The sequence below is a fragment of the Rhodococcus sp. PD04 genome, assembly GCF_035918275.1.
Classification (GTDB): domain Bacteria; phylum Actinomycetota; class Actinomycetes; order Mycobacteriales; family Mycobacteriaceae; genus Rhodococcus; species Rhodococcus rhodochrous.
Genome location: NZ_CP142143.1, coordinates 859,912 through 916,856 on the forward strand (window position 1 = coordinate 859,912; position 56,945 = coordinate 916,856).

55 protein-coding genes (2 of these 55 only partly in view) are annotated in these 56,945 nt (G+C 67.8%); 21 read left to right on the plus strand and 34 right to left on the minus strand.

The annotated features are described in order from the left end of the window. The 5 genes in view from U9J23_RS03990 to U9J23_RS04010 are tightly spaced (at most 22 nt apart) and all read left to right on the plus strand, a layout consistent with a single transcriptional unit that may run on beyond the window. Positions 1-614 carry the 3' end of a cytochrome P450 gene (locus U9J23_RS03990; RefSeq protein ID WP_272266872.1) on the plus strand. It extends 775 nt beyond the left edge of the window, so 614 of the gene's 1,389 nt are visible here — the last part of the coding sequence; its start codon lies off the left edge, out of view; it ends in the stop codon at positions 612-614. 7 nt (positions 615-621) lie between these two features. After that, positions 622-816 (plus strand): ferredoxin, encoded by a 195-nt coding sequence (locus U9J23_RS03995; protein ID WP_088897856.1) that lies wholly within the window; start codon positions 622-624, stop codon positions 814-816. Positions 817-831: 15 nt separating this feature from the next. After that, positions 832-1,383, plus strand: coding sequence for a nuclear transport factor 2 family protein (locus U9J23_RS04000; RefSeq protein WP_016693017.1), 552 nt, complete (start codon positions 832-834; stop codon positions 1,381-1,383). Next, positions 1,377-2,636 (plus strand): hypothetical protein, encoded by a 1,260-nt coding sequence (locus U9J23_RS04005; protein WP_059384224.1) that lies wholly within the window; start codon positions 1,377-1,379, stop codon positions 2,634-2,636. The genes U9J23_RS04000 and U9J23_RS04005 overlap by 7 nt, the downstream gene beginning before the upstream one ends. Before the next feature lie 22 nt (positions 2,637-2,658). Next, a complete protein-coding gene (locus U9J23_RS04010) occupies positions 2,659-4,236 on the plus strand; it encodes a GMC oxidoreductase (RefSeq protein ID WP_326601494.1) in 1,578 nt (525 codons plus the stop codon). A 46-nt stretch (positions 4,237-4,282) separates the two neighbouring features. Here the strand turns inward: U9J23_RS04010 and U9J23_RS04015 are convergent, their stop codons facing one another. Together U9J23_RS04015 and U9J23_RS04020 are read right to left on the minus strand one after the other, a co-directional pair. After that, positions 4,283-5,746, minus strand: coding sequence for an FAD-dependent oxidoreductase (locus tag U9J23_RS04015; RefSeq protein ID WP_059384222.1), 1,464 nt, complete (start codon positions 5,744-5,746; stop codon positions 4,283-4,285). Positions 5,747-5,768: 22 nt separating this feature from the next. Beyond that, positions 5,769-6,614 carry an LLM class F420-dependent oxidoreductase gene (locus tag U9J23_RS04020; protein ID WP_059384221.1) on the minus strand — a complete coding sequence of 282 codons (846 nt, stop codon included), beginning with the start codon at positions 6,612-6,614 and terminating at the stop codon, positions 5,769-5,771. Positions 6,615-6,777: 163 nt separating this feature from the next. Between U9J23_RS04020 and U9J23_RS04025 the strand changes: the two genes are divergently transcribed. After that, positions 6,778-7,461 carry a TetR family transcriptional regulator gene (locus U9J23_RS04025; RefSeq protein ID WP_272266861.1) on the plus strand — a complete coding sequence of 228 codons (684 nt, stop codon included), beginning with the start codon at positions 6,778-6,780 and terminating at the stop codon, positions 7,459-7,461. A gap of 45 nt (positions 7,462-7,506) precedes the next feature. On the opposite strand, the gene U9J23_RS04030 is transcribed toward U9J23_RS04025, so the two are convergent. The 6 genes from U9J23_RS04030 to U9J23_RS04055 form a co-directional block, all read right to left on the minus strand. Then, entirely contained in the window at positions 7,507-8,334 is an 828-nt protein-coding gene (locus U9J23_RS04030; RefSeq protein ID WP_326601495.1) for a hypothetical protein, read from the minus strand. A 165-nt stretch (positions 8,335-8,499) separates the two neighbouring features. Further along, complete coding sequence (locus U9J23_RS04035) at positions 8,500-8,610, minus strand: methionine/alanine import family NSS transporter small subunit (protein WP_080968402.1); 111 nt, start codon at positions 8,608-8,610, stop codon at positions 8,500-8,502. Beyond that, positions 8,607-10,181 carry a sodium-dependent transporter gene (locus U9J23_RS04040; protein WP_059384218.1) on the minus strand — a complete coding sequence of 525 codons (1,575 nt, stop codon included), beginning with the start codon at positions 10,179-10,181 and terminating at the stop codon, positions 8,607-8,609. Before U9J23_RS04040 ends, U9J23_RS04035 begins: the two co-directional genes overlap by 4 nt. 83 nt (positions 10,182-10,264) lie before the next feature. Further along, positions 10,265-11,386, minus strand: coding sequence for a TIGR00374 family protein (locus U9J23_RS04045; RefSeq protein ID WP_059384217.1), 1,122 nt, complete (start codon positions 11,384-11,386; stop codon positions 10,265-10,267). Further along, entirely contained in the window at positions 11,387-12,817 is a 1,431-nt protein-coding gene (locus U9J23_RS04050; RefSeq protein ID WP_326601496.1) for an HAD-IB family hydrolase, read from the minus strand. Then, entirely contained in the window at positions 12,814-15,216 is a 2,403-nt protein-coding gene (locus tag U9J23_RS04055; RefSeq protein ID WP_272266857.1) for a glycerol-3-phosphate 1-O-acyltransferase, read from the minus strand. Before U9J23_RS04055 ends, U9J23_RS04050 begins: the two co-directional genes overlap by 4 nt. 155 nt (positions 15,217-15,371) lie before the next feature. Between U9J23_RS04055 and U9J23_RS04060 the strand changes: the two genes are divergently transcribed. Beyond that, positions 15,372-16,883, plus strand: a complete 1,512-nt coding sequence (locus U9J23_RS04060) for a bifunctional aminoglycoside phosphotransferase/ATP-binding protein (RefSeq protein WP_059384214.1) — start codon at positions 15,372-15,374, stop codon at positions 16,881-16,883. A gap of 85 nt (positions 16,884-16,968) precedes the next feature. Here U9J23_RS04060 and U9J23_RS04065 read toward each other — a convergent pair whose 3' ends face one another. Together U9J23_RS04065 and U9J23_RS04070 are read right to left on the minus strand one after the other, a co-directional pair. After that, a complete protein-coding gene (locus tag U9J23_RS04065) occupies positions 16,969-17,862 on the minus strand; it encodes a universal stress protein (RefSeq protein WP_085469233.1) in 894 nt (297 codons plus the stop codon). Positions 17,863-18,010: 148 nt separating this feature from the next. Then, positions 18,011-19,543 carry a CYTH and CHAD domain-containing protein gene (locus tag U9J23_RS04070; RefSeq protein ID WP_326601499.1) on the minus strand — a complete coding sequence of 511 codons (1,533 nt, stop codon included), beginning with the start codon at positions 19,541-19,543 and terminating at the stop codon, positions 18,011-18,013. Between the two features lie 165 nt (positions 19,544-19,708). Here U9J23_RS04070 and U9J23_RS04075 point away from each other — a divergent pair, with 165 nt between their 5' ends. Continuing rightward, on the plus strand, positions 19,709-20,254 hold the full coding sequence (locus U9J23_RS04075; protein WP_059384211.1) for a flavodoxin domain-containing protein: 546 nt from the start codon (positions 19,709-19,711) through the stop codon (positions 20,252-20,254). A 57-nt stretch (positions 20,255-20,311) separates the two neighbouring features. Here U9J23_RS04075 and U9J23_RS04080 read toward each other — a convergent pair whose 3' ends face one another. Next, positions 20,312-20,818, minus strand: a complete 507-nt coding sequence (locus U9J23_RS04080) for an SRPBCC family protein (RefSeq protein WP_059384210.1) — start codon at positions 20,816-20,818, stop codon at positions 20,312-20,314. A 28-nt stretch (positions 20,819-20,846) separates the two neighbouring features. Then, positions 20,847-21,767 carry a pseudouridine synthase gene (locus tag U9J23_RS04085; RefSeq protein WP_059384209.1) on the minus strand — a complete coding sequence of 307 codons (921 nt, stop codon included), beginning with the start codon at positions 21,765-21,767 and terminating at the stop codon, positions 20,847-20,849. Between the two features lie 220 nt (positions 21,768-21,987). Here U9J23_RS04085 and U9J23_RS04090 point away from each other — a divergent pair, with 220 nt between their 5' ends. Continuing rightward, on the plus strand, positions 21,988-22,932 hold the full coding sequence (locus U9J23_RS04090; RefSeq protein ID WP_248931529.1) for an alpha/beta hydrolase: 945 nt from the start codon (positions 21,988-21,990) through the stop codon (positions 22,930-22,932). Continuing rightward, entirely contained in the window at positions 22,922-23,788 is an 867-nt protein-coding gene (locus U9J23_RS04095; RefSeq protein ID WP_059384208.1) for an oxidoreductase, read from the plus strand. The genes U9J23_RS04090 and U9J23_RS04095 overlap by 11 nt, the downstream gene beginning before the upstream one ends. Positions 23,789-23,839: 51 nt before the next feature. On the opposite strand, the gene U9J23_RS04100 is transcribed toward U9J23_RS04095, so the two are convergent. The 5 genes from U9J23_RS04100 to U9J23_RS04120 all read right to left on the minus strand — a co-directional run bounded on the left by U9J23_RS04100 (position 23,840) and on the right by U9J23_RS04120 (position 28,724). Then, positions 23,840-24,274: a GNAT family N-acetyltransferase gene (locus tag U9J23_RS04100; protein ID WP_059384207.1), complete on the minus strand. Its 435-nt coding sequence runs from the start codon at positions 24,272-24,274 to the stop codon at positions 23,840-23,842. 48 nt (positions 24,275-24,322) lie between these two features. Next, complete coding sequence (locus U9J23_RS04105; protein WP_059384206.1) at positions 24,323-25,057, minus strand: aspartate/glutamate racemase family protein; 735 nt, start codon at positions 25,055-25,057, stop codon at positions 24,323-24,325. Between the two features lie 6 nt (positions 25,058-25,063). After that, complete coding sequence (locus U9J23_RS04110) at positions 25,064-26,581, minus strand: NCS1 family nucleobase:cation symporter-1 (protein ID WP_085469236.1); 1,518 nt, start codon at positions 26,579-26,581, stop codon at positions 25,064-25,066. A 136-nt stretch (positions 26,582-26,717) separates the two neighbouring features. Further along, complete coding sequence (locus U9J23_RS04115; RefSeq protein WP_059384284.1) at positions 26,718-27,440, minus strand: GntR family transcriptional regulator; 723 nt, start codon at positions 27,438-27,440, stop codon at positions 26,718-26,720. Positions 27,441-27,542: 102 nt separating this feature from the next. Next, positions 27,543-28,724, minus strand: coding sequence for an RNA polymerase sigma factor (locus tag U9J23_RS04120; protein ID WP_059384204.1), 1,182 nt, complete (start codon positions 28,722-28,724; stop codon positions 27,543-27,545). A gap of 167 nt (positions 28,725-28,891) precedes the next feature. On the opposite strand from U9J23_RS04120, the gene U9J23_RS04125 reads away from it, so the two are divergent. Continuing rightward, positions 28,892-29,779 carry an oxidoreductase gene (locus U9J23_RS04125; protein ID WP_326601508.1) on the plus strand — a complete coding sequence of 296 codons (888 nt, stop codon included), beginning with the start codon at positions 28,892-28,894 and terminating at the stop codon, positions 29,777-29,779. A gap of 37 nt (positions 29,780-29,816) precedes the next feature. On the opposite strand, the gene U9J23_RS04130 is transcribed toward U9J23_RS04125, so the two are convergent. The 3 genes from U9J23_RS04130 to U9J23_RS04140 all read right to left on the minus strand — a co-directional run bounded on the left by U9J23_RS04130 (position 29,817) and on the right by U9J23_RS04140 (position 33,071). Next, entirely contained in the window at positions 29,817-32,108 is a 2,292-nt protein-coding gene (locus U9J23_RS04130; RefSeq protein WP_059381847.1) for a DEAD/DEAH box helicase, read from the minus strand. Positions 32,109-32,187: 79 nt separating this feature from the next. Further along, positions 32,188-32,610: an organic hydroperoxide resistance protein gene (locus U9J23_RS04135; RefSeq protein WP_272266844.1), complete on the minus strand. Its 423-nt coding sequence runs from the start codon at positions 32,608-32,610 to the stop codon at positions 32,188-32,190. Next, on the minus strand, positions 32,607-33,071 hold the full coding sequence (locus U9J23_RS04140) for a MarR family winged helix-turn-helix transcriptional regulator (protein ID WP_059381845.1): 465 nt from the start codon (positions 33,069-33,071) through the stop codon (positions 32,607-32,609). Before U9J23_RS04140 ends, U9J23_RS04135 begins: the two co-directional genes overlap by 4 nt. 150 nt (positions 33,072-33,221) lie before the next feature. On the opposite strand from U9J23_RS04140, the gene U9J23_RS04145 reads away from it, so the two are divergent. After that, complete coding sequence (locus tag U9J23_RS04145; protein WP_059381844.1) at positions 33,222-35,651, plus strand: ATP-dependent Clp protease ATP-binding subunit; 2,430 nt, start codon at positions 33,222-33,224, stop codon at positions 35,649-35,651. 64 nt (positions 35,652-35,715) lie between these two features. Here the strand turns inward: U9J23_RS04145 and U9J23_RS04150 are convergent, their stop codons facing one another. Together U9J23_RS04150 and treS are read right to left on the minus strand one after the other, a co-directional pair. Next, positions 35,716-37,110 carry a maltokinase N-terminal cap-like domain-containing protein gene (locus tag U9J23_RS04150; protein ID WP_326601512.1) on the minus strand — a complete coding sequence of 465 codons (1,395 nt, stop codon included), beginning with the start codon at positions 37,108-37,110 and terminating at the stop codon, positions 35,716-35,718. Beyond that, on the minus strand, positions 37,107-38,930 hold the full coding sequence (gene treS, locus U9J23_RS04155) for a maltose alpha-D-glucosyltransferase (RefSeq protein WP_059381842.1): 1,824 nt from the start codon (positions 38,928-38,930) through the stop codon (positions 37,107-37,109). The genes U9J23_RS04150 and treS overlap by 4 nt, the downstream gene beginning before the upstream one ends. A gap of 125 nt (positions 38,931-39,055) precedes the next feature. Between treS and U9J23_RS04160 the strand changes: the two genes are divergently transcribed. After that, positions 39,056-40,240 carry an acyl-CoA dehydrogenase family protein gene (locus tag U9J23_RS04160; RefSeq protein ID WP_174479598.1) on the plus strand — a complete coding sequence of 395 codons (1,185 nt, stop codon included), beginning with the start codon at positions 39,056-39,058 and terminating at the stop codon, positions 40,238-40,240. Between the two features lie 55 nt (positions 40,241-40,295). On the opposite strand, the gene U9J23_RS04165 is transcribed toward U9J23_RS04160, so the two are convergent. Together U9J23_RS04165 and U9J23_RS04170 are read right to left on the minus strand one after the other, a co-directional pair. Further along, positions 40,296-40,757 (minus strand): PPOX class F420-dependent oxidoreductase, encoded by a 462-nt coding sequence (locus U9J23_RS04165; RefSeq protein WP_059381840.1) that lies wholly within the window; start codon positions 40,755-40,757, stop codon positions 40,296-40,298. Positions 40,758-40,780: 23 nt separating this feature from the next. Further along, complete coding sequence (locus tag U9J23_RS04170; RefSeq protein ID WP_059381839.1) at positions 40,781-41,185, minus strand: SRPBCC family protein; 405 nt, start codon at positions 41,183-41,185, stop codon at positions 40,781-40,783. A 162-nt stretch (positions 41,186-41,347) separates the two neighbouring features. On the opposite strand from U9J23_RS04170, the gene U9J23_RS04175 reads away from it, so the two are divergent. The 3 genes from U9J23_RS04175 (at position 41,348) to U9J23_RS04185 (ending at position 44,259) form a co-directional block, all read left to right on the plus strand. Next, positions 41,348-41,959 carry an acetate uptake transporter gene (locus U9J23_RS04175; RefSeq protein ID WP_085469239.1) on the plus strand — a complete coding sequence of 204 codons (612 nt, stop codon included), beginning with the start codon at positions 41,348-41,350 and terminating at the stop codon, positions 41,957-41,959. A 235-nt stretch (positions 41,960-42,194) separates the two neighbouring features. Then, the gene (locus U9J23_RS04180; RefSeq protein WP_059381837.1) at positions 42,195-43,292 is read left to right on the plus strand and encodes a 3-deoxy-7-phosphoheptulonate synthase; all 1,098 of its coding nucleotides are present in this window, start codon (positions 42,195-42,197) and stop codon (positions 43,290-43,292) included. 82 nt (positions 43,293-43,374) lie between these two features. Beyond that, entirely contained in the window at positions 43,375-44,259 is an 885-nt protein-coding gene (locus U9J23_RS04185) for a glycosyltransferase (protein ID WP_059381836.1), read from the plus strand. An 89-nt stretch (positions 44,260-44,348) separates the two neighbouring features. Here the strand turns inward: U9J23_RS04185 and thpD are convergent, their stop codons facing one another. The 3 genes from thpD to U9J23_RS04200 all read right to left on the minus strand — a co-directional run bounded on the left by thpD (position 44,349) and on the right by U9J23_RS04200 (position 47,632). Next, positions 44,349-45,239, minus strand: coding sequence for an ectoine hydroxylase (gene thpD / locus U9J23_RS04190; protein ID WP_059381835.1), 891 nt, complete (start codon positions 45,237-45,239; stop codon positions 44,349-44,351). Between the two features lie 194 nt (positions 45,240-45,433). Continuing rightward, positions 45,434-46,438 (minus strand): AraC family transcriptional regulator, encoded by a 1,005-nt coding sequence (locus U9J23_RS04195; RefSeq protein WP_326601520.1) that lies wholly within the window; start codon positions 46,436-46,438, stop codon positions 45,434-45,436. Next, a complete protein-coding gene (locus U9J23_RS04200; RefSeq protein ID WP_059381833.1) occupies positions 46,439-47,632 on the minus strand; it encodes a pyridoxal phosphate-dependent aminotransferase in 1,194 nt (397 codons plus the stop codon). A gap of 113 nt (positions 47,633-47,745) precedes the next feature. On the opposite strand from U9J23_RS04200, the gene U9J23_RS04205 reads away from it, so the two are divergent. Next, positions 47,746-48,330, plus strand: coding sequence for a carboxymuconolactone decarboxylase family protein (locus U9J23_RS04205; RefSeq protein ID WP_059381832.1), 585 nt, complete (start codon positions 47,746-47,748; stop codon positions 48,328-48,330). A 3-nt stretch (positions 48,331-48,333) separates the two neighbouring features. Here U9J23_RS04205 and U9J23_RS04210 read toward each other — a convergent pair whose 3' ends face one another. Continuing rightward, positions 48,334-49,260, minus strand: a complete 927-nt coding sequence (locus U9J23_RS04210; RefSeq protein ID WP_145707865.1) for a sigma-70 family RNA polymerase sigma factor — start codon at positions 49,258-49,260, stop codon at positions 48,334-48,336. A gap of 103 nt (positions 49,261-49,363) precedes the next feature. Here U9J23_RS04210 and U9J23_RS04215 point away from each other — a divergent pair, with 103 nt between their 5' ends. Together U9J23_RS04215 and U9J23_RS04220 are read left to right on the plus strand one after the other, a co-directional pair. Further along, positions 49,364-50,005 (plus strand): GyrI-like domain-containing protein, encoded by a 642-nt coding sequence (locus U9J23_RS04215; protein ID WP_272266830.1) that lies wholly within the window; start codon positions 49,364-49,366, stop codon positions 50,003-50,005. Next, positions 50,005-50,499, plus strand: a complete 495-nt coding sequence (locus tag U9J23_RS04220; protein ID WP_039587624.1) for an NUDIX domain-containing protein — start codon at positions 50,005-50,007, stop codon at positions 50,497-50,499. Before U9J23_RS04215 ends, U9J23_RS04220 begins: the two co-directional genes overlap by 1 nt. Here U9J23_RS04220 and U9J23_RS04225 read toward each other — a convergent pair. Further along, positions 50,481-51,206, minus strand: a complete 726-nt coding sequence (locus tag U9J23_RS04225) for a TetR/AcrR family transcriptional regulator (protein WP_039587622.1) — start codon at positions 51,204-51,206, stop codon at positions 50,481-50,483. The genes U9J23_RS04220 and U9J23_RS04225 overlap by 19 nt on opposite strands. A gap of 166 nt (positions 51,207-51,372) precedes the next feature. Here U9J23_RS04225 and U9J23_RS04230 point away from each other — a divergent pair, with 166 nt between their 5' ends. Then, the gene (locus U9J23_RS04230; RefSeq protein ID WP_039587620.1) at positions 51,373-52,599 is read left to right on the plus strand and encodes an oxygenase MpaB family protein; all 1,227 of its coding nucleotides are present in this window, start codon (positions 51,373-51,375) and stop codon (positions 52,597-52,599) included. A gap of 56 nt (positions 52,600-52,655) precedes the next feature. Here U9J23_RS04230 and U9J23_RS04235 read toward each other — a convergent pair whose 3' ends face one another. Further along, positions 52,656-53,069 (minus strand): DUF302 domain-containing protein, encoded by a 414-nt coding sequence (locus tag U9J23_RS04235; protein ID WP_039587618.1) that lies wholly within the window; start codon positions 53,067-53,069, stop codon positions 52,656-52,658. A 32-nt stretch (positions 53,070-53,101) separates the two neighbouring features. Further along, complete coding sequence (locus U9J23_RS04240; RefSeq protein ID WP_016695659.1) at positions 53,102-53,371, minus strand: metal-sensitive transcriptional regulator; 270 nt, start codon at positions 53,369-53,371, stop codon at positions 53,102-53,104. A gap of 241 nt (positions 53,372-53,612) precedes the next feature. Here U9J23_RS04240 and U9J23_RS04245 point away from each other — a divergent pair, with 241 nt between their 5' ends. After that, positions 53,613-54,641: a HoxN/HupN/NixA family nickel/cobalt transporter gene (locus U9J23_RS04245; RefSeq protein WP_226950072.1), complete on the plus strand. Its 1,029-nt coding sequence runs from the start codon at positions 53,613-53,615 to the stop codon at positions 54,639-54,641. A gap of 21 nt (positions 54,642-54,662) precedes the next feature. Here U9J23_RS04245 and U9J23_RS04250 read toward each other — a convergent pair whose 3' ends face one another. The 3 genes from U9J23_RS04250 to U9J23_RS04260 all read right to left on the minus strand — a co-directional run. After that, positions 54,663-56,009, minus strand: coding sequence for an MBL fold metallo-hydrolase (locus U9J23_RS04250; RefSeq protein ID WP_272266822.1), 1,347 nt, complete (start codon positions 56,007-56,009; stop codon positions 54,663-54,665). A 77-nt stretch (positions 56,010-56,086) separates the two neighbouring features. Further along, positions 56,087-56,860, minus strand: a complete 774-nt coding sequence (locus U9J23_RS04255; RefSeq protein ID WP_071934401.1) for a sulfite exporter TauE/SafE family protein — start codon at positions 56,858-56,860, stop codon at positions 56,087-56,089. A gap of 26 nt (positions 56,861-56,886) precedes the next feature. Then, positions 56,887-56,945 carry the 3' portion of a hypothetical protein gene (locus U9J23_RS04260; RefSeq protein ID WP_039587612.1) on the minus strand. 424 nt of this gene lie beyond the right edge of the window, so the window shows 59 of its 483 coding nt (coding positions 425-483); its start codon lies beyond the right edge, outside the window; its stop codon occupies positions 56,887-56,889.

Here is a 56,945-nt window from a genome sequence, read left to right on the forward strand (position 1 = left end):
ACCACACCACCTCGGGCACGGCGGCCTGGGCGCTCATCGAACTGTTGCGCAACCCCGAGTACATGCAGCAGGTCACGGCAGAACTCGACGTCCTGTACTCCGACGGCGAGAGCGTCAGCTTCCATGCACTGCGGCAGATCCCGGTGCTCGAAGCAGTACTCAAGGAGACCTTGCGGCTGCATCCGCCGCTGATCCTGCTCCTTCGGGTCGCGCGCGACGACTTCGAGGTCGCCGGCTATCGGATCTCGGAGGGCGATCTCGTCGGTGCGACACCGGCGATCTCCAACCGCATCCCGGAGGACTTCCCGGATCCCGATGCCTTCGATCCCGGCCGCTACATCGACCCGAACCAGGAGGACATCGTCAACCGGTGGACCTGGATCCCGTTCGGGGCCGGCCGGCACCGCTGTGTGGGAGCGGCGTTCGCGCTCATGCAGCTGAAGGCGATATTCTCGGTTCTGCTGCGCGACTTCGAGTTCGAACTGTCCCAGCCGCCCGGGACCTATCGCAACGACCACTCGAAGATGGTGGTCCAACTCGAACAGCCGTGTGCTGTGCGGTACCGACGACGCACCCGGGCGGCGTCGGACACCGGCACGGCGACGCAGGAGTGAGGTTCGGATGAGGATCGAAGCAGATCTCGATCTGTGTCAGGGACACGCGATGTGCTCGATGGAAGCCCCGGACGTCTTCTCCGTCGCCAAACGGGGTGAGGTGGAGATCCTCCTCGATCCCGTGCCGGAGGAGATGCATGCCGACGTACGAGCAGCTGTGAAGTACTGCCCCACCCAAGCCCTTCGCATCGTCGAAGACTGAGGACCAGGAGACAGGATGGCCACGTTCGATCGTGCCGAGCTCGACGAGATGATCACCCGCTGGGTCGACGCCAACAAGCGCGCCGAGGCCGAAGGCGACTGGAAGCCTTTGGCCGACATGTACACCGAGGACGCCACCTACGGCTGGAACTACGGTCCGAAGGACGAGTTCATGGCCGTGGGCCGCGAGGAGATCCGCGATCTCGCACTGGGCCAGGAGATGGACGGGCTCGAAGGCTGGCAGTACCCCTACCAGCAGTTCGTCGTCGACGAACGCTCCGGCGACGTGATCGGCTTCTGGAAGCAGGTCGCCGACAGGACCCGTGAGAACGGTGAGCACTACTCCGTGCACGGTATCGGCGGGAGCTGGTTCCGGTACGGCGGCAACTTCCAGTGGTCGTGGCAGCGCGACTTCTTCGACTTCGGCAACGTCTCGCACCTGTTCCTCGAGATGATCACGGCGAATGCGCTGTCCGACGGTATGCAGAAGCGGATCGAGCGATCGACGGGGAAGAAGCGGCTTCCCGGCTGGTACCGGGTCGGCGAGTCGCCGGTCCCGTTGTGGTGACCGCTGTGGACACCGGCGGATCGTTCGCCGCGCTCTCCCGCACCGACCTCGCCGTGCTCGTCCCCGAACTGTTGCTGTGCGGTCAGCTCATCGACCGTTCGGGGATGGCACATCTGATCTCGGCGTTCGGTCGGGAGGGCATGGCGGAGGTGGCCATCGAGGAATGGCAGGCGTCCTCGCCGTGGTACACGCGCCGCATGCAGCGTGCCCTGAAGTTCGAGGGCGACGACGTCGTCACCATCTTCAAGGGCATGCAACTCGACATCGGGGCGCCCCCGCAGTTCATGGACTTCCGCTATCGCGTCCACGACCGCGACCACGGCGAGTTCTGGCTCGACCACTGTGGGGCACTGATGGACGTCGAGCCGCTCGGCGACGCCTACGTGACCGCGATGTGCCACGACATCGAGGACCCGACCTTCGACGCCACCGCCCTCGCCACCAATCCGCACGCGAGGGTGCGGCCGATCCATCGGCCGCCCCGCGCGCCGGCCGATCGGCGCCCGCACTGCGCGTGGACGGTCACGATCGACGCGTCGTACGAACCACCGGCTGTCGAACCACACACCGAAGCGCTCGGCCGGACCGCGGCCGTGGCACTCGAGCTGCGTCCGATCGACCGGGACGGTGAAGGGAGACACGACTATTCGGGCCCTCTCCTCGCAGACCTCCGGTTCGACGAGTTCTCGAAGTCGGCCCTGGTACGCATCGCCGAAGAGGTGTGCCTGCAGCATCACCTGCTCGCGCTCGGGTTCCTCATGAGTGTGCGCAAGCGGACCGACGAGCAGTCCGCGATCGAGCTGACCCGTAAGCAGCTCACCGGCATCGCCGGCATCACGTCCGAGCGAATCCGTACCGCGCTGGGACTGCCGCGCTCGTTCGCCGGCCTGGCCGCGGTACTCGACGTGCATCCGCTGCTGGCACCGCACCGGTACGTCGATCGGGTGATCTGTTTCGACGACGACGCGCTGGGTCTCCGGATCAACCGGCGAGGTGGCGCCTTCGACGACGGGTCCTGGCCCACCCTGATCGACCCCGAACACCTCGGTCCGCTCGACGCCCTGGTGCGTGGTGTGGATCCGCACTTCACCACCCGTCTGGTCTCCGAGACCGAAGAGGCTCTGGTCGTCGAGGTGTTCCGTGCCGAATCCCCGGCGAACGAGTGCGACGAGGTTGCCATCACCCGCTTCAGCACGGGTTCGTCCTTCGTCTTCGAGGATCGGGGTATCCCCCTCCCGCTCACGGTTGTCTGACCACGCTCCAGGAGAGCCATTCGTGAATACTGCGCTGTCCCGCCGTACCTTCCTGCGGGGAACCGTCGTCGGCGGTGCGGCTGTTGCCGCGTTGTCGTTGTCCCCGATCCCACGCGCACGCGCCGAGGTCACCGAGGAGCGCCATCGGGCGGTCGTCGTGGGCAGCGGATTCGGCGGTGCGATCACCGCGCTGCATCTCGGCCGGGCCGGTGTGCAGACGCTGGTCCTCGAACGGGGCATCCGCTGGCCCACGGGACCGAACGCCGAGACGTTCCCTCACATGCTGCAACCGGACCGGCGGATGTCGTGGTTGTCGTCCGCCCCGGTGATGACCGGTACTCCGCCGATCCCGACCGAACCGTTCACCGGGCTCATCGAACGGGTTCCGGGGAACGGTATGGACGTCATGTGCGGCGCGGGGGTCGGCGGGAGTTCGCTGGCCTATCACGGCATGACCGTGCAGCCCGACGGGCAGCGATTCTCCGATTCGGTGTCCTCGCGTATCGATTACGAGCTGCTGGCCTCCGACCACTATCGGCGGGTGGCGCGGATGCTGCAGGTCGCGACCATCCCGGACGATCTGCTCGACCACGATCGGTACCGTTCCTCACGCCAATTCCTGGACCGTGCAGGTTCGGAGGGCTACGACACGTTCAGGGTGCCGATGTGCATCGACTGGGACTTCGCGCGACGGGAGCTGACCGGGGAACTGAAACCGTCCTACACGACCGGCGACGTCATCTACGGAGTCAACAACGGCGGTAAGTTCTCGGTCGACGTCACCTATCTCGCCGAAGCCGAACGCACGGGGCACGTCACGGTCGCGCCGCTGCACCGGGTCGACGACATCGAGCGGGCACCGGACGGCACCTGGATCGTGCACGTGGACCGGATCCACACGGACGGAACGGTTCTCGAACGCAAGCGGATCATCACACCGGCGTTGTTTCTCGGCGGCGGATCGGCCGGCACGACCCGTCTTCTCGTGAAGGCGAAGGCGAAGGGACTCGTCCCCGATCTTCCCGACGGCGTCGGAACGGGATGGGGCAACAACGGTGACCGGGTGTTCGCCGTGACGAGTCCGCTCGTCAGCCCCGGCGACCATCAGGGCGGGCCCGCCTGTGTGGGTATGCGCGACTACACCGACCCCGCCGGACCGTTGATGATCGTCACCGGTCCGGTGCCGTTCCCCGTCGATGTGGGAACGACGACGATGATCGGTCTGGGGATCGTCGACGGCCGAGGAGTGTGGCACTACGACGCCGGCCGCGACGATGCGGTCCTGAACTGGGATCAGGCGTACGACCGGGAACTCACCCGCGCGATCGAGGCCCGCATCCGGCGGATCGCGGGACCGGCCTCGATCGTCATCGACGTCAACGCCGTCGACATCAACACTTTCCATCCGCTCGGCGGTGCGCCGTTCGGGGCGGTGTGCGACGACGCCGGTCGCGTGCACGGCCAGTCCGGCTTGTACGTGGTGGACGGCGCAAAGATCCCGGGATCGACCGGAGCGTGCAATCCGTCCATGACGATCGCGGCGCTCGCCGAGTACGGCGCCGACCACATCGTCTCGCGCGACCTGGACCGCGTGTTCTGATCGGGTGGGTGGTTCCGGTGGCCGTGGCCACCGGAACCGTTCCGGCTCAGCCCTTCGCGGCCGACAAACCGGCGCGACGCCCGAAGAAGCTTCCGTCGCCCAGCGACGTGCCGCTCGCATACCCCCACGCGCACACACCCGACGTGCAGCGACCCGCGGCGAACAGGCCGGGGATCGCATCGCCGGACACGTGGAGCACCTCCGAGTTCACCGAGGTGCGCAGACCGCCGAGCGTGAAACCGGCTGTACAGTTGCGGAGGTCGAGCGCGGCGATCGGACTGCCGATGGGCTTGACCCACTCGCTCTTCTTGCCCAGCACCGGATCGCTGCCGTTCTCCGCATGCCTGTTGTAGACCTCGACGGTCGCCTGCAATGTTCCGGCGGGCAGTTCCATGTCGGATTCGAGTTCGGCGACGGTCTCCGCGACCCACTTCGGGCGGAACCGGAAGAAGGGTGTCGAACTCGTTGCCGCACAGCCCTCCTCGTATGCCTGTTCGTCGATGATCAGATACGCCTGGTTGTCGTTCTTCAGCAGCGTCAGCTGGCCGATGCGACCGGGATAGGTGTCCTCGGGGACGTAGCGCTGACCACGGCCGTTGACGAGGATGCCGCGGGCCATCAACTGCGGGTCGCCGAAGAAGGCGACCTCGGTGGCGTCCATGTGCGCGAGATCGGCGCCGAGCGCCTGCGCCATGCGGATCGCGCGGCCGTCGTGCTCTTCGATGGCCGCACCCGGGCGACCGCTGAGCTGCGGCGCGTACGACTCGACCATCTCCTTGTTGTACGCGAAACTGCCGGTCGCGAGGACGACGCCGCGGCGGGCCCGGATGTGGACGTCCTTGCCGTACTGCTTGGCCGCCAGGCCCACGACGCGTCCGTCGCCGTCGACGATCAACCGCTGCACCCGAACGTCGTATTCGGCGCGCACGCCGAGGCTTTCGGCGACCTGTGAGAGCGGCTGCATGAGCATGTACCCGCCGCCCTTCTCGCCGGTACGCTTGTCGGTCATCTGCGGGACGTGGCCGCGCGGGGCGGGCGTCGCGATCTCGTTGAAGGGTGCGGAGTTCTCGCCGCCGGAGTACATCAGCCCGTCGTCGCCGGGGATCTCCCAGCCGGGTTCGCCCCAGAAGCTCTCCTTGAACACCACACCGTTGTCGACGAGCCACTCGTAGTGTTCGACGCTGCCCTCGCAGTACTCGGTGATCTTCGCTTCGTCGGCTCCCGGCCCGAGTGCGGCGAGCATGAACGCCTTCATGTTCTCGGGTGTGTCCTCGAACCCGAGGGCCTTCTGCAGCGGCGTGCCGCCGCCGAGGTAGACGATGCCGCCCGACAGCGAGGCCGCGCCGCCCCACCCGCCGGTCCGCTCGAGCACGAGCACGTCGGCACCCGCGCGGGCGGCCTCGATGGACGCCGAGACGCCGGCGATGCCGTAACCGGCGACGACGACGTCGGCTTCGTGGTCCCAGGTGGAGACGCTGTCGGCGGGGAGGGGGTGGAGATCGGTGCTCATCGGGGTCCGTTCGGGTCGGTGATCAGTGGTCGAGTTTCGAGGCGAGTCTGTCGATGTACGCGACGACGTCGTCCTGGGCGCGGTCGGGCAGTCCGAAGATCACCTCGGTGACCCCGGCGTCCTCCCAGAGTTTCAGTTGTTCGGCGTCGTGACGTCCTGCCAGAGCGAGGATTTCGGGAGTTCCGGTACGACCGGCGTCGGCCCACGCCTTGTGCAGACGGGCGACGTTGTCGACGACGTTGTCCTCCGTGGGTGTGGTGATCCACCCGTCGGCGTGGCGGACGATCCAGCCGAAGTTGCGGTCGGTGGAGCCGGCGCCGAGGAAGATCGGGGGCCGTGGCTGCTGCACGGGTTTCGGCCACGCCCAGCTCGGACCGAACGCGACGAAATCGCCCGCGTAGGAGGCCTCCTCCTCGGTCCACAGCGCCTGCATCGCTTCGAGATATTCGCGCAGGGCAGTGCGCTTCTTCTTCGGCGGTACACCGTGGTCGGCGAGTTCCTCGGCGTTCCAACCGAATCCGACGCCGAAGTGCACGCGGCCACCGGAGAGATGATCGAGGCTCGCGATGGTCTTGGCGAGCGTGATGGGGTCGTGCTCGAGGGGAAGCGCGACGGAGGTGCCCAGCTTGATCGTCGACGTCACCGCGGCTGCGAGGCCCAGTGCAACCCACGGATCGAGGGTGCGCATGTAGCGGTCGTCGGGGAGGGTCTCGTTGCCCGTTCCCGGGTGTGCGGATTCGCGGCGGATCGGGATGTGGGTGTGTTCGGGTACGTAGAAACTGTCGAAACCGCGACTTTCCGCGGTCGAGGCGGCGACATCGGGACGGATTCCCCGGTCGCTCGTGAACAGGGTGATTCCGTGGCGCACAGCAGCCCCTCTCCAGACGGTGACGGAGAAAATGTAACGCGTTCTACATCCGGAGGGAAGAGATTTCCGGACACCTGTCCGGTTATGGCCGGTCGGCGGTACGAAAAGGCAGGCACGCCACGCTGAACTATCCTCGAAACGGGCATGAACGGAAGGTGACGTGATGACGGAGCAGTCGACGACGGAGACCGCGGGCGAGGAGTCGGCGTCGACGCAGACCTCACGACCGGCCCTCGGGTCCACTCGGTCGCCCGGTACAGGCCTGCGGCCGGCGCAGCGGGCGCGATACATGCGGATCATCGCCTCTGCCGAGGAGCTCGCCTCGGAGGGTGGTTACGACGCCGTGCAGATGCGGGCGGTCGCAGATCGATCCGGTGTCGCCCTCGGCACGGTCTACCGGTACTTCCCGTCGAAGAACCACCTGCTCGTCGTGGCGCTCGTACTCGAATTCGAGACCGCCGCCGAGGCTGTGACCACCGCGGAGATCCCGGGCGACAGTGCCGCCGAGCGCCTCATGGGCGTCCTGCGCGGGGTGATGCCGCGTCTGTCCGAGAACCCGCTGCGTTACGACGCGCTGATCCGGGCGGCGATGTTCGCCGACGCGTCCTCGGCACCCGAACTCGACCGTCTCGGTGAGGTGCTCACCCGCTTGTTCGCCCAGGCGTCGGGCATCGACATCGTCACCGAAGAGGTCCTCAACGCCGTGCGGATCATCGCCGACGTGTGGATGTCGGCGCTGGTCGCCTGGGTGGCGGGCCGGCAGTCGGTCGAGGAGGTTCTCGCCCACATGGACACCGCCGTCACGCTCGTGTTCGACCGGCTGAACCGACTGCAGCGGGCGAGCTGACGCCCACCCGCTGCAGTTCGAGTTCGCTCTTCGGTACCGGGTCGATCAGGCGGGCACGTCCACGATGCCGATCGTGGGCAGGAAGAAGCACTGCGCGTCGCCGTTGCGGACGTTGCCGAAGACGGCCGAGAGCACGGTGCCCGACCCCGTCTCGACCGGCGCGACCCGCACGCCACCCAGCGGCAGCGTGTCGGCGATGAAGGTCGTGATCGCCTGCTCGACGATGCCGCGGGCCTGTGCGGGGACGCCGGCCGGGATGGCGCCCGCGGCCGCCTCCTCCGGCGTGCCCATCGGCACGAAACCGCCCTGGAAGGTGTTGACGTTGAACCACGCGAGCTGGATGCCCGAGGTGTCGGCGTCCTCCTCGAGGCCGACCGGGACGAAGGCGAAGAGCGTCTCGGCGGGGGAGGCGACGTTCAGGTTCTCCGACAGGAACGGGATGTCGGAGTTCGGCCACGGCCCGGGTAGGGCGCCTGCAACGGCGGGCACGATGCCCAGCGGCAGGTCGCCGTCGGCTGTGCAGAACGGTGCGCCGGTGGGGTAGAGGAACGGTTCGACGCCGAGGCGACGCAGGAACTCCATGCCGTCCTCGTAGGCGCCGAGCGGGGTCGCTTCGGCCGCGTCGACAGCGCTTCCGCGTGCGTTCGCGATCGCTTCGGCAGCAGCGAGAGTCGTGGGATCGACGCCGGGCAGCGCGCGGAGGGCTTCGAGCGAGCTCACGAGCGGGCTCGTGGCGGGCGCTTCCGCCGGTGCTGCCGGCTCCGCGGGTACGGGCTCGGCGACGGCGACGGCGGGAAGCGCCAGGCCTGCGGCGACGGTCAGGGCTGCGGCGGCCGAGATGCGACGCATCCGATTGCGGTGTCTGCGGCTCATGTGGGGTTCTCCTCCTGTGGGTCGTGACACCCGGACGGGCTCTACCTAACTCTAAAGTAGAGGTTTAGAGTACGACCGCTCCAGGAGACCACAAGGGCGGCGCCCTTCCGGTGCGCCGCCCCGCGGTGTTATCGAACGGTGACCGGCCCGGTGGCCGGTGACCGACTAGGCGTCGGGATCGTCCGGATTCCTCCGGAGATGCAGGATGCTCAGCAACAGACCACCCCAGAGGGTGATGAGGGCGAGGAGCATCATGCCGATGGCTGCTCCGCTCACTGGGTACCTCCTGAGGACGTGCCGTCGGTCGCCGACGGGATGAGGGGACGGTTCTCGTCGAGCTCGTATTCGAGGTCGATGCCCTTCCGCCACGGGATGAACGACAGCACCACCGCCAGCACGATGACGGCCGCCTGCACGCTCCAGCCGAAGGCGAGGACCAGGCTGTCGGGCAGGCCGCCGTAGCCGTCGCGGACACGGTCGCGGATCTCGCTGAACAGCATGTAACCGAGGACGAGCGGGGTGATGATGCCCGTGAACACCATCCAGCCGGTGCCCACCTTGAACGAGGACACCGAGTTGAGGTGGTCGCGGAGTTCGGGCAGGCGGCGGTAGATCCACGCGACCACGACCAGCGCCACGAAGGCGACACCGACGATGCCGAACTGGTTCGCGAAGCGGTCCACCACGTCGAGGGTGTTCAGGCCGGTGGTGGTGGGGAAGAGCAGCAGCGACACGATCGCCGACACGCCGCCGATGGCGAGAACGGCCGGTACCCGGCCGAGGCCGGTCTTGTCCTGGAAGGCCGAGACGGTCACCTGGATGATGCTGATCATCGACGTGAACCCGGCGAAGACCAGCGAACCGAAGAACAGCACACCGAACAGCGGGCCGCCGGGCATCTCCGAGACGATCGTCGGGAAGGCGATGAAGGCGAGGCCGATACCGCCGGCGACCACCTCACCGACCTCGACGCCCTGCGCCTGCGCCATGAAGCCGAGAGCGGAGAAGACACCGATGCCGGCGAGCACCTCGAAGCTCGAGTTCGAGAAGCCGACCACGAGACCCGAACCGGTGAGGTTCGTCTTCCGCTTCAGGTACGACGAGTACGTCACCATGATGCCGAAGGCGACGGACAGCGAGAAGAAGATCTGCGCATACGCCGCGATCCACACCCCGGTGTCGGTCAGCGCCGACCAGTTCGGGCTGAAGAACGCATCGAGGCCGGCGGTCGCGCCGTCGAGGGTCAGCGACCGGACGACGAGCGCACCGAACAGCAGGACCAGCAACGGCACGAAGAACCGGTTGGCGTTGCCGATACCGCGCTGGACGCCGAGCGCGAGCACCGCGAGCGTCGCGATCCAGACCAGCAGCAGCGTCCACGCAACGCCCGGCACGAAGCTCAGGCCGAAGGTCGCATCGGCGTCCTGGTTCAGGAACGAACTCATGAAGAAGCCTTCGGGGTCGTCGCCCCAGGCCTCGGTGATCGAGAAGAAGGTGTACCGCGCGGCCCAGGCCACGATCACCGCGTAGTACACGCCGATGACGAAGCACACCAGCACCTGCCACCAGCCGATGAACTCGGCGCCGCGGCGCAGTCTGCGGAAGGCCAGCGGCGGCGATCCGCGGAACTTGTGCCCGATCGCGTAGTCGACCAGGAGGAGGGGGATACCCGCGGTCAGCAGCGCGACCAGATACGGGATCAGGAATGCGCCACCACCGTTCTCGTAAGCGATGTACGGGAAGCGCCAGATGTTGCCGAGTCCGACCGCCGAACCGATTGCGGCCATGATGAACACGGACCGGCCCGACCAGACCTCCCGTTTGTGTGTGACCTCGTGCTGTGCCACGGACCTCGTCCTCCATTCATTCGGATGGAGGACAACGCTAGCGCCCCGACCGGCACGCAGGCGATCTTTTCGGGTCGGCGTCTTCAGTCGTCGTCCCAGATCCGCAGGTCCGGGGGAGTGTCGTCCTCATCCTCCTCCTCGCCGACGTTCCGATAGCGGAATGCGAAGACGATCCAGCCGACCGCGGCGACGAGCACGAAACTGATCAGCCGGTACACGACCACCGCCGACAGGGCCTGCGCGCCGCTCATGCCGGAGGCGGTGAGTGCCGGAACGAGCACGGCGTCCATGACACCCAGACCGGCGGGAAGCAGCGGGATGGCGCGGCTGGTGGCGGTTCCGGCCGCATAGGCGACGGCGATACCGGCCAGGCTCGGTGCACCGCCGACCGCGTACGCGGCGAACGCCAGGCACGCACCGTCGCACACCCAGTTGCTCAGCGACCAGCCGAACGCGCGGGCCGCATGCGGGCGATCGAGTTGCACCGCGCTCAACTGGCCGACGATCTTCCGCCACGCCCGCGCACCCGCCTGTTCGGGCTTCTTCCGCAGCCGGTTCAGACTCCGCAGGGCGATCAGGCCGATCGATTCGAACGACCCCGGGTTGCCGGCCGCGTACTGGATGAGCACGACCAGCAGCAGCAGACCGCCGATCGAGAAGATCAGCGAGAACGGGTTGTTGCTGGCGCCGACGAGCAGAGCGCCGACGAGACCCAGCAGGGCGAGTCCGGCGGCCTGCAGGAGACCGGCCATGACCAGCTGCCAGGTCGCCACCACCGGGGGTGCGCCCCAATGTCGCATCTGCCGGTAGGTGAAGGTCGTCCCCACCACCGGTCCACCCGGCAGCGTCACGCTCATCGAGTTCGCCGCGAGGGCCACCGAAAGCGATTGTCGCTGCGTCACCTTCACACCCGCCGCGGACAGCAGTGCCCGCTGCACCCGCGCGAAGGTCGACATCTCCGCCATCGACGCGAACACCGCCGCCGCGACCCAGCCCCAGTGGAGGCGTCCGAGGCCGCGGACGCTGTCGGACAGCTCCGGCCACACGAGCACGATCTCGACGGTGAGCACCACGACGAGCAGAGCTCCGACGATCCACTTGAGATACCGGCGCCGCTTCGGGGTCAGGGGCCCGTTCTCACCGTTCGTGCTCTCGTCGGGTCCGTCGTCGTCCGGCTCCTCGGCTTCCACGGTCTCGTTCGTCATCTACTCGGTGGGCCAGCTCGACAGCGTGCGGCGGTAGAGGTCCTCGACCTCGGCGATGTGCTCGTCGAGGTTCTCCCGCGACCAGCTGCTCACGTCGATCGGTTCGAGCACCGCCACGTCGACGGTGCCCGACCGCAGCAGGGTCGAGTGCTTCCACAGGATCTCACCGGCGTTGCGGATCACGACCGGCACGACCGGGACGCCGGCCTGCATCGCGATGTGGAAGGCGCCCTTCTTGAACCTGCCGATCGCCGGGGTCAGCGAGCGCGCGCCCTCGGGGGCGATGACGATCGACGTCCCCTCGCGGAGGGTGTCGACGACGGGTCCGAGCGCCGCGACCGCCCGTTGGGTGTTCGTGCGGTCGACGAAGGTGGCGCCGACGAACCGCAGGAGCGGACCGAACAACGGGTCGTTGGCCATCTCCTTCTTCGTCACGCCCGTGAAGTCCTGCCTCAGGACCTTGGCCAGCACCACCGGGTCGAGCTGACTCTGGTGGTTGAAGATGAACACCGCCGGCCGGGCGGCCCACGCATTCGCTTCCCCGACGATGCGTACGTCCACTCCGGCCAGAGCCAGGGAGACCTCGGTGCCGATGCTGATGATCGAGTCGAGTGCCGTCTTGCGGCTGCGGTTGATCAGGCCGAGACCGAGGCCGGTCCACACCGAGCCGAACATTCCGCCGTAGGCGGCGGCGGTGCGGACGAGTTCGCGGGCTCCCGGTGTGCCGCGCGGCCGGAACCGCATGATCGGCCAGTCGCGTTCGATGGCGACACGGGTGAGAGTGCGGTCGGGGTTCGTGGCGGTGGGGTTGCCGGCGACGGCCAGGAACTCCACGTCCTCACCACCGTTGGAATAGGTGTAGCTCGACTCGGCGTCGATGCCGTGCGTCTCGACGAAATTGCGTGCCGCCTCCGCTTTGCCGCTGCGCCACAACGATTTACCGTCGACCCGACCGGTGAGGACACCGTTCTCGACCTCGAGCGGGGTGAACAGGATGTGCTCGACGCCCAGCGCGTCCCCGGCGGCCTGGATCTGGTAACGCGAGGCCGACGAGGCGATCACCACCGTGTGGCCCGCGTTCTGGTGCGCGCCGATGAGCTGCCACGCCTCCGGATACAGGTGCCCGGCGATCGTCGTCATGAACAACCGGCTGCCGATCTCGTAGAGTTCTTCCTCGGTGTGACCACGCCACGCCTTGAAGGCGATCGCGACGAAGCGTTCGAAGTCCTCCTCGGTCTCCGTCCCGCGGATCCCGTTGATCATCGTCGCGGCCAGTTCGGACGCGGAGACCTTCCCGGCGAGCACCCGATCGCGGAAGAAGTGGACACCGGAGAAGCCGTGCACGATGGTGCCGTCGAAATCGAAGAAGGCCGCCACCTCGGGTCCCTGTGGACCCGTGCGCACCCGTTCGAGGGCCTGCTCGAGGTTCACCGTTCCACCTTTCTGTTCGACACGTCGAGCGACTCGGCCAACGCGACCCGCTGGGCCAACTCCGACAGCTCCGTTGCGAAGGCCTTCCTGCGCTCGCGGACGATCTCGGGGTCCTCGTCGCGGTCGAGCAGTCCTCGATTGCGCGCCAGATCGAGCGCGGACGCGAACAACTCCGACGACACCGATTCCGGCCCGTACAGGCGGCGCTGCAGCAGCATCTGCCGGCCCACCGCGACACACTCCGACAGGAAGGCGGCGCGGTCGACCTCGAGCTCCGGGTCCCGGACGGCGAGGCGCTCGGCGACGACGAGCTGCGCGTCGAAGAACGACCGCAGCGTGCGGTGCGACATGAAGAAGCCTGTCTCGACGAGACCGGTGAGCGCTTCGTCCTTCGTCGGCAGCGTGTCGCCCCAGGACGGGACGAGCCAGGCCAGCTCGTCGCGCATCTGGGCCTCGAAGGTGTCGCGGTCGGGGAAGAAGAACTCGAACTTCAGCAGGTCGCGCAGATTCTTCGCCTCGTCCCACGCCACCCGGGCGGGATCGTCGCCGGGATTGGCGTGCGCGTAGAGGATGGCCAGCTCCATGATCGACCGGTTGACGAACCAGTGCACGCCGCTGTTGCGGTAGAACGCCGCGACGAGATGCTGACCCGGCTGGATCGAGTAGACGGGCTCCTCCCCGCCGGCGTAGGTGGTGACCACGCCCGCGTGGGTGAGCGACGAGAGCACATCCTCGAGCCCACCCTCGACGTCGAGGATGGGCAGGCCGCCCTGCGGGACACCTCGGCGATCGAGATAGCGGCGGACCGGTGCGATGACGGCCCGCACCTCCTCGAGCGTCAGCGAGCGGTCGCGCACACCCAGCAGAGCGAGGGTGACCAGGCAGTTCACCGTCACGGGCGTGTTGCAGTTGATACCGACCGCGACTTCGAAGGCGACCTTCTGCAGCGCCTTGCGGCGCAGCGCCCGTATCTCCTCCGGGTCCGTCGGCGCCGCGGACGGGTCGGCGGCCAGCGCCGGTGCGGCCAGGTCCGGATCCCCACCGGCGACCAGCAGTTCGCGCATCGACACGGGATCGCCGAAGCGCACGTACACGTTCCCGGCCCGCTTGCGCTGATTGCGGGCGTAGCGCACGAGCCATCCCAGGCCCTCGGGCTTCTTCGTCGCGCCGGTCTGCTCGGCGGCGACCGCCGCGACCTCGGCGAGTCCCTCGTAGGTGATCGAGACCGGCACCAGCATCGCGTCCTCGACCCGTCCGCCGCGGATCGCGTTGGCCACGTAGCTGAGCAGCCCGTAGCGCGGGGGACGGAGCTTGCCGGTGCGGGTCCGGCCGCCCTCGAAGTACCACTCGAGGTTGAACCGCTTGCTCAGCAGGAACGCGAAGTACTCCTCGAGCGCGGCCTTGTAGACGTCGTCGTCGGCGAAGCTGCGCCGGATGAACACCGTGCCGGTGCGGCGGGCGACCGGACCGATCGGCCAGAAGGTGAGGTTGGCCCCGCCCATGATGTGGTTGCCCGGAAAATCGTTCGCCGCCAGGATGTCGCCCAGCACGAAGGCATCGGCGTAGGACCGGTGCGAGGGGAGGAAGACCAGGGAGTACCGGCGGTTGGACTCACGCAGTGCGCGCAGGCCGGACTCGTCGGCGTGCACGGTCCACGCCGCCGCGTGCAGCGGTCGCATCGCCTGCGAGAACAGGTCGGTGACCAGTCGTGACTGCACGGCCACGAGTTCGTCGAGCGAACTGCGGGCCCGCGCCTCGACCTCGGCGCGGGAGAGTCCGTGCTCGGCGGCGATCTCGTCGAGGCGGCGCCGGAAGATCGGCGAGTCCATGATCTGAGCGGCGACGAGCCGCGGGACCTTGTAGCGGTCGCCGATCACCGCTCGCTCGGCGCGTTCGAGTGCGACGACGGCGCGGCGGGTCACGTACCGCGCGAGTGCCGCGTCGTCGCCGTCACCGCCCTCCATGCTGAGCGCCTCCCGCAGTTCGGACAGGCGGGCCGGTTGCGCGACGACGATCCGGTGGCGGTCCGCGCCCCTGCGCACGAGCCATTTCTGCAGCAGCAGATTCGGATTGCGCGGGTTGGTGAGGGCGAGGACGTCGGAGAACCGGACACGCCGCGCACCGTCGCGCTCGGCCGGGAGCCACACGAACCGCACGGGCAGGATCAGCGGGTCGTCGGTACGGGTCACGAGCTCCTCGGCGAGCACCCGCGAGTCGAGGTCGAGCGACTCGGGCCGGGTCGGTGTGCGGTACTCGGCGGGAACCTCGTCCGAGCGCAGCCACTCCTCGATCATCGTCCGCTCGAGAGCGGTCGTGTACGCCACGACCGCCACCGTGGGCCCGTCGTCGGCCCTCGCAGTGCCGTCTTCGCGTGCCAGGCTCGGTTGATCGTTCCTCATCTCACCCCGTCCAGAAGTCGCCCCGGTGTGAAAGCTACCTGTCGCGGCCGGTTCGTTCGGGCGATCCGGACGAGAACGCCGACACTGTGCAGAGGTACCGATGCGGATGCAGCGACGGGGTGCCTGATCGACAATGTGATGGACGAGAGGACTCGGTGGGATCCGCCGACGGCAGGGAGGGCGCAGTGAGCACAGGTGCCGGACCGGACGGTGTCGGATACGCGGGAGTGAGGGAGACGCATTCGTCGGTGGTCTTCTTCGTCGGCGACCGCGTGCACAAGTTGAAGAAGCCGCTCGACCTGGGCTTCCTCGACAACCGCACGCGTGAGGCCCGCGAACGGATCTGCCACCGGGAGGTGGAGCTCAACCGGCGTCTCGCACCGGACGTCTACCTGGGTGTCGCGGACGTCCACGGCCCGGACGGACAGCTGTGCGAGCACCTCGTCGAGATGGTGCGGCTGCCCGACGATCGGCGCCTGGCCGCGGCGGTCCGCCGAGGTGAGGACGTGTCGGCGGTGATCGACGAGGTGGCACGGCAGGTCGCCGCACTGCACGCCTCCTCGCCGCACGGTCCTGAGATCGACCGGTGTGCCTCCGCGGACTTCGTCGCCCGGTTGTGGGATCTCAGCCTCGACCATCTCGGCCGGCTGGAGGTGGGGGCGGATCGTGCCGGAGTATTGGCGCGGATCGGGGAGTCCGTGCACCGCTATCTCGCAGGCCGGACGGTGCTGTTCGACGAACGCATCGCGGCGGGCCGGGCCGTGGACGGGCACGGCGACCTGCTCGCCGACGACATCTTCTGTCTCGACGACGGTCCGCGCATCATCGATTGTCTCGAGTTCGACGACGAGTTGCGCTACGGCGATGCAGTGCTCGATCTCGCCTTCCTCGCAATGGATCTCGAACGTCTCGGCGCCGAGTCCGCGGCGCGGCGACTGCTCGAGCGGTACAGCGAGGTCTCGGGTGATCATCCACCCTCCTCGCTCGTGCACCACTACATCGCCTATCGAGCGCTGGTGCGCGCGAAGGTGACCGCCCTGCGCTACGAGCAGGGCGATGCAGCGGCGCGGGAGACGGCGACCGGTTTCGTCGAGCTGCTCGAGGGACATCTCGACCGTGGACGTGTGCGCATGGTGCTCGTCGGTGGTGTCTCCGCGACCGGCAAGACGACATTGTCGCGCGAGGTCGGTGCGTATCTCGGAGCGGATGTGCTGCGCAGCGACGTCGTCCGGAAGGAGTTGGTGGGTCTGGAGCCCACCGACCGCACCGGCGACGGCACGGATGCCGGCCTGTACGCGCCGGCGCATACGGAGGCCACCTACGGGGAACTGCTGCGCCGGGCCGGGAGCGCTCTCGCCCGGGGACGATCCGTCGTGCTGGACGCGACCTGGTTGTCGTCCGGCCAACGCGACGCGGCCCGCAAGGTCGCCGACGGCGCCGCAGTGGACGTCATCGAGATCGAATGCCGTGCGGACAAGGGAATCCTGCTGCAGCGGATGGCATCCCGCGCCGAACGCGGCGACGACGCCTCCGATGCGACCCCTGCCGTGCTCGAGCGGCAACTCCGGCGGCGGGACCCGTGGCCGGAGGCGGTGTCGATCGATACGGGTGTCGAGACCGTCGACGCGGCGTGGCTGGAGACCACACTCGGTCCTGCGCCCTGGTGAACGTGCCCCGGTGAACGCGTTCCCCGGGAACGGCGAACGGGGATCGCTTCGTCGAAGCGATCCCCGTCGGCCGGAACGGTCGGGTCTAGACCTTGCGTGCGATGAGCACCGGGCACGGAGCCTTGTGCAGCAGGTTCTGGCTCGTCGATCCGAGCAGGGCGGCGCGGAACTGGCCACGCCCGTGGCTGCCGACCGCGACGAGTTGGGCGTCGTCGAGGTGCGCGAGCAGGACCTTCGAGGCCGGTCCCCGGTCGATCACACGCTCGACGGTGACATCGGGGTAGCGATCGCTCCAGCCGGCAAGCGTCTCGGCGAGAACCGCGGTCTCCGCGGTCTCCACGGCATCCCAGTCCACCAGTGCGGCCGTGGCGCCGACGCCGAGTGCGGCATCACCGAGCCAGGAGTGCACGGCCCGAAGCGGAACCCCGAGGGCCGATGCGAGATTGAATGCGTGAGTGACTGCGGCAGCGGATAATTCGCTGCCGTCCACACCGACGACGATCGGCCGGGAATCGGGCAGCGGAGAATCGGTGCTGCCGCGCCACACGACCACCGGGCAGGGTGCATGGTTCGCGACGCGCAGAACGGTGGAGCCGAGCAGGAAGTTCTCGAGCGCACCCGCACCGGTGGCGCCCATGACGACCAGGCGTGCGTCCTCGGCGGCCTCGAGCAGCGACTTGGCTGCGGGACCGGGGCCGATGAAGCTGCTGACCTCGAGATCGGGGTGGTCGGCGCGGACCCGTTCGGCGGCGTCGGCGAGGAGTTTCTTGCCGTCCTCCTCGAGCTGCTGGATCATCTGCGACTGCACCAGTACCGCGGCCTCGCTGTAGAAGATGCCCTCCGGGGGCATCGAGTGCACGAGGTGGAGGGGCGCTCCGATACGTGACGCGACGGCGCCGGCCCACCGCGCTGCCGCCACAGCCGTTTCGGAGCCGTCGACGCCTGCGACGACTGCCTTGCGGGTGCTCGGTGTGCTCATCGATGTCTCCTTCTCGTTGCAGCGCGCGGCTTCCCGTGCGCAGGTCGGCCCGAGGCCACGTTACCGCCACGACGCGGCTGTGACCCGGATTCGACGATCTTCATGATCCCTGATCGGGGAGACCCGGACCAGGGACTTCGGACCTCGATCAGGACCACAATCGGCGGGCGGAGCGGTGGGCCTTCCCCCAGCCGCCGTCCAGGTGCGCGGCCTGCGCGTCGCCGATCTCGGTCTCGATGCGGAACAGGATCCCGAGCCCGAAACTGGTCTCGGCGGTGTGCCCCTGCTCGGAGAGCATGTCCAGGAGGTGTTCCCGCGCGACGACTGAGTCCTGGAATTCGCCGAGCAGATCCTGGAAGTCGTCGAACCGGTCGAGGATCCGTCCGGACCGCTTCGGATGCATCGGCGCGATCACCTCGATGGCGTATCGCATCCGTTTGGCGCCCTTGCGTGCCCGGTGCATGAGCGCGTCCCGTTCCGCCGGGTTCTCGGCGTCGCCGACCCTGTCGACGCGGCGCGAGACCTTCTTCGACAACGCTGCGATCGCACGCAGCAGTTCCTTCCGCGCCACCTTCGGACGTGCGCCGGCCGCTTCGGTGGCGGGAGCGAGGTCGTCGATCGCCGCGTCGAGGCGGGAGAGCAGCCCGACGTACCGATCCGAGTCCAGGCTATCGACGGCCTCGAGGCGGGCGGCCTCCGATCTCGCCGAGAAGTACTCGTCGATACGGGCTCTCGTCGCCTCCCGGTGCGAGTCGACCGGGATGTCCGCCACGCGCTCGGCGAGCCGTTCCCACTGGACCTCGAGATCACGCGAAGAGCTGAGACGTCTTCCGAGCCAACGGAGTTCGTCGACGAGATCGTGATCGACGACGATCTCGTCGGAATAGGTCTGCAACGCGCTGCGCAGACGCCGCGCGGCCTTGCGCATGCTGTGCACCGCGTCGGGTGCGTCGCGCCGGACGGCGATGTCCGACAGCGCCAGGGTGTGCAGTTCGCTCGAGAGATAGTCGCGTATCGGGATCAGTCCCTTCGCGATCGGCGGGCGGGCGGGGATCAGATCGCCGAGCACGCGGTGGAGCTTCGACGGGCTCTCCGAACGGGTGATCCCGGAGGCCGCGAAGCGTTCCTCGAGCGCCGTGAGGAATCGGTCGATCGTCTTGTCGCCGAGGGCGGAATTCCACTCGACCTCGATCTCCTTCCAGCGGATCTCGGATCCGTCGGCTCCGCGCACGGCGTCGACGTCGTCGACCACCACCTCCGCGATGAGGCGGCCGTCCGACGCCCGGAGCCGGTGCCGGTGTCGTCGGGTCACGAGCAGAGCGGCCAGGCCCAACGGGGCGCCGCGCCGGACGCCGCGCAACAGGGACCCGAGGTCTGCGGGGACGTCCTCGGCGGAGTCGTCGCCGAGGGGGAAGTGCAGTTCGGTGCGGGTGTCGACACCGGACGGCAGTTTGAGATGCCACCCCGCGTCGTCGCCGCCCTCACGTCTGCGGAGCGTGACCTTCGAGCGCAGCAGGTTCAGGTCGGCGGTGTCGTAGTACTGGGCCGACAATTCGAACCGGTCGACGTCGATCGCATCGACGGACGGCAGTCCCGTCAGGTCCGGGAGCGGCCGCTCGCCGGTGGCGGAGTACTTGCGTTCCGCCTCTTCCGCGACGGTCGCCGGCGATGTGCTGGGCATCCATCTGCTCCTTCTCAATGCGCGTTGCCTCCACCTTGCCACGCGGTCCGGTATGAGGTGATTCGTCCGACTGTGATCTGCCGATACCGGGCAAAGAGCACTTCGGCACTGGTCAAGGCCCGGTTCGGGGGTGATCATGGTTCGACGCGGGTCCGGAGGGTAGTGATGAAGGTTCTTGTTTCGGTGGCCAGTCGGCACGGCTCGACCGCGGAGATCGCGACAGCGCTGGCCGCGTCGATGCGTCACCACGGCGCGCAGGTCGACGTGAACGCGCCCGAACATGTCGACGAGGTCGACGCGTACGACGTCGTGGTGCTCGGCAGCGCCGTCTACCGCAGTCGCTGGCTGCGCAGCGCGCGGGAGTTCGCGGAGCGGTACGCGGCCGAACTGCGGGAACGCGACGTCTATCTGTTCTCTTCGGGCCCGGTCGCTTCGGGCGGAAGGTCGGTGAACACGTGCTACGACGCGTGCGCCGTCGCCGAGCGGGTCGGGGCCGTCGAACATCGCACCTTCCCGGGGAAGCTCGATCCGGCGGTGCTCGGCACCGGCGAACGGATGGTCGTCAGGATGGTCGGCGCCCCCTGCGGCGACTTCCGGGACTGGGACGCGGTCGGAGCCTGGGGCGCGCGCATCGTGGCACACACGTCCGCCCGGGAGCACGATCTCGGCGGCGTCGGTTCGGCTCCCGTGCGACGTGGGGCGCGCCGCTAGCCCGTCCGCCCGGTCCCGGGTCCGGCGATCAGCCCGGGTCCCGCTGCGGCGCTCGGCTCAGCCCGAGCTTCCCTGGTAGTGCGCGCTGAGTTCGGCTGCGCGGTCCCAGATCGACCAGTCGACCGGACGTTCCTCCAACTGCGCCTCGACCACCTCGAACCCGGCGTGCCAGGCGGCGCCGTGTGCGAGGGCGTCCTCCTCGTCGTCGGTGGTGTGGGTGAGGGTGAGCCAGCACCCGCCGGAGCCGTCGGGGGTGAGTTCCCAGTGCAGAACGTCGGTGTCCCAGAGGTATTCCAGGACCCGCGCGGGCCGCACCGTGAGCACACTGCCCATGGTGGTGTGCCCTTCGGGCAGGCCGAAGCGGCGGGTCTGCTCCTGTGTGGAGCGGAATTCGAGTGTCGCGCCGGGTGTGAGCTCGAACTCGACGTCGGCAGGGAACCAGGCGCGGAGATGTTGAGGATCGGTCAGGACCCTCCACACCTTCTCCGGCGGGTGGGGGAACGAGCGTTCGAACCGCAGGGCCACCCGCCCGTCATAGGTACGCGAGATGCTGCCGATTTCCATGGGAACCTCCAAGACGAGAACTCGCCGGTCAGCGGGGTCCTGGTGTGCTGTTACTCCATGCTGCCAGGTTTCGTCGGCTTACGAAGCGGGTCGGCCGACCTGTGATCGGATCGTGGAACGACAGGGATCTCGCCAGAAGCTGCAGCGGATTCGAATAGTCCTGCGGCCCAACCTCGTACACCTCAGGATAGAGGTTGTCGCCGAGGATGGGGATTCCGAGCGAGTTCATGTGTACCCGGAGTTGATGCGTCCGGCCGGTCTCGGGACGCAGACGGTAACGCGCACGGTCGCCGGCCGTGTCCACCACATCGATCGAGGTCACGGCGTTGACGGGACCGTCGACCTCGCGGGCCTGCAGCACGCCGCGCTCCTTGACGATGCGGCTGCGGACCTCGCGAGGGAAGTCGAGGCGCGGCGCGGCCGGGGCGATCGCCTCGTACTCCTTCTCGACGAGACGCCGGTCGAACAGCATCTGGTACGCGCGTCGCGCCTCGCGTCGGACGGTGAACACCAGGACGCCCGCCGTGAGCCGATCGAGCCGATGGACGGGGGACAGTTCGGGCAGGTCCAGTTCCTTGCGCAACCGGACCACGGCGGTCTCCGTCACCCAGGAGCCGCGAGGGGTGGTCGCCAGGAAGTGTGGTTTGTCCACGACGAGCAGGTTCTCGTCGCGGTGGAGCACGTCGATCTCGAAGGGGACGCGCGGTTCGGCGGGCGGATCACGGTAGAGATACACGAATTCGCGTGGGACGTACGGGGTCGAGAATGTGACCGCTGTGCCGTCCTGTACGACCACTTCGCCGGATTCGATCTTCTCCGCGATGCGCGTCGCATCGTTCGGAAAGCGCGTGAGCAGGAACTCCGCTATGGTCTCCCAGCTGGGATTTTCCGGCAGTCGCAGGCGGGTGGGGTTCAGGCCGTCGCGAACGGGGAGGGGAGCTTCGGGCACGGGTCGTCAGGCTAGCGGTGCGACCGGAATGCGAGCGCCGAAGGCCCGACGATAACGTTGCCGGACTTTCCACGATAACGATTGTGTGCAAGCCTGCTTAAGGTTTCTGCACCGTCGATATCCTGGGACGGAAGTGAAGAATGTTACTGGAGTGCAAGGGGAGCATGTTGTGACGATTTCGGCGAAAACCGGAACACGTCGGCGGGGGGGACGCGCTTTCGTGCGGCTGCTGGTGGCGGCACTGGTGCTTCCGCTGGCGCTCGCGTTCAGTGGGCTCGGCGCCGGCACGGCTGCGGCCGATCCGTACGAACGCTTCCACGAGGACATGGTCGCCGCCCCGGGCGGGGTCGGGGCGATCAAGGTACGCATCTGGCGGGCGAACAACGGCAGCAACAAGGCCGTCTATCTGCTCGACGGTCTGCGCGCCACCGACGACGTGAGCGGCTGGGAACACGAGACCAACGCGGCGTGGCTCGCCGATCACGGCGTCAACGTGATCATGCCGGTGGGCGGCCAGTCGAGCTTCTACGCCGACTGGTACGCGCCGAGCAATTTCAACGGCCAGCCCTACACCTACAAGTGGGAGTCCTTCCTCACCCAGAACCTCCCCGACCATCTCGCGAACGTCTACGGCATCGACCGCAGCAACAACGCGGTGGTCGGGCTGTCGATGGGCGGTAATGCGGCGCTGATCCTGGCCGCCTACCACCGCGACCAGTTCAAGTTCGCCGGCTCGCTCTCGGGTTACCTCAACCTCTCGGCCCCCGGTATGCGCGAGGCCATCCGTCTCGCCATGCTCGACGCCGGCGGATACAACTCCGACGCGATGTGGGGACCGCCCTGGGACCCGGCGTGGCTGCGTCACGACCCGTTCGTCGCGGCGCCGCAGATGCGCGGACTGCCGATGTGGATCTCCGCGGCGAGCGGTCTGCCCGGCCAGTACGACCGGCCGAACTCGCTCGTGGGCAGCTTCAACACGACCAACGCCATGGGTCTCGAAGCGCTCGCCCGCACGCAGAACCGCGCCTTCCAGGTGCGCCTGCTGACCCTGGGTATCGACACCGCACACTTCTCGTTCCCGATCGTCGGTACCCATTCGTGGGGTTACTGGCAGGACGAGCTGTGGGCGATGCTCCCGATGCTCAAGTCCTCGATTGGCGCCTGACGCCACCACATCGCTGGTCGGCCGCACCGTCGTCGTGACGGGGGCCACCAGCGGTGTGGGCGAAGCAACGGCCCGCGCCCTCGGGGCTGCCGGCGCCACCGTCGTCCTTGCCGGTCGCAACCTCGACCGGGGCAAGCGCATCGCCGACGAGATCGGCCCCCGGGCCGAGATGATGCCGCTCGATCTCGCCGACCTCTCGGCGATCCATGCCTTCGCGGACGCCTTCGCCGATCGCCGGATCGATGTCCTGGTCAACAACGCCGGGGTCATGGCGGTGCCGCTGCGTCGCACCGCCGACGGGTTCGAGATGCAGATCGGAACGAACCATCTCGGACACTTCGCCCTGACCGGACTGCTGTTGCCGCGTATCACCGGCCGCATCGTCACGGTGTCGAGCGCCGCCCACCTGATCGGCCGGATCGATCTCGACGACCTCAACTGGGAGCACCGCCCGTACAATCGCGCCGCGGGGTACGCACAGTCGAAGCTCGCGAACCTGTTGTTCGCGCTCGAGCTCGAACGACGCCTCGCCGCTGCCCGCTCACCGCTGCGCGCCGTCGCGGCCCATCCGGGCTACGCGGCCACCGAGGTGGGCAGCCACACCGGGACGTGGTTCGACCGGCTGTTCGGTTTCGGCAAGAAGATCCTGCAGCGCACCCCGGACCAGGGGGCCGAATCGGTCGTGCTCGCCGCCTCCGATCCGGGCATCGCGGGCGGCTACATCGGCCCGCGCTTCCTCCTCTTCGGCGCGCCCGGTGTCGCCACCGTGGGTCGTCGCGCCCGCGACCGCGAGACCGCGGCGCGGCTGTGGGAGTTGTCGGAGAAGCTCACCGGAGTGCACTTCGAGATCGACTGATACGCGTCGTCGCCCGCACCCCGTGACCGCCGCCCGACGGGCGCCCCGCGGTCACGGGGTGCGGCGCATCGGCACGTGGTCGATCCCGGCCTCGAGATAGTTCGCTCCGGTGCGCACGAACCCGAATCGCGCGTACCAGTGCTCCAGGTATGCCTGCGCCGAGATGTCGACCACCCCCGGGCAGGTCCCGAGCGCCGCCTCGATCAGCTCCGCGGCGAGGCCGCGCCCGCGTGCGTGCCGGGCGGTGGCGACACGACCGATATGGGCGACGTCCCCGTCGTCGTGGAGCACGCGCAGCGTCGCGAGGACCTCGTCGCCCTCCCGTGTCCAGAACAGTTCGGTGGTCGGGTCGAGATCGCGGCCGTCGAGTTCCGGTTCACTGGTGATGCCCTGCTCGAAGACGAACACGTCGGTCCGCAGGGCGACGATCCGGTACAGGCTCTCGGGGTCGGTCTTCCTCAGCGGTGCATGGTGGATGGACGGCACGCCCCGATCGTAGGGGGATCCACCCTCCCGGGAGGACAGGGGCGGGCTTCACCCGCCCGTCGTGAACCCGTCGAGCAGTCCCGCATAGCGCTTCGGTGGGGGCGTCGCGAACTCGCCTCGCTTGCCGGTCGCCAGGCCCATCGTGACCAGCGACTGCACGGTCAGCGTCGCGGCCGCGACACCGTCGACCACCGGCACCCCGATCTCCGCGGAGATGTGGGCGCACAGGTCGGCCATCCCGGCGCAACCGAGCACGATGGCGTCGGACCCGTCCTCGTACAGGGCGTCGAGGCACGCCTCCGTGACGATCTTGCGTGCGTCGGGATCGCTGTCGAGGGCCAGCACCGGCAGGTCGCACGCGTGCACGCCCCGGCACGCGTCGCCCATGCCGTAGCGGTGCGCGAGGTCCCACGCGCGTCCGGTCGTGCGGGCCAGCGTCGTGACGACGGAGAATCCGCGCCCCAGGACCGCGGCGGTGTGCATGGCGGCCTCGGCGATGCCGACGACGGGCCCACCGGCGAGCTCGCGCGCCGCGTCCAGTCCGGGATCGCCGAAGCACGCGATGACGTAGCCGTCGACGCCGTCGCGTTCACCCTTCTCGATCTCGGTGAGGATGCCCGGCACGGCGAGCGCCTCGTCGTAGTGGCTCTCGATCGACGGAGGCCCCATCGAGGGGCTGACCGCCTCGACGCGTGTGCCCGGGCCTGCGACGGCCCGGGCACACGCCTCGATCGTGGCGGTCATCGACCACGTGGTGTTCGGGTTGACGACCTTGATGAACATGGAGGATCAGACTGCTTCCTGTGCGACCCGGTCGGGGAGACGGACTGCGAGACGAGTGCGGGTCGCGAGCAGGTGGTAGACGGCGAAGCCGAGACCGCAGCCGATGAACCAGCTGTACTGGGCGGCGGTACCCATACCGGGAGCATCGTTGAACAGCACGGGAATCATCGCGACCACGGCGCCGACGACGGTCGCGATCACCGCGGCCGGGTTGTAACCCTTGCGGTAGAAGTACGCGCCCTTCTCCGACATCGTGAACAGGTCGTCGACGATCACCCTCTGCTTGCGCACGAGGTAGTAGTCGGCGATGAGGATGCCGAACAGCGGACCGATGAACGCACCCAGAGTTTCGAGGGTGTAGTGGATGACCTCGGGGTTGTTGTACAGATTCCACGGGGTGATGAGCACCGAGCCCACCGCGGCGATCATGCCGCCGGCGCGCCAGCTGATCTTCTGCGGGCTGACGTTCGAGAAGTCGAAGGCCGGGGAGATGAAGTTCGCGACGATGTTGATGCCGATGGTGGCGATGGCGAAGGTCAGTGCGCCGAGCACGATCGCGAAGGTCGAATCGATGCGGGCGACGGTCTCGACGGGGTCGGTGATCAGTTCACCGTAGACGGGCAGTGTGAGCGACGCGGTGATCACCACGAGCAACGAGAAGACCAGGAAGTTCACCGGCAGACCGAGGAAGTTGCCCTTCTTCACCGCGGCGTAGGACTTCCCGTACCGGGAGAAGTCGCCGAAGTTGAGCATCGGGCCGGAGAAGTACGAGACCACCAGGGCGATCGCGCCGAGCATGACCGGCACCGACGACCAGCCGGTGTGCGTGACCTCGCCGAGGGTCAGATCGATTGCGCTCCAACCGGCCTGGGAGATCAGGTAACCGCACAGCAGGAACATCACGACGTAGACGGCCGGGCCGCAGAAGTCGATGAACCGTCGGATCGACTCCATGCCGCGCCAGAACACGCAGGCCTGCAGCACCCAGAGCGTCAGGAAGCTGACCCATCCGAGTGCGGACAGGCCGGCGAACCCGTAGTCCTCGACCACCGCGTAGGGCGCGAGCGAGGGGAACAGCTTGATCAACACCACGTCGAGTGCCGCCGAGGCGAGGAAGGTCTGGATCCCGTACCACGCCACCGCGATCAGACCGCGGATGATCGCGGGGATGTTCGCGCCGAGGACACCGAAGACGCTGCGGCAGATCACCGGATAGGGCACGCCGGTGACCTGGCTGGGCTTGGCGACGAGATTGCAGAAGAAGTAGACGATCGTGATGCCCACGAGCAGGGCCACGAGGACCTGCCAGCTGGCCAGACCGAGAGCGAACAGGCTGCCGGCGGTGACGTACCCGCCCACGCTGTGGACGTCGGACATCCAGAACGCAAAGATGTTGTACGAACCCCACCGCTGGTTCTTCAGCGGGGCGAGGTCGTCGTTGGTCAACCGCGGGTCGTATCCGGTCGCGGACGGCGGGGGTGCGGCGGGGACGTCACCGGCGCTCGGTGTCAGCACTTCGGTCATGCCTGCTCCTGTGCGAGGGGGAGCCGCCCGTGCCCCGGTGTGAGGCCGGTGGGCGGAGTCGAATCGATCGACGGAACATCAACGGCGGTGGTGAATTCCGATGTACAGACCGTAACGGGGCGATATTGCCGGAGAGTTACCCGAACTGTATATCTTCCGCGGGCAGCAGACCGGACTCGGCGGTGAGGCCGGAGATGGCTACGTCGAGGTGCCGATTGTGGTGTTCGGATGCCGCGAGCAGCGCGTCGGTGTCGCGCGCGAGGAAGGCGGTGAGCATCGCCTCGTGCTCGCGATGGAGCTCGGCGCGTTCGGAATCGCTCACGTGCACCATCGGCTGCACGGGTTCGGTGATGTTCCAGGCGTATTCGAGCATGTGCAGCAGGCGGTGCATGCGGGACGGCCGGGTCAGAGCCATGTGGAAGACGCGGCTCTCGCGGTGATAGCCACGCGAGTCGCCTTCCCGCACAGCGCGTTCGAGAAGGAGATGCGACTCCTCGACGCGCCGGTCGTCCTCCTCGGTGGCGTTGCGTACGGCTGCCGCGAGCGACGCCGATTCGAGAGTCTCACGGACGAGGTACATCTCGCGCAGTTCCGCGATCGTCAGCTGGGCGACGATGTACCCGTGGTTCTGCCGGTGGGTCACGAGACCTTCGCCGATGAGGGTCTTGAGCGCCTCCCGGACCGGGATGCGGCTGACCCCGAACAATTCTGCGACCTCCCCGACGGGAATCGGGGTGCCCGGGGGAGCGGCTCCGGAGAGGAAGGCGCGGCGCAACTCCTCGAGGATCACGTCCTGCGGGCGGCCCGGCACGTCGACGCGCAGCTCGTCCAGCAACGCGGATCTACGGCGTGGTGCCACGACCGGGTCCTCCTTCGTCACCGGGATGCGAGTGCTCGACTCCGCGAAGGTAGACCCGTCGTGTTACGTCCTCGTCTCCACTGTGTGACGGGGGTGCGCACCTCACGCGCCGCCGCGCGGAGGGAAGGTCGGCAGCGTGGGCATCGGCCGCGGTGTGGTGGGTGCACCCGTGGTGGTGGGTCGGGGCGTCCCGGTGCTCGGCGCGTCGCTCTCCTCCGTGTCCCGGCGAGGACGGTCCTCGTCCGGCTCGGTCCCGCGCCCCGGCCCGCCGCGCCTGGTGAAGCCCCCGGCGGTCGACGTCGCCGTGGTGGTGGGGGCGGCGGTGGTTTCCGCAGCGGACTCGGCGGTCGGTGCCGAGGTGCTGGTCGCCACCGGGGCGTCGACCTCGGGTTCGTCCGGCGTCGTCTCCGCAGGCTCGGTGGTCGTCGTGGTCTCGGCCGGCGCCGCGGTCGTGGTCGTCGCGACCGGCGACCCGACGTCGAGCGTCGGCTCGGCGGCAGGACGCAGGACCGGTCGCTCGACGGATTCGGCCTGAGGGAACACGAACAACGCACCGACGCCCAGCACCGCGAACGCCGCGATCGATGCCGCGATGACGGGAACGGTGCGCTTCGCGCGACGGTCGCGACGGGGGAAGCCCTCCCGGTCCAACGGTTCGAGTCGACGCCCGAGATCGAGCAGTTCCGCCTCCGAGGGCTGCACCGCGAGCAGCCGTCCCCGCAGGTGCGCGGGTAGCGGGGTGAAGGGGAGAAGCGAGAACGTTCCGAGCGCGTTCGGCACGCGGGGCACCGCGCGGTCGACGAAGTCCTGCGCATGGGCGAGGACACGTCCGTCGCCGGCGGAACCGAGCATCGCCTCGATCTCGTGGGACGAGAAGTGATGCCGCACCGTGAGGTCGACGACCTCGCGGGCGGTGCCGTCGAGCAGGTGGACCGCCTCCCGGACATCGAGTACGTCGGAGGCGGCCTGATAGGCGGGGTCGGCCGCGGGGAGATATTCGAGTGCGGAGCCGGTGCGCTCGAGCGCGCGGATGCATTCGGCGCGGACCACGGCGTAGAGCCAGGCCCGGAGGAGACCCTCGTCGCGCAGCGACCGGATCCGCGCGGTCGCCGTCCAGACCGCGTCGTACACGACGTCCGATGCCGACGACACGGCGACGAAGCCGCACGCGTACGCGTACAGGCCGGGGGCGAAACGGTCGAAGACCGCTGCCGTGGCGTCCGGCTCCCCGTTCCGCAACGCTGCGGCGAGTTCGCGGTCCGGACGTCCGGGGTGGTGCCCCATCGATGGAACCTCCCTGTCGTGCATGCGCCCCCGCGCGCGTGCGGTCGTGAGTTCCGGGGAAGTCTACGAGCAGGTGCGTCCCACGGCGAGGACGAGATCCACCGGGCCCGTCGATGCCGGAAACGGGGGGTGTCGCCACGCGGCGCGCGTCCGTAGGGTGGGCGGACATGGGGTGGACCACGAACGATATTCCGGATCAGTCGGGACGCACGATGGTCGTGACGGGGGCCAACAGCGGGCTCGGTGCCGAGACCGCCCGGGCGCTGGCGCGCGCCGGTGCCGAGGTGGTGCTCGCCTGCCGCGATGTCACCAAGGGCGAGGCGGTTGCGGCCGACCTCGGAGACCGCGTCACCGTGCGACGTCTGGACCTGGCGGATCTCGCGTCGGTCCGTGCGTTCGCCGACGAGGTGCGTGCCGAGCACGAGCGCATCGACGTCCTGATCAACAATGCCGGTGTCATGGCGGTGCCGCTGCGGCGGACGGCCGACGGTTTCGAGATGCAGATCGGGACCAATCACTTCGGTCACTTCGCGCTCACCGGGTTGCTGCTCGATCGCATCTCCGATCGGGTGGTGACGGTCAGCAGCACGATGCACCGCTTCGGCAGCGTCGATCTCGACGACATCGACTGGGAACGCCGCCGCTACGAGCGGTGGCTCGCCTACGGGCAGTCGAAGCTCGCGAACCTGCTGTTCGCGTACGAACTGCAGCGGCGCCTGACCGCCGCCGGATCGAACGTGAGGTCGCTTGCCGCCCATCCGGGTTATTCGTCGACGAATCTGCAGTACCGCAGCGAATCCTGGCACGGGAAGATCGTCGAACTCGTCACCCCGATCATCGGGCAGTCCCCGCAGCAGGGTGCGCTCCCGACGCTCTACGCGGCGACCTCGCCGGATGCGGAGCCGGGCGGCTACTACGGGCCGGATTCCTTCTTCGAGATGCGCGGTCACCCGAAGCGGGTGCAGTCCACCTCGCGGTCACGCGACGAGATCCTGGCGCGCAGGTTGTGGGAACTGTCGGAGCGGCTGTGCTCCGTCGAGTTCTCGATGCCCTAAAGCTCTCGATCCCGTAGATCCTGCAGGTCGGCAGTTCTCAGGTCAGGGTGAACGAGACCGGCGGCAGATCGTCGCGTCGGCACAGTCCGGTCTGATCCACGAGATCGAGGGTGCGCAGATAGCGCCGGACCAGATCGCCCGCCGAGAGCCCCGCATCCGAAGCGGTGCGCAGGGCGGCGGCGAGTCCGTCCCCGCGCGCCCAGCGGTGGATCGCGGCGACGGCGATCGGATCCGGATCCGGCCCCACCTCCAGGCCGAGACGCTCCTCGTGTCCGGCGAGTTCGCTCCACAGCCGTGAGGTCGCGCGCAACGCTTCGTCGATCGCCGGGGTGGTGCGTCCCGGGACTCCGACTGTGCGGCGACGGGTCTCGCCCAGAGCGCTCGAGGCGACGGCGGCGAGCTCGGCCGGCGTCAGGCCCGACCACGCGCCCGTCCGCACACATTCGGCGACGAGAAGGTCGTTCGCGCAGTAGATCCGGCCCAGGCGACGACCGTCGTCGGTGACGTAGGCGGATCCGCCCATCGGGTCGCGGAGCAGATAACCCCGCTCCTCGAGCAGGTCCAGGGTGCGATCGAAGGTCTCGACGAGGCGGCCGGTGACCGAGTCGATCTGCGACCGCATCCGTTCGGTGTCGCCGTGCACCGCGGCGCGCCGCGCCGAGAGGGCGAGGAGGCGCTCCCTGTCGCCGCGTCGATGCGCGGGATGCGAACGTACCGCCCGTGCCAGCGACGTCACGAGTTCGGCCGAACCGGAGCGCCGTGCTTCGGCGAGCCGGTCGCACAGGTGCCGGTACTCGGTGAAACCCTCGACGTCCTCGAGTTCGGTGTCGAGATCGCGCAGCGCCGTCGTGTTCGCGCGGACGGCGTCGGTGAGCGCTGCGACGGACCGTTCGGCCTGGAACTGGGCGAACGAGCGTCGCAGAAAGTCACGGGAGCCGGGGATGCCGCGACCGGCGACCAGGTTGACCGCGGTGTTGTAGCCGACGCGCAGCGAACTGTGCAGCGGGTACGAGCGTGCGCCGGCGAGACCGGCGACGGTCGCGGGGGCGGCCTCGGGACTCCACAGCACGACGGCGTGGCCTTCGACATCGATGCCGCGTCGGCCGGCGCGACCGGTGAGCTGGGTGTATTCGCCGGGGGAGAGGCGCACCGGGCCGTCTGCGGTGGGTTTGACGAGGCGTTCGAGGACGACGGTGCGCGCCGGCATGTTCACCCCCACGGCGAGGGTCTCGGTGGCGAACACGACCCGCACGAGACCGCGGGCGAACAATTCCTCGACGGTGTGACGGAAGGCCGGGATCAGGCCGGCGTGGTGCGCGGCGAAACCGCGTTCGAGTCCTTCGAGCCACTCGATGTGACCGACGGCGTCGAGATCGGCGGGCGGCAGGGCGGCGGTGTGCCGGTCGGCGACCGCGCGGATCTCGGCGACGTCGGCGGCCTCGGTGAGGCGGACCGACGAGTCGAGGCATTCGGCGACGGCGTCGTCGCAGCCGTTGCGGCTGAACCGGAACCAGATGGCCGGTAACAGTTGTTCGGCCTCGAGGCGGGCGACGACCTCGGGCAGGTCGGCACCGGCCGGTCCGCGTGTGCGTCGCCGTCGCCGCCCACGGCCGGTCGCGGGGCCGGGTGCGGCCTCGACGAGCTGACGGTGGGCGATGTACCGCTCGAGGGTCTCGTCGACGGTGCCGGACGGGGACAGCAGGTCGAACAGCCGCCCGCCGGCGAGCATGTGCTGGGTCAGCGGGACGGGCCGGGTCTCCTCGACGACGACCGCGAGGTCGCCGCGGATGCCGCGCAGCCAGCCACCGAACTCCTCGGCGTTGCTCACCGTGGCGGACAGGCTGGTCAGCCGGACATCGTCGGGGAGCGAGAGGATCGCTTCCTCCCACACCGCACCGCGCTCGCGGTCGGCGAGATAGTGCACCTCGTCCATGACGACGTGGGTGAGTCCGCGCAGGAGCGGAGAGCCACCGTGAAGCATGCTGCGCAGCACTTCGGTGGTCATGACGACCACGGGTGCGTGCGGATCCAGCGAGATGTCGCCGGTGAGCAGACCGACACGGTCGTCGCCGAACCGGCGCGACAGGTCGAGGTACTTCTGGTTGCTCAGCGCCTTGATGGGGGTGGTGTAGAAGCAGCGTCCGCCCGCTACGAGCGCGAGACGGGCGGCGAACTCGCCGACGACGGTCTTGCCCGCCCCGGTGGGAGCGCAGACCAGGACGTCGCGGTCGTCCTCGAGGGCGCGGCAGGCCTCGACCTGGAAGTCGTCGAGGGGGAAATCGAGTTCGGTCGCGAACAGCGAGAGCTGCGACCGGTCCTGCGTGCGCACGTGTCCACGCTACGGGTCGGCGCGGACACGTGCGCAGCGCAGGGGGAACGTCACTCGCGCGTCATCCCTCGGGGATGACTCACTCGTCCGTCACCTCGAGGGTGACGTCGATGTTGCCGCGGGTCGCGTTGGAGTACGGGCACACCTGGTGCGCCTTCTCGGTGAGCCCGAGCGCCTTGTCGCGGGGGAGGTTCGGCAGGGTCACCTCGAGGGTCACGGCGAGACCGAATCCGCCACCGTCGGTCGGGCCGATGCCGACGCGGGCGCCGACCGCGGAGTCGCTGATGTCCGCCTTCTCCTGCCGGGCGATCATCTGCAGCGCCGAGTGGAAGCACGCGGCGTATCCGGCGGCGAAAAGCTGTTCGGGGTTGGTGCCCTTGCCGCTGCCACCCATCTCGGTGGGGAGGGCCAGGTCGACGTCGAGCTTGCCGTCGCTGGTGCGGGCGTGGCCGTCGCGGCCTGCTCCGGTGGCGAGTGCTTCGGCGGTGTAGATGATGTTCACGGTGTCCGGCCTTTCTTCGAGAGTGCGCCGGGTGCTTCCTGCAACGCGGCGGTCAGGCGGTGGAGCGTCTCGCGTAGCGCGACCAGTTCGTCGACGTCGAACCGGCTGTCCCGCGTCACGCAGCCGGGGATGTCCGCGGCTTCTGTCCGGAGTGCATCTCCCGCTTCGGTGAGGTGGACGACGACACGACGTTCGTCGGTCCGCTGCCGGCGTCGTTCGACGTATCCGGCGGCCTCGAGCCGTTTGAGCAGGGGGGACAGTGTGCCCGTGTCGAGATCGAGCGAGTCGCACAGATCCTGCACGCCTCGTGCATCGCTTTCCCACAGTGCCAGGAGCACGAGGTATTGCGGGTAGGTGATGCCCAGCCTGTCGAGGTGCGGCCGGTAGGCGGCCGTGATGGTGCGGGAGGCGCGGTAGAGCGCGAAGCACACCTGCTGGTCGAGTTCGAGTGGAGACGGCACGGGAATGAATGTAGTGCCCCGTTTTGTTGTGCACAACATTAATGGCCACAACTCGATGCGTGTTCCGGATCACTTCCATGTGGGAATTGAGGGAACACTGGGCACGTTAGTTGAGTGAGAATGGCTCAAGTTCGACAGAAAGGCTTCGGAATGCCGGCATTCTTCGGGCCTGGTGGCCCCGGCCGAATCGACATCACTCGTTTCATGAGCCGCGGTACCCAGGATCTCCTCGCCCACGCAGCGCGCTACGCCACCGACCGTGGTGACGCGGAACTCGACGTGCTGCACCTCCTCCGCGCGATGGCGGAGCAGGATCCGTCCCGCACGGTCATGACGCGCGCCGGAGCCGACCCCGCCGACGTCGCTGCCGCCGTCGACCAGCGGCTGCCGCAGAGCCGCCCCGGTGAGGCCGTCTCCGCACCCGCACTGACCGGTGCCGTGAAGACCGCACTCCTCGAAGCGCACCAGCTCTCGCGTGCGCTCGGCTCCACCTACATCGACCCCGAGCACCTGTTCTTCACGCTCGCGGCCGACCAGACCCGCGCTCCCGGACGTCTGCTGGCGTCCCTGGGCGTGACCCCGCAGGCGTTGCAGACCGCACTGCAGCCCACCCCCGCGGCTCCCGCCGCGGAGGAAACCCCGACGCCGACACTCGACAAATTCGGCGTCGACCTCACCGAGCGGGCGCGCGGCGGCGGCATCGACCCCGTCATCGGCCGTACCGACGAGATCGAGCAGACGATCGAGATCCTCGCGCGACGCACCAAGAACAACCCGGTGCTCGTCGGTGAGGCCGGCGTCGGCAAGACCGCCATCGTCGAAGGACTCGCCCAGCGCATCGTCGACGGCGACGTCCCGGACATCCTGCAGGACAAGCGGATCGTCCAGCTCGACCTGACGGCGATGGTCGCCGGAACCCGCTACCGGGGCGACTTCGAGGAACGCCTCACCACGGCGCTCGACGAGATCACCGCCCAGCAGGGCAAGCTCATCGTCTTCATCGACGAGATCCACACCGTCGTCGGCGCGGGCGCCGGCAACGAGGGCGCGATGGACGCGGCGAACATCCTCAAGCCGAAGCTCGCCCGCGGTGAACTGCATGTCGTCGGGGCGACCACCCTCGACGAGTACCGCAAGCACATCGAGAAGGATCCGGCGCTCGAACGCCGTTTCCAGCCCGTCACGGTCGACGAGCCCGCACGCGACGACGCCGTCGCGATCCTGAAGGGTCTCGCCGATCGGTACGCCGAGTTCCACAAGGTCCGGTACACCGACGAAGCGCTCGAAGCGGCCGTCGACCTGTCGATGCGGTACCTGCCCGACCGGCACCTGCCGGACAAGGCGATCGACCTCGTCGACCAGGCCGGTGCACGACTGCGCCTGCGGGTGCCGCGCACCGACGTGAGCGAACTGCGTTCGAGGCTGGACGAACTCGAAGCGGAGAAGGATCGGGCCGTCGAGGCCGAACAGTACGAGGATGCCTCGCGCATCCGCGACGAGATCCTTCGCATCCAGGCTCGGATCGACGGTGGCGACAGCGAGGGCGACGGAGAGGGAACTCCGACCGTCGACCCGGAGCTGATCGCCGAGATCGTCTCGCGGGCCACCGGAGTCCCCGCGTCGCGGATGACCCGCGCCGAGAAGGAGAGGTTGCGCACTCTCGAGGACGAGCTGCACAAGCGCGTCGTCGGACAGGACGAAGCCGTCCACGCCGTGGCACGTGCCGTGCGGCGCAGCCGCTCCGGCATGAGCGACCCGCGTCGTCCGGTGGGCAGCTTCCTGTTCCTCGGTCCCACCGGCGTCGGCAAGACCGAGCTCGCGAAGGCCCTCGCCGAGGTGCTCTTCGGTGACGAGCGCACCATGCTGCGCATCGACATGAGCGAGTTCGGCGAACGCCACACCGTGAGCCGGCTCGTCGGTGCCCCTCCCGGCTACGTCGGCTACGGCGAGGCCGGGCAGCTCACCGAACAGGTGCGTCGTCACCCCTACTCGGTGGTGCTGCTCGACGAGATCGAGAAGGCGCACCCGGACGTGTTCAACACGCTGCTGCAGGTCCTCGACGACGGTCGCCTCACCGACGGTGAGGGACGCACGGTGGACTTCACCAACACCGTCGTCATCATGACCAGCAACCTCGGTTCGGACATCATCTCGAGCCGTGGTGGCGCGCTCGGCTTCACCACCGGTGACGCCGAGGCGGCCGAGAAGCCGCTGCGCGACCGGGTCATGGGACGGCTGCGCGAATCGATGCGGCCGGAGTTCCTCAACCGCATCGACGAGATCGTGATGTTCCGCAAGCTCGACGACGACCAGCTGCACCGGATCACCGAGCTGCTGCTCGACGACAGCCGGAAGCGGCTGCAGAGCAAGGGGATCGATCTCGAGTTCACCGCCGACGCGGTGGAGTGGATCGCCCGCAACGGTCATCAGCCCGAGTTCGGTGCCCGTCCGTTGCGCCGCTCGATCTCCCGGGTGGTCGACGATCGCATCGCCGACATGCTGCTCGACGACGCACTCGCCGAGGGCAACCGGGTGACGGCGGACGTCGTCGACGACGAACTGTTGCTCCAGGTGAGCTGACCCGCGCAACGAGGAAGGGGAGAGATGCCACGGCATCTCTCCCCTTCCCGTGTTCGGACAGCGGTCAGCGGGCCGTGAGGCGACGGATCGCCTCGAGCGGCAGGTGCAGCCACGAGGGGCGGTGTCGCGCCTCGTAGACCACCTCGTAGACCGCCTTGTCGAGCTCGTAACCGCGCAGCAGGACGTCGGAGTCCCGCGGATCCGTGCCCGAGGCGGCCGCGTAACCGTCGCAGAAAGCAGCGCAGTTGCGTTCGGCCCACTCGCGGGCCCGGAACTCCCGCTGCGACTCCACGGCCGCGCCCTGTTCGGATTCACGGATCGAGTGGTGTGCGGCGTAGTCGAACGACCGCAGCATTCCTGCCACGTCCCGGAACGGGCTGTCGGGCTTGCGGCGCTCCTCGAGGGATTTCGCGGGTTCGCCCTCGAAGTCGATGAGCAGCCAGCGTTCGGGAGTGCGCAACACCTGCCCGAGATGCAGGTCGCCGTGGATGCGGTGCACCCGCACCTTGCCCAGCGCGGCGACCTCGTCGAATCGGGCCCGGACCGCGTCGGTGAGTTCGACGAGGTCGGGGACCTCTGCCGCCGCGGCCTGGAACCGGTGGATCATGCCTTCTGCCAACTCGGAGGCGTCGCGTTCGTCGACGCCGAGCGCGGAGCCGAGATGGGCGTGCACATCCGCCACGGCCGCGCCGATGCGGTGCGAGTCCCCGGCGAAATCGGTGCCCACCTCGTCGGCGCGCAGGTCGCCTTCGAGGAGCAGGTCCCGGACGCTGCCGAGCGCCATCGACCAGCCGTCGGCCGAGTTCGCCGCGAAGTCCTGCACCATCGCCAGCGTGGTGCGGACCCCGTCGACCTCCGCTTCGATCCACGCCCGGATCGGGGCGATCGACCGGCATCCGTCCTCGCCGAGGGCGAGCGGCAGCTCGACGTCCGGATTGATGCCGAGCGTGAGCCGACGGAACATCTTGAGCAGCAACTTCTCTCCGAGGACCACGGAGGTGTTGGACTGCTCCGCGCTCAACGCGCGCCCACGTAGGCCCGGTTCGATGACCGAACCCGGCACGGTGTGGAGCTCCACCGGGCCGGCGGGGGTGCCGTTCGCCAGATTGCGCGAGTACCGGTCGAGGATCTCCTGATCGCGGAGGCCGTCGTAGACGTGCAGGCCGCGATCCTGGGAATCGTCGGGACCGATCACGCTCCACGACTGCAGTTCCTCGGGGAGATGGGAACGGAAACCGAGAGGCACCTGATAGATCTGGTCCGCCGTCGAGTCGAACGAGACCTTCACGATCACATGATCGGCCCCGAAACCGGGTTCCTCCACGAGCGGATGACGCAGGACGACACCGACCCCGGTGATGGTGTGGCCCTTCGCCGCGAACCATCGCTGGTGCGGCATCCACTCACGCAGGTCCTCGACGAGCTGCGCGTCCGGATAGAGCTCGTTGTCGGCGGTCATGGCTGGACCGCCGCTTCTGCTTCGCTGCTCACCGGATGTTCGCCCGGTCCCTCCTTCGACGGGTCGGGTTGCAGGGCGAACCAGAAGAATCCGTGACCGGGCAGGGTGATCATGTAACCCTCCTCCGTGATCGTCGGGAACGGGACGGACCCGGTCAGCTCCACAGGGATCCACCCCGCGAAGCGCGACAGATCGAGAACGACCGCCTGCGGATAACGCGACAGGTTGTTCACACACAGGATGACGTCGCTGTAGTTGCGTTCCGGACCGGGCGACATCTCACGCAGATAGGACAGGATCGCGGGATTCGCGCTGCCGAGTTCGGTGAACGAGGCCTTGCCGAAGGCGGGATGCTGCTTGCGGACCTGGATCATCCGCCGCGTCCAGTGCAACAGCGAGTTCGTCGAGTTCATCTGCGATTCGACGTTCACCGCCTGGTACCCGTAGGTGGGATCCATGATCACCGGCAGGTACAGCCGGGCCGGGTCGGCGCGGGAGAAGCCCGCGTTGCGGTCGGGGGTCCACTGCATCGGGGTCCGCACCGCGTCGCGGTCGCCGAGCCAGATGTTGTCGCCCATGCCGATCTCGTCGCCGTAGTACAGGACGGGGGAGCCGGGCAGGCTCAGCAACAGAGCGGTGAAGAGCTCGAGCTGGTTGCGGTCGTTCTCCAGCAACGGGGCGAGGCGACGGCGGATGCCGATGTTGGCGCGCATCCGCGGGTCGGTGACGTACTCGGCGTACATGTAGTCGCGTTCCTCGTCCGTCACCATCTCGAGGGTCAGCTCGTCGTGGTTGCGGAGGAAGATGCCCCACTGGGCGGTCTTCGGGATCGGCGGGGTCTGGGCGAGGATCTCCGAGATCGGGAAACGGTTCTGCCGCCGCACCGCCATGAAGATGCGTGGCATCAGCGGGAAATGGAAGGCCATGTGGCACTCGTCGCCGATCTCGGGTTCGCCGAAGTACTCGACGACATCGGTGGGCCACTGGTTCGCCTCGGCCAGCATCACCCGGCCGGGATATTCGGCATCCATCACCGCACGGCACTTCTTGAGGAAGGCGTGCGTCTCGGGAAGGTTCTCGCAGTTGGTCCCCTCGCGCTCGAACAGATAGGGGACCGCGTCGAGGCGGAACCCGTCGATGCCGAGATCGAGCCAGAAACGCAGGACGTCGAGCATCGCGTCCTGGACCTCGGGGTTGTCGTAGTTCAGGTCGGGCTGATGCGAGAAGAACCGGTGCCAGTAGTACTGCTTGCGTACCGGATCCCACGTCCAGTTGGACGTCTCGGTGTCGACGAAGATGATGCGGGCTTCCTGGTACCGGTCGTCGACATCCGACCACACGTAGAAGTCGCCGTACGGCCCGTCGGGGTCGCTCCGCGATTCCTGGAACCACGCGTGCGTGTCGGACGTGTGGTTCATGACCAGGTCGGTGATGACGCGGATACCGCGCTTGTGCGCCTCGTCGAGGAAGATCACGAAATCCTCGACCGTACCGAATTCCGGTAGCACAGCACGGAAGTCGCGGATGTCGTAACCGCCGTCGCGGAGCGGTGAATCGTAGAAGGGTGGCAACCAGATGCAGTCGGCACCGAGCCACGCGATGTAGTCGAGTTTCTCGGTCAGCCCCCGCAGGTCGCCGGTGCCGTCGTTGTTCGAGTCGTTGAAAGCGCGGGCGAGGACCTCGTAGAACACCGCGGTCTTGAACCAGTCCGGGTCGACGGGCAGGCTGCGTGCATGGGCGAAGTCCTCGGCCCGGCTCTCGACGAGATGACCGTCTTCGGTGTGTTCGTAATCGGGTACTCGGTCGGACGGATCCGGCATGGCACCTCCGTGCTCGTCGCGTCGCAGGATGGACTCGCCCCAGAATGCCCCGGCGGACCGATTTCCACACCCGTACCGAACGGAACGCTATGTGAGTGCACATGTGCGCCGATAGATTGGCGGGCATGACTGCGAACCGGCCCGAAGGGCGGGTGGCCGAACTGTGCACCCGCATGCGTTCGTTCATCGACGACGAGGTGATTCCTCTCGAACCCGTCCTTAGCCGCCACGACGACAAGGCCGCCGAGGCGCTCGCCGGTCTGAAGGGCAGGGCGAAGGAACTCGGGCTGTGGGCCCTGGGGCATCCCGAGGAGATGGGCGGGGGCGGGGTTCCCTTCCTCGACTTCGTCTACCTCAACGAGATCATCGGCCGCTCCGAGTACGGCCAGCTCGCGGTGGGATCGGTGTCCATGCAGGACGCCCTGATGATCCAGCGGCACGGCACCGCCGAACAACGCGAGCGCTGGATCCCGGGGCTCGTCTCCGGCGACATCCTGCCCTCCGTCGGCATGACCGAACCGGAAGTGGCGGGATCCGACCCCGTGCTCGTGCAGACCACCGCCCGGCTCGAGAACGGCGAATGGGTGATCGACGGGCACAAGTGGTTCACCACCGGTGCCGCGCAGGCCGGCTATTGCACGGTCTTCGCCCGGACCGAACCCGAGTCGACGCCGCTGCACCGCAGCATCAGCGCGATCATCGTGCCCATCGACACCCCCGGACTCGAGATCGTGCGGGCGATCCCCACGATGGGTCACGACCCGAGCGATCACTACGAGGTGCGGTACAGCGGGGTGCGGGTTCCCGAGAAGAACGTGCTCGGCGAACGCGGCAACGGCTTCGTCGTCGCGCAGGACCGGCTCGGGCCGGGCCGGATCTTCCACTGCATGCGGTGGCTCGGCCAGGCCCAGCGGGCCTTCGAACTCATGTGTGCCCGCGCCAACTCCCGATTCGCCCACGGTTCGCTGCTCGGCGAGAAGGGGGAGATCCAGCGCTACATCGCCGAATCCGCCGCCGACATCCAGGCCGCACGTCTGATGACCCTGGACGCCGCGCGGGTGATGGACGCGGGGGAGGACGCCCGGGTGCAGATCGGGCTCGTCAAGTTCCGCGGCGCGCAGATGCTGCACGACGTCGTCGACCGTGCGATCCAGGTGCACGGGGCGCTCGGTCTCACCGCCGACACACCGCTCGAGGGGATGTACCGGCGGGCGCGTTACGCCCGCATCTACGACGGTCCCGACGAGGTGCACCGGATGTCCACGGCACGGCGGATGCTGCGCGACCCCGAACGCGTGCCGTGGCGGTAGACCGCCGGCCGCGCGCGAGCGGCTCTCTGCACCAGAGAGTTTCGGCGCGAGGTCGTCATGCCGTTTCGGGCGGGAAGCCTCCCGTGGCCACCGGACCCCAGCGGGTCGGGGTGATCCGGATCAGCGACTTGCCCTGATCGCGCATGGCCTGCCGGTACTCGTCCCAGTCCGAATGCTCACCGGCGATGTTGCGGAAGTACTCGACGAAGGGTTCGACGTCGTCGTGGGCATCGATCACCTCCGCGGTCCCGTCGATCTGCACCCACGCGTCGTTCCAATCGTCGGACAACACGACGACACCGACCTCCGGCCGGCTACGGGCGTTGCGGGTCTTGGCACGCCGGGGATAGGTCGCGATCACGATGCGCCCGCTGTCGTCGACGCCGCCGGTGACGGGGGAGGCCTGCGGTGTGCCGTCGTCGCGCTGCGTCATGAGGATCATCCGGTGGCGCGGCCGGACGAAGTCCAGCAATTCCTGCAGGCCGACTGCGGTGTTGGTTGCGATCTTGCGGGCCATTCACGTTCTCCTGTTCCGATGGGTCACGACTCGAGGAGCGCCGCGAGTCGCGCGAGGTCCTCTTCCACCATGCGCGTGTCGCGGTCGAACTCGTCGTCGGTCGGATCGATCTGCCGGACGGTGAAGACGACCTCGGCACCGTCCGGATGGGGGAGTACCCGCATCGGATTGTGCACCGTCGTACCCGACGGCAGTGTCACCTCGTGGTCGAGCACCCCGTAGTCGTTGGAGCCGACGAACCGCACGGTGACCTCGCCCATCGGGGACTCCGCGACGAGGGCGTCGCCGACCCGCCGTACCTCGCTCCGCGCCAGGCCGGCCGCCCACTTCGGCAGGTTGTCGGGATCCGCGGCGAACTCGTAGACCCGGCGCGGTGCGCACCGGACGACCCGAGCGACATGGCGGCTGCGGACGACGTGCGTGCTCATATTCGCAACACTAGGAGTTCGACGGGGTGATCGCCGACGGAAATCGGCTTCCCGTTTGCCGCACGCACACCGGTTGCCGGGGCGCACACTGGAAGTGTTCGAACCATCCGAAGGAGGCCCGGGAGCCTGCGCCGGGTTCTCCTCCTCCGAAGGAGCCGGCGGATGTCGTACACCGAAGACGACCCCAACGAAATCGCGGTCCCCTTTCACCGAGGCGCCCACATCGCCGATCCCGGCCCCCTGGGTCTGGCAGCCTTCGCTCTCACGACGTTCATCCTGTCCTGCGCCAACGCCGGGTTCATCTCGGCGGAGGCGGAAGCCGCCGTCTTCGGGGTGGCGTTGTTCTACGGCGGTCTCACACAGCTCGCCGCGGGAATGTGGGAGTTCCTGAAGGGGAACGTCTTCGGGGCGACGGCCTTCAGCTCGTACGGCGCGTTCTGGCTGAGCTTCTGGTATCTCGTCACCTACACCGCAGAGGAGATGGGTGCCGAGAGACACGTCGGGGTGGGCATCTTCCTGCTGGCCTGGACCATCTTCACCGTCTACATGTGGTTCGCCAGTACCCGGATCAGCGCGGCCCTGTTCGCCACCTTCTCGGTGCTGCTCGTCGCCTTCGTCTTCCTCACTCTCGGAGCGCTGCTGGAGCAGACCGGTCTGACGAGGGTCGGTGGTTATTTCGGACTCGCCGCCGCCGCCGGTGCCTGGTACACCTCCGCTGCCGGGGTCCTCAGCACGACCTTCGGTCGCGTCGTCCTGCCCACGGGTCCACGCTGACGGACACCTCTCCGTCTCCCCCTCCCCGGGGTGGTTTGACAGGCGTGTCGGCCGTCCTGGTAAAGTCCGGAGTTATGCAGCGTGCATATTTCTGGTTTAGCAGGCCGGCCCGGGGTGGGTCGGTCGGCGTGACCACGCGCTGACTTCTTCACCTACGAGCCGGATCCAGACCGGCTCGTCGGAATCTCAGGTTCTCTCGGGTCGGACTCCGAACCACCGAGAACAGGAACCATCGATGAGCCCCAGCACCGGAACCGCGAGCACCGGAATCTCCACGTCGAATCTCGACGAACAGCGCACCGTCAAGGTCAGCCCCCTCGTCGCCCCCTCCGAGATCCGCGCCGAGTACGCACCCGACGCCGTCGTCGCAGCGACCGTCCGCTCGGGTCGCGCCGGCACCGTCGACATCCTCAACGGCGCCGACGACCGCCTCGTCGTCGTGGTCGGCCCCTGCTCCGTGCACGACCCCGCCGCCGCGATGGACTACGCGCGCCGTCTGGCCTCCAAGGCCGAGGAACTCCGCGACGACCTGCACGTCGTGATGCGCGTGTACTTCGAGAAGCCGCGCACCACGCTCGGATGGAAGGGCCTGCTCAACGACCCGCACCTCGACGGCACCTTCGACATCAACACAGGCCTGCGCATCGGCCGCAAGCTGCTGCTCGACGTCTCCGGTCTCGGCCTGCCCGTCGGTTGCGAGTTCCTCGACCCGATCCTCCCGCAGTACTACGCCGACCTGGTCACCTACGGAGCCATCGGTGCCCGCACCGCCGCGAGCCAGGTCCACCGCCAGCTGTGCAGCGCGCTGTCCATGCCCGTCGGCATCAAGAACTCCACCGAAGGTGACGTGCAGGTCGCGGTCGACGGCACCCGCGCCGCAGCGGCCAGCCACGTCTTCCCCGGCACCGACCTCGACGGTCAGGCCGCGCTCATCGAGACCGTCGGCAACCCGGACTGCCACGTCATCCTGCGCGGCGGCAGCGCCGGCCCGAACTACGACGCCGAGACCGTGGCCGACACCATGGCCCGCCTGCGCAAGGCCGGTCTGCCCGAGCGTGTCGTCATCGACGCGAGCCACGGCAACAGCCGCAAGGACCACAACAAGCAGGTCGACGTCGTCACCGATGTCGCCGAGCGCATCGAGGCCGGCGAGAAGGGCATCGTCGGACTGATGCTCGAGAGCTTCATCGAGGCGGGACGTCAGGACCTGACCCTCGGCGAGGCCGACAAGCTCGACTACGGCAAGTCGATCACCGACGCGTGCATCGACTGGGACACCACCGCCGCGCAGCTCGATCGCCTCGCGCAGGCCGTGCGCGCCCGCCGCGGCTGATCCCCGTCTCCGGCACGAAGGGCCGGCGGAGTCGTCAGCGATGACGAACGCCGGCCCTCGTCGGTCCGGTAGCGTCGTTTCCATGGCTACGAACAGGTTGTCGATCGTCGTGCCGGCCCACAACGAGCAGCGATACATCGCGCAATGTCTCGCGGCGCTGCTCGCCCAGAAGTCGGAGATCCACGAAATCCTCGTCGTGGACAACAATTCCACCGATCGAACGGCGCAGATCATCGAAGCCATCGCCGCCGGTGAGCCCCTCGTGCGACGGATCGTCGAACCACGGCCGGGTGTCGCATTCGCGCGCAATGCCGGATTCGATGCGGCCACAGGAGATCTCATCGGCCGGATCGATGCCGACACGCGGGTTCGTCCCGGGTGGGCGCACACCGTCCGCAGCTTCTTCGCCCGCGACGACACCGCGGAGGTCGGCGCGATCAGCGGACTCGGCAATTCCTACGATTCCCCCTACCGCGGGCTCAAGCAGTGGTACATCGACAAACGGGTCGCGCAAGGAGTATTCGGCGGTGAACGACGGATCGACAATCTGCACGGCGCGAACATGGCACTGCGACGCTCCGCGTGGGAACGGGTCCGTGACGTCGTCAGTACCGACCCGAAGATCCACGAGGACATCGACCTCGCCCTGTGTCTCCGCGAGGCGGACATCGAGATCGCCCAGCTCACCGAACTGTTCGTCGACGTCTCGCCGCGCCGCGCCTACACACCGCCGAGCGAGTACGCGGCCTATATCCGATCGGGCATCGACACCTTCGAACTGCACGGCAGGCTCACGCCGCAGATTCGCAAACTCGTTCGTCTGCAGTCGTATCTCCACGTGATCGCGTATGCGGCATACCGCCCCTACGATCGCGAGCTGGGCAGGTTCACCCTCCGGCGGGCGATCTTCGGCTCACGTGGACGCGCCATGCCGATCGACATGCAGGCACGCACGACATCTGCGTGACAACGGCGCCCCGACGGCGGCGGCCGGGACGCCGCAGGGCGTCCCGGCCACAGCCGTGGAGGTGCTCACATCATGTCACGTCAGTCATGTCACGTCAGCGGCGTGAAGTCGCGGCTGCCGAGATAGGACGGACGCGGCTTCGACGCGGCGAACGGTTCGACGAGCGTGTTCTCGACGCTGTTGAACACCACGAACAGGTTCGAGCGCGGGAACGGCGTGATGTTCCCGTTCGAACCGTGCATGCAGTTCGAATCGAAGACCGTCGCCGAGCCTGCCGGCCCGGTGAACGTCGCGATACCGTGCTCGGCGGCCAACCGGGTGAGAGTGTCCTCGTCGGGCGAACCCGTCGGCGGAACGTGGGTGACCAGGGACTCGCGGTAGTAGTCCTCGGGTGTCTCACCCGCGCACGAGATGTATGTCTTGTGCGAACCCGGCATGATCATCAAACCGCCGTTGTAACCGTAGTTCTCGGTCAGAGCGATCGAGATGCTCAGGGCGCGCGGCGAAGGCATGCCGTCCTCGGCGTGCCACGTCTCGAAGTCCGAGTGCCAGTAGAACGGGCCACCGCGGAAGCCGGGCTTGACGTTGAGCCGCGACTGGTGGACGTACACATCGGATCCCAGCAGTTGCCGTGCGATACCGACGATCTCGGGCCTGCGGATGATGGAGTCCACGAGATCGCTGAGCCGGTGCACGTCGAAGACCGAGCGGACATCGCCGCTGCCCTGTTCACGGACCACACGGTCGTCGTCACCGAGCTCTCGGCCGAGTCGTGCGGTCTCCTCCAGAAGGTTCCCCACATCGTGTGCGGCGAGAAGCCCTTCGGCGGTGTGGAACCCGCGGCGGTCGTATTCGGCCACTGCCTCGGAGCCGAGCGGCCCGCCGGTGGCCGAACCCCAGACGACGGGATCCTTCCTCTCGACGGACTCGCAGGCGGTGCGACCGCGGGTCGGATAGTCGTCGCGAACGATCGTGCGCATAGCTCGTAGATCACCCTCTCGAAAGTCGATGACGGTTCGCCTCCGACGTTCCCATTGAAAATGGAGGAATGCAAGCCGGGCTCCGGCATGTGCGTGTAGCCGGGTTCTCTCCCCGAACCTGCTGGTCGAATCGAGTTTCGGCGCGGAGTACGAGGGGTATCCGGCGACATTACGACAACCGGCGGGCGCGACTGTCAGCGGTGTTCTCGATATGCGCGAGGAGTGTTTCCGGTCCACCTCTTGAACGCCCGGCGGAAGGCGCTCGGTTCGGAGAAACCGAGCCGGGACGACAGATCGTCGACCGCCTCACCGCGTCTCAGGCCCGCGATCGCGAGGTCGCGGAGGACCTCCTCGCGCAACTGCCCCAACGACGTGCCCTCCTGGCGGAGCAGGCGCCGCAGGTGGGGAGGGCTCACTGCGAGCCTGCCGGCGATGTCCTCGGCGGTCGCCGTCCGGCCTTCGATACCCGACTCGAAGATCCGCCGCACCTGGGACGAGACCGTCGACTCGTATTCACGTTCCGAGAGAATGAGATTCGGAGAATCGCGCAGGTACTCCTCGAGCGATTCCTCGGTCTGCACGAGGGGCGACTTCAGCGCGGCATTGTCGATCTCGAGCGCTGCCCGTCCGGCGCCGAAGGTCACCGGCACGCCGAAGATCGCGTCGTAACTACGGGCCAGGACGGGATCGGGTTCGGTGTACGGCAGGAAGACCGACTCGAGGGGGACACGCCCGCCCACCAGCCATGCGGCGAAGCGGTGCAGCAGCATGAGAAGGAAATCCACGACCACGCGGGTCTTGTCGTCCACGACCTCCGGCAGCTCCACCTCCAGGAAGGTGGTGGACGCTCCCGGGGTCAGACTCAGTTGCGGCAGCGACCGGATGACATGGTTCACCTCGATCATCCGTTGCAGAGCGTGATCGAGATCGGGCCGGTGGATGAGGGTCAGACACATCACCCGGAAGGTGCCGCGGGGCACGGGAGCCGGTGCGATGCCGAAGAGTTCGTCGTCGGTGATCTGCCAGACCACCTGGGTGAAGCGACTGACCTGGGCGGGCGTGAGCCGGGCATGGGGGTGGGTGAGCACCGCGCGGCTGATGCGTGCTGCGTCGAGGGCAGGCTGCAGATCGATGCCCTCCTCGGCTCCCACCCGTACCGCTCGCGACACGAAGTCCGACGGGATGGTAGGTCGCAACATCTAGCGCGCCTCCTGCAATCCGTTCAGACGTGCCACCGCTTCGGTGAGCACCTCGTCCCGTTTGCAGAACGCGAAGCGCACCAGATGGTTCCACGAGGCGGTGTCGTCCACGAAGACGCTCACCGGTACCGCGGCCACCCCGATGCGGCCCGGGAGTTCGCGGCAGAAGGCCACCGCGTCGGTCCGGCCGAGGGGAGTCAGATCGGCACACACGAAGTACGTTCCGGCAGAGTCGAACACCTTCAAACCGGCATCGGAGAGTGCGTGGGACAGGAAGGTTCGCTTGCGTTCGAGGTCGGCGCGCATCGACGCGATCCAGTCCTGTTCGTGCGTCAGCGCATGCGCGACGGCCGGCTGGAAGGGCGCCCCACCGACGAACGTCATGAACTGTTTCGCGGCGCGCACCCCGTCGATCAGCTCGCGCGGGCCCATCGCCCACCCGATCTTCCAGCCGGTGACGTTGAAGGTCTTGGCGGCACTCGAGACCGTGATCGTCCGCTCGGCCATGCCGGGCAACGATGCGAGCGGGATGTGCGTGCGACCGTCGAAGACCAGGTGCTCGTACACCTCGTCGGACAGCACCAGCAGGTCGCGTTCGCACGCGAGTTCGGCCAGTGCCGTCAGTGCCTCGCGGTCGTAGACGGTGCCGGTGGGATTGTGGGGGCTGTTGACGACCAGCATCCGCGTCCGGTCGGTGACGGCGGCGCGCAGGGCGTCGACATCGAGCACGAAACCGTTCCCGGAACGGGTCAGCGGCACGGTCCGTCGCGTCGCACCGGCGAGCGCCACCGAGGCCGCGTACGAGTCGTAGTACGGCTCCGTGAGGAGCACCTCCTCGCCGGGTTCGACGAGCCCGAGGATGGCGGCGCTGATCGCCTCGGTGGCGCCGACGGTGACGAGCACCTCGGATTCGGGGTCGTGGTGCAGGCCGTACCGCGCGGCACGGTCGGCAGCGACGGCCTCCCGCAGGACCGGCATGCCGGACCCGGGCGGATACTGGTTGACCCCCTCGGCGATGGCGTTGCGGGCGATCTCGAGCATGGCGGGCGGGCCGTCGACGTCGGGAAAGCCCTGCCCGAGGTTGATCGCACCGTGCCGGACGGCGAGTTCGGTCATCTCGGCGAAGATCGTCGAGGCGAACGGTCGTAACCGGGAGACCGTACGAACTCGTCCCGAAGTCGTCGAATCAGCCATTCCTGCAGCGTAGCGCCCGCGGTGTCACATCCGTGCGGCCTGCCTCGTCTCCATGATGTAGACCACCTCGAACCGGCGGGGGATTCCGCCGGTCGCACCGGAAGGACACCGTCATGGCACGACTCGAAGCCGTCGCTCCCGACCGCACCGGTCCGATGACCCGTGCGATGTATGCGCTCGCCCGCCGCAGGTTCGGTTCGGTCCCCGAACCCTTCGCGGTGGCGGCACACCATCCGAGGCTGATGCGTACGAGCGGAATCCACGAGATGCTCGCCCAACGCGCCTCCACCGTCCTGCCCGCCGCGGTCCGGGAGATCGCGGTCTACCGCGTGGCGTGGACCGTCGGATGCTCGTGGTGCATCGACTTCGGCACGATGCTCCAGCGGCTGGACGGACTCGACACCGAACGACTCGCCCACATCGCCGAGTACGAGACCTCCGATCTCTACAGCGACGACGAGAAGGCCGCGATCGCGTACGCCGACGCGATGACCGGCGACGTGGCGACGGAGGTCACCGACGAACAGGTCGCCGACCTCGAGCGTCGTTTCGGGCCGGCGGGCGTCGTCGAACTCACCTATCAGATCGCGCTCGAGAACATGCGTGCGCGCATGAACTCGGCGCTGGGCATCCACGACCAGGGATTCAGCACGGACGCCTGCCGGGTGCCGTGGGCCGAAGAAGCCGGGAACGCATGACGCCTAGTCGAAGATGCCGTCGGGCAGAAGGACTCCGCGTCTGAGCTTCTCGGGGTTCGCGATGTCGTAGGCCGCCCAGATCCGTCCGTCCCGCACGGTCCACGCCGTCACGCGCGGAGGAAAGCCCGGCCGACCGTTCTCGGCCGGGCGACCGCGGTTCAACAGACCCAGCTCGCCGTTGACGAGGACCGGTTCGAAGGCCGTCAACGCCTCGGCACCGTAGAGCCGCAGCAGTCCGAGGATGAACCGCGCGACCTTCTCGGCGCCGACCACGACGTTCAGCGCCGTGCGGGTCGTGCCGCCGGCGTCCCCGATCATGCGGGCGTCGGGATGGAGCGCGGCGACGACGGCGTCGAGGTCGGCGCCCGCGAAGGCCGCGACGAGCCGTCCGACGGCCTCCTCGTGTTCGGCCGGTGAACTCGGCGGTGGCACGGTCGAGACCGTCCGGCGGGCGCGGGAGGCCAGCTGGCGGGCGGTCGGGGTGGCGACGTCGAGGATCCGGGCGATGTCGTCGAACGGGATGTCGAACGCGTCGTGGAGCACGAACGCGACGCGCTGGGCCGGCGTCAGGCTGTCAAGGACGACGAGCGCGGCCAGGCGGTTGTCCTCGTCGCGCACGATCTCGTCGAGCGGGTCCGCGGGAGCAGGGGAGCCGAGAGGCGCCACGATCGGTTCGGGCAGCCACTGGCCCATGTAGGTCTCGCGGCGCACCGCGGCCGAGCGCAACCTGTCGAGGCACAACCGTCCCACGACCGTCGTCAACCAGGCACGCAGGTCGCGTACCTCGGAGACATCCGCGCCCGCGAGTCGCAGCCATGCGTCCTGCACGGCGTCCTCGGCGTCGGCGATGCTGCCGGTGAGGCGGTAGGCCACCGACAGCAGGTGGGTGCGGTTCTCCTCGAACGCCTTCTGGGTGCTCTCGTCGAGCATGGGGACGATGCTAGACGCAAACGGCCGCGGGGCGAAGGGGTGTCGATCACCCCGTACGGATGTCGACGGGCGCCTATCCTCGTCCTCGAACGGAAGGGGCGCCGTGGACAAATACGACATCAAGCGTGAGCACCGTGAGCTGTACACATGCTCGACCGAGGATTTCACCGAGGTGCACGTCCCCGAGATCGGTTACCTCGCCGTGGACGGCAAGGGCGATCCGAACAGTTCCGGCGAGTACGCCGACGCCGTCGAGGCCCTCTACTCGGTGGCATACACCCTGAAGTTCACCTCCAAGAAGGAACTCGGCCGGGATTCCGTCGTCGGGCCCCTCGAAGGTCTGTGGTGGAGCGAGGACATGAGCACCTTCCTCACGCGGGACAAGGACTCCTGGTCGTGGCGCATGCTCATCGCGCAGCCGCCGTGGATCACCGACGACATGGTGGACGACGCGATCGCAGCGGCGGGTGACAAGGCCCGGGCGAAGAAGAAACCGCTCCCCTCCCTTCCGCGAGTGCGGCCGTTCCGGCTGGCGGAGGGCAGGGCGCTGCAGATCCTGCACATCGGACCGTACGACGCGGAAGGCCCTGTCCTGCTGCGCCTGCACACGCAGGTGATGCCCGAACGAGGGGTGACGTTCGCCGGCGACCACCACGAGATCTACCTGTCCGACCCTCGCCGCGCGGCTCCCGAGAAGCTGAAAACCATTCTGCGTCAACCTGTCGCAGGCATACAGGAGCGATGATGGCCGTCACCAGCGCAGGTCTGATGTTCTACCGCGTCGACGACACCGGTCTGCTCAGCGTGTGGCTCGTCCACCCCGGCGGGCCGTTCTGGAAGGGGAAGGACGAAGCGGCCTGGTCGGTGCCGAAGGGGGAGTACGGCCCGGAGGAGGATCCCCGGGAGGTCGCCCTGCGCGAGTTCACCGAGGAGTGCGGGATCGAACCGCCGGACGTGCCGCTGTCGTTGCTCGGTCGCTACCGGCAGTCGTCCGGCAAGATCGTCAGCATCTACGCGGGGGAGACGACGGACGAGTTGGAATTCGTCGAAAGCAACACGTGCGAGGTCGAATGGCCGCCGAAGTCCGGTAAGCGGATCACGATCCCGGAGGTCGACGATGCGCGCTGGATCGTCGCGGCGGACGCCGAGACGAAACTGATCAAGGGGCAGCGGCCGGTGTTGGAAGCACTGCGGGCGCGATTGGACGAAGAAGGGCGGTACTACCGCGTCGACCCGTAGCCCGGCAGCACCATCGGAACGAGGAACTGCCGCGCGATCGACGCCAGGGCGTCGTCGTCGTCGATGTCGACGACCTGACTCGGTGTGGTGAGGAACGATGCCGAGATGCGGACGATCATCTCCGCCACCAGATCGGTGTTCAGATCGGCGGCGACCGTTCCCGCGCGTTGCTCTCGCTGCAACTGCCCCGCGACGAACCGGCGGACAGCGGCGAGCATCGTTCCGTCGTCGCCTCCGATCGCACCGGCGAACAGCACCGGTTCGGTCTCGAGCAGATTGCCGATCAGCCTGTTCGTGCGGATGACGCGCAGCGCGCTGACGAATCCGAGGACCACCCTGTCGGCCACGGTGTCGGCCTGGGCGATGTCCTCGAGGAAACGCAGGAAGTAGCGGCGGAACTCGCGCATGATGACCTCGTCGACGAGGGCATCCTTCGATTCGAACTTACGGTACACGGTGATTCGCGACAGTTTCGCGCGGCGGGCGATCTCCTCCATCGAGGAGCGCTGGATGCCGGTTCGGCAGAACTGTTCGTAAGCGGCATCGAGCAGGCGCACGCGGGTCTCGTCGATCTCGGTACCCATGACGGATTCGTCCGGGAGTAAAAGTGCGTCCTGAAAGGCACGTTCCAGCAACGATGCCGATTCGGCAGGGGGCGGTAGGGAGGCGGGTGAGACCGCTCGGGAAATCGGCGACGCAGAATCCACATGTCCTCCTCGAAGTCCAGAGTTTACCGTTCCGGTCCCGGCGCGGACCATGTCGAGCAGTGATATTTCACGATTCATTGTGACCCGAGCCACAGTGTGGTTCGATGCTACAGAGAAACGCTGAATGTTTCATTGCTACATCCGCGAGTCGTAGGGGAGCGGCAGTATGGATAATCCGAGCAGGCGCGACGTTCTGAAAACCGGTGGCCTCCTGGGTGCCTTGGGGGCGTTCGCGGTGGCAGCGCCGGCCCAGGCCCGGCCCTGGAAGTGGTCACCGTCAGGATCGATACCGGGTGCGGGGAGCGGTGCCGACCCGCGACAGGTATGGGACAACGAGGCCGACCCGCTCGTCGCTTCATTGCTCGAGCGGGGCGACGTACCGAGGGTCAACGAGCTGCTGCGCACCTGGAAGAAGAACTCCCAGCCGTTACCCGAAGGACTTCCGAACGACCTGCGCGACTTCATGGAACACGCCCGGCAGCTTCCGCCCTGGGCCGATCCGGCGAAACTCGAGACGGCCGTCCGCTTCAACGAGAAGCGCGGGTTGTACCTCGGTGTGCTGTACGGATTCGTGAGCGGGATGATGAGCACGGTCATCCCGAAAGAGGCGCTGGCCGTCTACTACTCCAAGGGCGGCGCGAACATGAAGGGCCGCATCTCGAAGACTGCAAAATTGGGCTACGACATCGGTTCTCGCAACGCGTATCTGGGCGACGGCGAAATGATCGTCACAGCCGTGAAGACCAGGCTCGTCCATGCCGGCGTGCGTCATCTGCTTCCGCAGTCCTCGCACTGGTCCAACATGGCACCGGAGGACGTGCCGATCAGCCAGCACGACATGATGGTCACCTGGCACAGCCTGCCCACCAGCGTGATGCGCACGTTGAAGGAGTGGAAGGTTCCCATCCCGGCCGCGGAGGCCGACGGATTCCTGCACTCGTGGCAGGTCAGTGCGCACATGCTCGGCATCGAAGACCAGTACATCCCGGCCACCTGGGACGACGCCGAATCCCAGGCGCAGGAGGCGCTCGATCCGATCCTGGCGCCCACACCCGAGGGCGTGAAGCTCGCCGATATGCTCCTCGATCTCGGTAAGGGTCTCGACTTCTCGCTGTTGTCCCGCCCGATCCTCGGTGCGCTCACCCGCTTCGCTCTCGGCGACGAGGTCGCCAACTGGCTCAATATTCCGCGCGAACCGGTCTGGGGCACACTGCTCGACGTCGCGTGGGGTCCGTTCATCGCGGTACGCGAAGGCCTGCTGCCGCTTCCGCTGGCGCCGGATGCCTACTGGACGTTCGACGAACTGCTGCGCCAGTTCGTCCTGCTGTACATGTCGGAACTGCGCCCGATCAGCATCGAGATCCCCGAATACAACAATCCCAACTATCCCTGACCCGTTCGGGGCGAGGGGCCGGCACAGTCGCTGTGCCGGCCCCTCGTGGTGTCGATTCAGTTCTGTGCCGTATCCGCCTTCAAGGAATCGATGGCGGCCTGCAGAGCGGTGGTGGCGTCGTCGGCGACCTCCGCGAGTCCCGGCTGATCGGCGACCTGCACCATCATCTGTGGGTTCATTGCGTCGACCACCACGGTGTCGGGATCCTCGGGGTCGGTGCGGACCACGACGTTGCAGGGGAGCAAGAGCCCGATCTGCCGATCGACCGTCACCGCCCGGTGGGCGAGCGGCGGATTGCACGCACCGAGGATCACGTAATCCTCCAGGTCCTCACCGAGCTTGGCCTTCAGGGTGGCCTTCATGTCGATCTCGGTGAGAATGCCGAATCCCTGCCCGGCCAGTGCCTTGCGGGTGCGTTCGACCGCATCGTCGAACGAGGTGTGGAGGGTGGTCGAGAGTGCGAGTGTCATGGGTGTCCTGCTTTCTCTCGGAAGGGGAGGTGTCAAGCCAGGGCGAGGAAGAGCTTCTCGAGTTCGGCCTCGGTCATCGGCTCCTTGCCGTCCTGGGCCGTCTCGGTGAGGCATTCCCGCAAACCGCTCGCCACAATCTTGAATCCGGCACGGTCCAGAGCGCGGGAGACCGCGGCGAGCTGGGTTACGACATCCTTACAGTCACGACCCTGTTCGATCATCGCGATCACTCCGCCGAGCTGACCCTGCGCGCGGCGCAGCCGGTTGAGTACCAGTGCGATGCTGTCTTCGTCGCCGACCATGGAGGCGTCCTTTCCTAGTTCTGTAGACCATTGTACCCCGGGGGGTATCTGGTCGGAATGTGAGTTGTGCGACCGATCTTCACCTTGTCGACCACGAGTGTGACAGCTACGCCGTGCGGGTATGAGGGCGACGATTGCTGCGACGCCCTGCGCTGCCGTGGTGCTTCGGTCTGCGCAGTCGGAGGGAGAACAGCGCGTGAGTGAGTTCGTCACTTCGTCTCGTGATTCAGGGCTCGCTCGCTTGGTCGACAGTTCCGGGCGAGAGCACGTTCCCGAGCGACTGCGCATCGCTGCGACCTTGGCGGTTGTGGCGTCGGTGCACGTCCTGGGCTTCGGTCTGCTGGCGTGGGCCCAATGGACGTCGGCCGCCGACGCGGTGAGTGTGAGCGTCGCACTGACCGCATACGCGTTGGGGCTGCGGCATGCTCTCGACGCCGATCACATCACCGGTATCGACAACGCGACGCGCAAGTTTGTCGGCGAAGGCCGCCGGCCCATGAGCGTGGGCCTGGCGTTCAGCCTGGGGCATTCGACAGTGGTGTTCGTGGTGACGGTCCTGGTGGCAGCCGGGGTCGGCACCGCAACGCGGTTGTTGTCCGACGACGAACCGGCGACGGCGGTGCTGGCGACGGTCGGCGCGGTGGTCGCCGGAGGTTTCCTCGTCCTCATCGCCGCCGTCAACGCCGTGGCCTGGGTGCGCTTGCGCGCCCTGCATCGCGAGCGTGAGCCGGACGCCGTGGCCGTGGAGCAGGCGCTGTCGCGGACGGCGGCGGCACGGGTGTTGCAGGCGCCCCTGCGCAGGGTGTGTCATCCCCGGCACATCTACGTGATCGGCGTCCTGTTCGGTCTGGGGTTCGATACTGCGATGACCATCGGGGTCGTCGCCGTCGCGGTCGCGACGACCCTCACCGGCGCCTCGGTGTGGTTGGTGCTGGCACTACCTTTGTGTTTCGCCGCGGGGATGACACTGGTCGACGCGATCGACGGCATCGCAATGACCAAACTCTATTCCGGTGAGGGTCTGGCACCCGGAACGAAGATCTTCTTCACGTTGATCACCACGGGTGTGTCGGTCGTCGCCGCAGCCGTGCTGGGAACCATCATTCTGGTGTCCACGGCGCGCGAGGTGTTCGCCTTGACCGACCCGTGGACCGGGTGGATCGCGGCTCTGAACCTGGAGTACGTCGGCCTGGCGCTGGCGGCGACATTTGCCGTGCTGTGGATGGGGGCGGCGCTGATCACCCGGCAGCGTTACCGAACTGCCGGGTGATCCGTTGGCTGAGGGACCGTCTCAGCCGGTGAGTCCGAGTTCGCGAGCACGGTCGAATTCGTCGTTGACGAGAACGACGTTGCGTTCGGGTGCATCGATCATCGATGCCGCGATCGACGAGCGGTAGCCGGACGCGCAGTGCACCCAGACTTCCCCCTGGGGGACCTCGTCGAGACGATCGGCGAGTTCGTGCAGTGCGATGTTGACGGCGCCGTCGATGTGCGATTCGTCGAACTCGTTCGCCTGCCGCACATCGAGGACGGTGACCTGCTGCTCGTCGCGTCTGCGGGCGAGAGCGGGGAAATCGGCGACACGATAGGAACGCAGTTCGGTGCCGGCGACGAGGGTGTGGATCTCGCCCACTGCGGCACCTTCGAGATCGTCGATGCCGATGCGGACGAGTTCGCGACGCGCGTCGAGTACCTGCTCCTCGCTCTCTCCGATCAGGGTCAACGGCGCTCCCCAGGTGTAGAGCCAGCCCAGATAGGTTACGAACGAACCGGATAGTTCGAACCCGAGGGTGCCGCCGAGGTGTCCGGCGGCGAAAGCAGTGCGTTCGCGGAGGTCGACGACCCATTCGCCGGAATCGATCCTCCGGCGCAGCTCCTCCGGATCGACGCGCTCGGGCATCGACAGGTCCACCGGCGCAGGTCCGGCGCGGTTGATCACTCCCATATGGGCGTAATAGGCAGGGTAGGCGGCCAGCCCCGCGAGCAGTTCGTCGACGTATGCCTGTTCGTCCTGGGTCAGGGCCGGGTTCGACGTACGTTCGCGGCCGATGGTGGACTCGTCGCCGCTGGCGGGTGTGGCGGCGCAGAAACTGCCGAAGCCGTGCGTGGGGTACACCTTCGTCTCCGCAGGCAGTTCCTCGGCGAGGCGGCGCACCGAGTGGTACTGCGCGTGGGTGAGTTCGTCGGTGTGCTTCTCGCCGACGAGATCGGTCCGTCCGGTCGTGCCGAAGAGCATCGAACCGCCGGTGAACACTCCGACGGCAGTGTCGTCGGGATCGCGCAGCACATAGCTGACGTGATGATGCGTGTGGCCGGGAGTGTGCATGACCTGGAATCGGAATGCTCCGGCGTCGACGATGTCGCCGTCGACCACCGCGCGCCGCTGGTAGCCGAGATCGTCGCCGGCCGGAACGACGTATTCGGCGTTCACTGCCCTGGACAGTTCGAGACCGCCGGTGACGTAGTCGTTGTGGATGTGCGTTTCGAGCACGTGGGTGATGCGTACTCCGCGTTCGGCCGCCAGCTTCAGTACTCGGTCGATGTCGCGTTGCGGGTCCACCACGGCACCGATGTCGCCCGCGCTGATCAGGTAGCTGCGATCGCCGAGGCCGGAGGTTTCGATGATCGACACGTCCATCGGGGACTCCTTCATTCGGGGGATGTACGGGACGAATACCCGTACCCGTATGGGTGAAACGGTGGATGCGGTAGCGGTCACCGTAGGAAGATCGCGTCGACGAGCACGTAGGCGGCCACGGCGAACACCAGATAGGCGAACCAGCGTTGAAGCCGGTCGGTGTCGATGCGGGTCCCGAACTGCCCCGCGACGAGCGACCCGACGATCGCTGTGCCGGCGAAGGCGGCGGTGATCGCCCAGTCGATGCTCGTGCCGCTCAGATGCGAGATCAGACCCGCGGCGGAATTGGCGACGATGATCACCAGCGAGGTGCCCACGGCAACCGGCATCTCGATGCCGAGCATGAGGACGAGCGCAGGGATGATCAGAAATCCGCCGCCGACACCGAACAGGCCGGTGAGAAAGCCGACCGTGAGGCCGGCCGCGATCGACCGAGGAGCGCAACGGCGCCAGTTGATTCGGGATCCTTCGGTCGAGCACGCTGTTCCGGTATCGCCACGATCGGCGAGCATCCTCGCTCCTGCCAAGACCATCACCACCGCGAACCCGATCAGAAGAGCGCGTTCCGGAAGCAACCGTCCCACGGCGCTGCCCGCGAAGGTGGCCGGAATGCCGGTGGCGGCGAAGATACCTGCCAGACGCCACTCGACCTGGCGAGCGCGTACTTTCGGAAGCACCCCCACCGCCGACGCCACGCCGACGACGATCAGTGAGATCGGGATGGCCTGCGCCATGCTCAACCCCAGGCCGAAGACCAGAGCCGGGACCGCGAGGATCGATCCGCCTCCGCCGAGCAGGCCGAGCAGCACGCCGATGACGGCACCGAAGCCCAGCGCGAGCACCAACGTCATCTCGCTCCTTTCGGTCGCATCCTCTTTCAGTGGTACCCGGGTCGATGTTGACGCCGTTGCCGAATCACGCGGACTGCGACCGCGG

Coding starts and splice junctions, on each gene's coding strand:
- U9J23_RS03995 (WP_088897856.1), top strand. CDS start 622: ATGAGGATCGAAGCAGATCTCGATCTGTGTCAGGGACACGCGATGTGC.
- U9J23_RS04000 (WP_016693017.1), top strand. CDS start 832: ATGGCCACGTTCGATCGTGCCGAGCTCGACGAGATGATCACCCGCTGG.
- U9J23_RS04015 (WP_059384222.1), bottom strand. CDS start 5,746: ATGAGCACCGATCTCCACCCCCTCCCCGCCGACAGCGTCTCCACCTGG.
- U9J23_RS04025 (WP_272266861.1), top strand. CDS start 6,778: ATGACGGAGCAGTCGACGACGGAGACCGCGGGCGAGGAGTCGGCGTCG.
- U9J23_RS04030 (WP_326601495.1), bottom strand. CDS start 8,334: ATGAGCCGCAGACACCGCAATCGGATGCGTCGCATCTCGGCCGCCGCA.
- U9J23_RS04045 (WP_059384217.1), bottom strand. CDS start 11,386: ATGACGAACGAGACCGTGGAAGCCGAGGAGCCGGACGACGACGGACCC.
- U9J23_RS04055 (WP_272266857.1), bottom strand. CDS start 15,216: ATGAGGAACGATCAACCGAGCCTGGCACGCGAAGACGGCACTGCGAGG.
- U9J23_RS04065 (WP_085469233.1), bottom strand. CDS start 17,862: ATGAGCACACCGAGCACCCGCAAGGCAGTCGTCGCAGGCGTCGACGGC.
- U9J23_RS04070 (WP_326601499.1), bottom strand. CDS start 19,543: ATGCCCAGCACATCGCCGGCGACCGTCGCGGAAGAGGCGGAACGCAAG.
- U9J23_RS04075 (WP_059384211.1), top strand. CDS start 19,709: ATGAAGGTTCTTGTTTCGGTGGCCAGTCGGCACGGCTCGACCGCGGAG.
- U9J23_RS04080 (WP_059384210.1), bottom strand. CDS start 20,818: ATGGAAATCGGCAGCATCTCGCGTACCTATGACGGGCGGGTGGCCCTG.
- U9J23_RS04105 (WP_059384206.1), bottom strand. CDS start 25,057: ATGTTCATCAAGGTCGTCAACCCGAACACCACGTGGTCGATGACCGCC.
- U9J23_RS04110 (WP_085469236.1), bottom strand. CDS start 26,581: ATGACCGAAGTGCTGACACCGAGCGCCGGTGACGTCCCCGCCGCACCC.
- U9J23_RS04120 (WP_059384204.1), bottom strand. CDS start 28,724: ATGGGGCACCACCCCGGACGTCCGGACCGCGAACTCGCCGCAGCGTTG.
- U9J23_RS04125 (WP_326601508.1), top strand. CDS start 28,892: ATGGGGTGGACCACGAACGATATTCCGGATCAGTCGGGACGCACGATG.
- U9J23_RS04145 (WP_059381844.1), top strand. CDS start 33,222: ATGCCGGCATTCTTCGGGCCTGGTGGCCCCGGCCGAATCGACATCACT.
- U9J23_RS04150 (WP_326601512.1), bottom strand. CDS start 37,110: ATGACCGCCGACAACGAGCTCTATCCGGACGCGCAGCTCGTCGAGGAC.
- treS (WP_059381842.1), bottom strand. CDS start 38,930: ATGCCGGATCCGTCCGACCGAGTACCCGATTACGAACACACCGAAGAC.
- U9J23_RS04160 (WP_174479598.1), top strand. CDS start 39,056: ATGACTGCGAACCGGCCCGAAGGGCGGGTGGCCGAACTGTGCACCCGC.
- U9J23_RS04165 (WP_059381840.1), bottom strand. CDS start 40,757: ATGGCCCGCAAGATCGCAACCAACACCGCAGTCGGCCTGCAGGAATTG.
- U9J23_RS04170 (WP_059381839.1), bottom strand. CDS start 41,185: ATGAGCACGCACGTCGTCCGCAGCCGCCATGTCGCTCGGGTCGTCCGG.
- U9J23_RS04175 (WP_085469239.1), top strand. CDS start 41,348: ATGTCGTACACCGAAGACGACCCCAACGAAATCGCGGTCCCCTTTCAC.
- U9J23_RS04180 (WP_059381837.1), top strand. CDS start 42,195: ATGAGCCCCAGCACCGGAACCGCGAGCACCGGAATCTCCACGTCGAAT.
- U9J23_RS04185 (WP_059381836.1), top strand. CDS start 43,375: ATGGCTACGAACAGGTTGTCGATCGTCGTGCCGGCCCACAACGAGCAG.
- thpD (WP_059381835.1), bottom strand. CDS start 45,239: ATGCGCACGATCGTTCGCGACGACTATCCGACCCGCGGTCGCACCGCC.
- U9J23_RS04195 (WP_326601520.1), bottom strand. CDS start 46,438: ATGTTGCGACCTACCATCCCGTCGGACTTCGTGTCGCGAGCGGTACGG.
- U9J23_RS04200 (WP_059381833.1), bottom strand. CDS start 47,632: ATGGCTGATTCGACGACTTCGGGACGAGTTCGTACGGTCTCCCGGTTA.
- U9J23_RS04205 (WP_059381832.1), top strand. CDS start 47,746: ATGGCACGACTCGAAGCCGTCGCTCCCGACCGCACCGGTCCGATGACC.
- U9J23_RS04210 (WP_145707865.1), bottom strand. CDS start 49,260: ATGCTCGACGAGAGCACCCAGAAGGCGTTCGAGGAGAACCGCACCCAC.
- U9J23_RS04220 (WP_039587624.1), top strand. CDS start 50,005: ATGGCCGTCACCAGCGCAGGTCTGATGTTCTACCGCGTCGACGACACC.
- U9J23_RS04230 (WP_039587620.1), top strand. CDS start 51,373: ATGGATAATCCGAGCAGGCGCGACGTTCTGAAAACCGGTGGCCTCCTG.
- U9J23_RS04235 (WP_039587618.1), bottom strand. CDS start 53,069: ATGACACTCGCACTCTCGACCACCCTCCACACCTCGTTCGACGATGCG.
- U9J23_RS04240 (WP_016695659.1), bottom strand. CDS start 53,371: ATGGTCGGCGACGAAGACAGCATCGCACTGGTACTCAACCGGCTGCGC.
- U9J23_RS04250 (WP_272266822.1), bottom strand. CDS start 56,009: ATGGACGTGTCGATCATCGAAACCTCCGGCCTCGGCGATCGCAGCTAC.
- U9J23_RS04255 (WP_071934401.1), bottom strand. CDS start 56,860: ATGACGTTGGTGCTCGCGCTGGGCTTCGGTGCCGTCATCGGCGTGCTG.